This window comes from Planctomycetota bacterium (assembly GCA_035384565.1).
Lineage (GTDB): Bacteria > Planctomycetota > PUPC01 > DSUN01 > DSUN01 > DAOOIT01.
Genome location: DAOOIT010000021.1, coordinates 1 through 57671, shown reverse-complemented (window position 1 = coordinate 57671; position 57671 = coordinate 1). Strand labels below are relative to the sequence as shown.

Here is a 57671-nt window from a genome sequence, read left to right as displayed (position 1 = left end):
CTCTTCCGCCGCACGAGCACGCTCTTCCTCACAAGCTGGCAGGGCTGGGCCAACGGCAGCAACACCACGCTCTGGGTCTACGTTGACCCGGTGGGCGGGGCGTCCCTGCCCCGCGAGGCCCAAGGGGGCTTCGTCCGCCCCGTCGCCGCCCTCGGCACCGTGCCCGAGTGGCTGCGCAAGCGCTTCGACGTGCCTGCCGACCACGCGATCTTCGCCTGGACCGATGCCAACGCCGACGGCAAGGTGCAGCGCGACGAGGTGCAATTCGGCAAGCTCATGCTCGGCGAGAAGGTCGCCGACCGCGCAGGCGCCACGTGGCAGTTCCGCATGAACGAGGACTTCGAGGTCGCCCTCAGCGACGGCCACTACGGCGTCGCGGGCATCGCCTTCTTCCGCGTCGAGCGGCTCACGAGAGAGGGCTATCCCGTCTGGCGCCTGCCCACGGCCTTCCACACCTTCGAGGGCCGGCACGCCGCCGACGCCGTCTTCACCGACCGCGAGGGCAACGCCATCAGCCTCGACCACTACGTCACCAGCATGGCCCCCGACGGCCGGATCCGCTGGCGCTACAAGAACCTCTGGCCCGGCCTCCACGCGGGACACGACACGGGCGCCCTCGGCAGCGAGCCGGGCGTACTCATCGCGCCCACCCGCTTCTTCGGCTCCGCCTGGGTCAACCAGGAGGTCGGCGAGGTCATCTGCCTCAACAGCAACCTCGGCGCGACCTACCTCTTCACCGCCGACGGCCTCTACATTGACCGCGTGTTCCGCGACGTGCGGCGGGGCCTCTCGTGGCGGATGGACACGCCGCCCTCCGATGCCCTGATGAACCAGGTTTCGCTCGGCGACGAGCACTTCGGCGGCACCTTCCAGAAGGTTCGCTCGCTCGTGGTCCCGCCTTCAGGCGGTCTCTTCTCCCCGCGCCGCGAGGCCCACAAGTTCCTCTACGTCGTCGGCCAGCCCCATTGCTCGGTCGTCGAGCTTCGCGGCCTCGACGGGATCCGCCGCATCGCGGGCGGCGAGTTCACGGTCACGAAGGAGCATTTCCTCGCGGCCGAGCGCCTGCGCCAGCAACGCGCCCTCGCCGTTGCCCAGCCCAGACGCCAGACCGTTCGCCGCCTCCAGGGCGTCGCGGTGGATGGAAAGCCCGACGATTGGCCGAAGGAGCGCTTTGGCGACGGCTTCGCCCTCGGCTACGACGACGCCCACCTCTACGTCCTCTTCGAGGGCAAGGACGACCGCGCGGTCTTCCAGAACGCCGCGAAGGCCGACGACTTCCTCGAGGCCTTCAAGACCGGCGATGTGGTGGACGTGATGCTGGAGACGCGGGCCGGCCTCGACCCGAAGCGCTCCGACGCGGCCGAGGGCGATATCCGCCTGAGCTTCACGATGGTCGGCGGCAGGCCCGCCGCCATCCTCTACGACTACGTCGTCCCTGGCACACCGAAGGAGGCCCGGCTCCCCTTTTCCTCGCCCTGGCGCACCCTCTACATGGACCGCGTCGCCATCCTCGCGGAGGCGAAGGTCGCCGTCGAGCGGAAGGGCGACCGCTTCGTCCTCGAGGCCGCCGTGCCGCTCGCCGCCCTCCACCTCGACCCCGCGAAGACCCCGATCATCCGTGGTGATGTGGGCAGAGTCCTCTCCGACCAGACCGGCACCCGCGCCGTGGACCGCGTCTACTGGGCCAACCAGAACACCAAGATCATGTCCGACGTCCCCTCCGAGGCCCGCCTCCAGCCGAACTTGTGGGGGACGCTCGAATTCGAGAAGGAGAAGTGACATCGTGCGCTCAGCCAGCCTGGCTCTCTGCCTCGCCTCGTGCGTTCTCGCCCTGAGCTGTCCCGCCCTCGCCGAGCGGACGCTGAATCACGGGCTGCACGCGGTGCCGGCGCCCGCGAAGGTGGCGATTGACGGTGACCTGGGGGAATGGGACACGTCGGGGGCCATCGTGTGCTGCAAGGACGTCGAGCACCTCCTCGACACCGAGAGCGTGCGCGTGGCCGCCATGTGGGACGCCGAGGCGCTCTACCTGGCCTTCGTGTTTCGCGACACCACGCCGATGGTGAACAAGATCGACCCCGCCACGATGGTCGGCAACGGCTGGCGGTCCGATGCCGTGCAACTCCGTTGCAACATGGCCGGCTTCATCAGCCACATTGATGCCTGGTACTACGCGCCCGGCCGCAAGCCGGCGATGACGGTCCACTACGGCCCGGTGGGCGGCAAGGCGGAGGCGGCGAAGGTGGACCGCCCCGTCTACCCCGAGCAGCTCGGGGCCCAGCAGGCATTCCGCCTCGCGCCCGACGGCAGGGGCTACACGCAGGAGATCAAGCTCCCGTGGAAGGTCATCACCAGCGACGGCAAGGCGCCCGCCCGCACAGCCGACCTGCGCCTCGGCCTCGAGATGTTCTGGGGCGACGCCGACGCCCAGACCTGGCCCCGCAGCCGCGTGACCGACAACCTGGCCGACGGCGAGACGCAGACCGACTTCTTCTGGACGAACACGAAGGCCTGGGGCCGGCTGATTCTCGAAGAGAAAGGCAACCTCTCGCTCCCGCCCCCGCCCTGGATGGCCGCCCGCAAGGCTGAGCCGCCCGGCCTCGTGCCCGTCACCTTCGAGATGCCCCACGACGGCTTTGCCTCCATCGCCATCGAGGACGCAGCGGGCAACCGCGTGTGCAGCCTGCTCGGCGGCGTGCCGTTCGCCCAGGGCCACCACACGGTCTTCTGGTCGGGCCTCAGCGACCGCAACGAGCCGCTGCCCCTCGGCCAGTACCGCTGGGTGGGCCTCACGCGCGGCCCCATTGACGTCCGCTGGCGGATGAGCTTCTACCAGCCGAACCGCGTCTGTCCCTGGGCCAATAGCGACGGCACCGGCGCCTGGGGGCCGGACCACGGGAACCTCCAATGCGTGGCCACGGGCGAAGGGCGCGTCTTCCTGGGCGGCCTCGGGGCCGAGGCCGGCTTCCCCCTCTTCGCCGTGGACGAGCAGGGGCGCAAGGTCTGGACCGCCAAGAGCGGCGAGCCCGACCGCCTGGCGTTCTGCGAGGGCATCCTCTACGCCTACACGAGCCGCGGCGACAGCAACTGGCTGGGCATCACGCCCCGCGGCCTCATGAAGTTCGACGCCGAGACCGGCCAGTGGCTCGACCTCAAGGGCCCCGACGGCAAGCCCACGAAGCGCCTGGCGCTCCTGGGCGACAAGGAGACGGCCGCCGGCTTCGCCGTGCTGCCGAGCGGGGTCTTCCTCTCCGTCCAGGGCAAGTCGCTCATCCGCATGTTCGACCGTCACACGCTTCAGCCCGTGCGCGACCTGCGCCTGGACGGCGCGGGCGAGCTGGGCGCCGCCGGGCCCGGCCGATTGCTGGTTGCAACGAACACCGGCCTCGTCGAGCTCAACGCCACGACCGGCGACATCCACACCATCGTCCAGGGCGACTTCAGCACCGCGCAGGCCGTGGCCTATCACCCCGATGGCACGGCCTACGCGGCCTTCGGCGCGCCGCTGCATCAGGTGCGGTGCTACTGGCGCGACCTCCTGGGCCGACGCCGCACAACCGAGATCGGCCAGAGGGGCGGCCGCACGCAGAACGGCTGGTACGAGCCGGCCGAAGGCTTCCTCAATCCCAGCGGCCTGGCCCTCGACTCCGCCGGGCGGCTCTGGGTGGTCGAGAACTCCCAGCGGCCCAAGCGCGTGAGCGTGTGGAAGGGGCGCCGCTGGCAGCGCGACTTCCTCGGCGACACCGGCTACGGCGGCGGCGGCGTCATCAACCCCCTCGACCCCACGATGGCCTTCTACCGCGACATGCAGTTCCGGGTCAACCTCGAGACGGGCGACTGGCAGCTCCGCCAGGTCGGCCTCGTGCTGCCCGAGGGGGCCGCGAAGCTCGGCATCGCCGTGGGCGAAGGCGACCATGCCACGGGCGGCAACGTGGAGGCCGAGTACATGATGGCCTTCCAGGGCCGGGCCTACATCCACAAGTGCCGCGGCGCGCGCCAGATCTTCCGCGAGCGGCCCGACCGCCGCTGGGCCCTCTGCGTCCACCTCGACCCCGAGAAGCGCCTCGCCTGGCTCGACCGCGACGACGACGGCCGGGTGGACGACGACGAGGTGGTGCGCGGCGGCAGCGCCGACTGGGGCGGCACCGACTACTGGGGCCTGCGCCCCTCGCAGAACCTCGACCTGTTCTTCAGCCGCGGCGTCGCACGGCCCGGCCTGCGCCTGCGCTGCGTGGCCGTCACGCCCGGCGGCACGCCGCTCTACGACCTCACCCGCTTCGAGCCGATGGCCGGCGAATGCCAGAACGGGATCGGCCTGCGCGACGGCAGCTACAACAGCGGCTGCGCCGGCGAGCGCGGCGACTACTTCGACGAGATGCGCCGCATCTGGCCCGCCGATGCGCCGCCCCGCCGCACCTTCTGGTTCCGCGGCGAGCACACGGGCCGCTGGACCTATCGCCTGCCCGAGCCGGGCGTCGTGCTCTACCCCTTCCAGGCCCACGGCGTGGCCGACCTCTCCGCCGGCGGCGAGGTGGTCTGCTGGGTCTCCGACTTCGGCCAGCGCTATCTCTTCACCGACGACATGCTCTACGTCGCCCAGCTCTTCGCCGACGCGCGCGCCAGCTTCGAGAGCTGGCCCGACCGGCCCGAGCGCGGCTTCCTCGCCAACCAGATGGCCCCCGGCCAGGAGTCGTTCCACGGCACTTTCAGTCGCCTGGCCGACGGGCGCTACCTGCTCACCAGCGGCTTCACCGACTGCCGCGTGTTCGAGGTGACGGGCCTCGACTCGGTGCGCCGGATCGCGGGCGAGACCGAGATTCGCCCGCAGCACCTGCCCCGAATGGCCGAGATCCGCCAGCTCCGCCTCACCGGCGGGAAGAGCGCTGCCGCCGTGACGGTCCCGCGGGCAGCCAAGCCCATCGCGCTCGACGGCAAGCTCGACGACTGGCCCCGCGAGGGAGCTGTGGAGATCAAGGTGGACGCTGAACGCGGCGCCCGCGTGCTGGCCGCCTGCGACGAGGCCAACCTGTACGTCGCCTGGGAGGTCCGCGACCCCAGCCCGCTCCTCAACAAGGCCCCCCGCTGGGAACTCGCCTTCAAGGGGGGCGACGCGGTGGACCTCTTCTGGCGGCCGCCCGGCGAGAAGCTCGGCGACCCCAATCCCCGCGCAGGCGACCTGCGCCTCCTCCTCACCGAGCTCGAGGGCAGGCCGCGGGCCGTGCTCTACCGCCCCGTGTCGGCCGCGAAGCGCCCGTTCACCTTCGACGCCTTCGAGGGCGCCGGCCGCCCCAATGCCGTGACGATGGACGAAGTGCGGCTGGCCGACGAAGTGAAGGTTGCGGTGGCGAAGGGGAACGCGGGCTACACGGTCGAGGCCGCCATCCCCTGGGCGCTCCTTGGCGTTGCGGGCGGGGCGTCCGTGCCCCGCGGCGAGGGGCGGATTGACTTCGGCGTGCTCTTCAGCGACCCGAAGGGCACGGCCACGGCTCTGCGCGCCTGCTGGCACAACCGCGACACGAACATCACGAGCGACATCCCCACCGAAGCGCGGCTCCAGCCGGCCCTCTGGGGCGCCTGCCGTTTCGCGCCGTAGCTCGCGTGGGGAGGCGCGTCTCTCCGGGCGCCGGCCGGGGACCGACCGCTGGCGGTCAGCACACCCCGAGCGCGCTTACGCACGCGGGCCCCTCGGCCATCCGCTCGCGTTTCGCGGCGTGCATGTTTCTCTCGCTCTCCCGCATGAAGTACTCGATGCCCTGGGTGACATCGCCCTCCAGCAGCCCCCCCGCCACGCCGATGCTGACCGTGACCTGACGCCCGGAGACCGAGAGGGCCGCCGTTGCATCCTGGAGGCGCTTCACGACGGCTTGCAGCCCTGCGTCGTCCACCCCCACGAGGAGCGCGACGAACTCATCGCCGCCGATGCGGCAGGCCACGTCGGCGTCGCGCAGGGTGTCGCGCAGGGCGTCCGCGACGTCCCGGAGCACGTCGTCGCCGGCCGCATGGCCCAGCGTGTCGTTGATCGCCCTCAAACCGTCCACGTCCAGCATCAGCACGGCCACCCGCTCCCTCTGCCGCTGCGCCAGGCTCGCGAGAGGCAGCGCCGCCGTCCAGAAGCCGCGGTAGTTGTACAGCCCCATCAGGGTATCGGTCTGCGCCGCGTGAAGGAGTTCGCGGTTGCGCAGCCAGAGCTGGCGCGCCGCCTTGGCCACCAGCTCCAGATCGGGATCGTTCCTGGTGTAATCCCGCAGCGCGATCAGAAAGCGGTCGAGATGGTCGGCGCGGCGCTCCTTGGGGGCCTCCTCCTCGAACGCATCGAGCAGATTCAGCAGCGTGGCGTAGGCCGGGTGCAGCAGGTGGAGCTCGAGGCGCAGGCTCAGACGGGCGCGCTGGAGCGAATCTGCCGACGCCCGCGCTCCGGCGGCAACCCGGCTGACTTCGCTCGCCACCTCCTCGAGTTCGGCGATCGCCTGGTCCGGGTCGTCGAAGAGCACCGGCGCGAGGCCCTCGTCGGCCGTGCGGGCCAGACGCGACCAGTACCGGGCATGCGGTTCTTCCTCGCCCGCCAGGCGTTCCCAGCAGGAGCGCAGGCGCTCGTCCGGCTCCTCGGAGGCCAATCGCTTGTAGGTCTGGATGGCTGTGCGGTCAATGTCAACGCAGAGAGCCAGCAGCCTCGACATCCGCTCTGGCATGAGCTCACCCTCCTCGATGCGCGTGACAGGCGGGAACCACCGCTGCAACCCGGCGTCACGACGACGCTTACGCGATTATACGGATCGGAGCATGCAGAAGCAAGGGGCAAAGAGGCAATCTCAAGACCGGCTCTTCAGGGTTTGGCGATCTTGGTTCGACTGGCCTGCGCAGAGCGTGGGGAGGTCTGCTCCTGGCGGCCCTGGCGGTTTCTGGGGAGGGCCGTGCCGAGTGCCTGGGGGCGCAGCGCGCCCATGCTGTATCAACCCTGTGAGGGGGAAAGTGATACAGCATGGGCAGATGGGCGAGAATAGGCGATTCTCGCGGCTCCGGCCATACTCGCTCATCTGCGGGATGAGCAAGTATGGAGCGGGAATGGCCGGAGAGCGTAAGGCATTGCGGCACATGGGGTTCTGGGGTGGCCCCCGCCGGCGTCGCAGGCCGTGGGGGTTCCGAGATACTGCCCCGGCCGCGAATCAGTTTGCCGTGGCCGGAACCACGCGGCGTCGGCCAGGGTCTCCAACGCAGCCGCAAGCGTCCCGCTTGCGGTCGTTTTCGACAAGCGAGACGCCTGTCGCTGCCCGGAGGAATGCAGAGTGATTCGCGGCCGGAGCAGCGGTTTCAAAGCCTCCGCGGCCCACGCCCGCTTGCATCCCGCGGCGGCTTCGATTAGAGTGCCTGTTCCAGGAGCGCGACACTTTCTCTCAGGAGCACGTTATGTTCAAGTGCGCATTCCTCGGCTGCGGGCCGCGGGCGCGAGGCCACGCGCGAGCCTATAAGGCCGTGCAGCGGGGCAAGATCGCGGCCATCTGCGACCTCGGTGAGAAGCGGCTCAACGACTTCGGCGACGAGTTCGGCGTCGCCACCCGTTACCGCGACGCCCACGAGATGCTCGACCGCGAGAAGCCGGACCTCTTGCACATCGTCACGCTGCCCGGCCTGCGCGTGCCCACGATGACGATCGCCGTCGAGCACCGGGTGCCCGTGGCCATCGTGGAGAAGCCCATCGCCCTCCAGGGCGAGGACTGGCGGGCTCTCCGGGCCCTCGGCGAGCGCGGCCCCACGAGGTTCGCCGTCAACACCCAACTCCACTTCCACGCGCGCAACCTCGAGCTCAAGCGCGACGTGGCCGAAGGCCGCATCGGCGAGGTGCGGTTCATAGACGTCTCCGCCCGCTCGACGCCGCTCGACCAGGGCGTGCACGTGCTGGAGCTGGCCCACAGCTACAACGGCTTCGCCCCGTTCGCCAGCGTGTTCGGCCAGGTGGGCGGCGCCGAGGACCTGGCGTCGCGTCAGCCGGCCCCCTCGATGGCCGCTGCCAGCTTCCGCTTCGCCAACGCCGTGAGCGCGATGATGGTGTGCGGCCTGTGCGCCCCGCTGGCCACCGCCCAGGAGAGCCGCTACCACCACAAGCGCATCTCGGTCTATGGCACCCGCGGCTTCGTGCAGTGGACGATGTGGTCGTGGGAGCGTCAGACCCACGACGCGGGCTACGAGCGCGGCGAGCACCACTATGGGGTCGAGGACGACCTGGCCCAGGCCCGCCTCACCGGGGCCTGCTTCGACTGGCTGGAGGACCCCGCGAAACCGCACCCGTGTTGCCTCGAGCGCTCGCTCGAGCAGTTCAACGCCATCCTCGGCCTCTACACCAGCGCGCTGCGGAACAGGCCCATCGAGCTGCCCTGCGAGCCGCCCGATGGACTGCTCGAGGCCCTGAAGACCCGCCTGACCCAATAGGAGCCCGGAATCATGCAACGACCGTGCACGGCCATCCTCGGCATCGTTCTGTTCGCGCTCGCGGCGGAGGCCACTGAAACCGAGAACCTCGGCATCCAGGTGCTGCCCGCACCGGGCAAAGTCGTCGTGGACGGCAAGGCCGACGACTGGGACCTCTCGGGCGGCGTGTTCGCCTGCGGCGACGTGGAGAACCTGCGCGACAAGCTCGCCTGCTGGTTCCACCTGATGTACGACGCCGAAAACCTCTACCTCCTCGCCCGCTGGCTCGACGAGACGCCGATGAACAATCCCGGCAGCTCGAAGGGCGACTATGGCTTCGCGGGCGACTGCCTCCAGGTGCGCCTCGTCACCGCGCCCACCCAGCCCGACAAGGAACGCACCACCCACGTCACCGCCTGGATCGACCGCGACGGGATTGACGTGATTGACCTCGCCTACGGCAAGAAGTTCGATCAGGGCGGGATGAAGGACGCCCAGACGGCCGGCGCCGCCCAGGAGTTCCGCAAGAACGCTGACGGCAAGGGCTACGTCCAGGAGATCGCCCTCCCCTGGAGGCTCCTGTGCAAGGAGGGGGTCGGCGCGCCCAAGGCGGGCGATGAGATCGGCGTCACCCTCGAGCCCAATTTCTGCACCGAGGCCCGGTTCCGCATCACGATCAAGGACATCTTCAAGGCAGGCGTCGTGCCCGACCGCGTGTTCACCTTCATGAGCAGCCAGTGCTGGGGCACGGGCACGCTGGAGGCCAGGGGCAACGTGACGCCCCGCAAGCTCCGCCTCGCCGACGCCCGCGAGTTCCCCACCACGATGCAGCAGGGCGTGCCGGTCATTGACTGGACGGGGCTGATCAAGGTCAAGGAACTCCTCGGCTTCGAGGAGATCACATTCACCATGCCCGAAGACGGCTACATTTCGCTCAACATCCGCGACGCCGAGGGGAGAGCCGTCCGCCAGCTCCTCAACTGCGAGTTCCGCACCAGGGGCACGCACACCGTCAAGTGGGACGGCTTGACCACCCCCAACTGGCGGCAGCCGGGCCAGCCCGTGCCCGCCGGCACCTACACGTGGGATGCCCTGTGGCACAAGGGCATCGGCCTGCGCCTGGTCGGCTGGGCCTGCAACGGCGGCTCGGCGCCCTGGGACGGCCCGAGCGGCAAGACCAACTGGGGCGGCGACCACGGCGTGCCCTTCGCCTGCGACGCCGACAAAGACAAGGTCTATCTCGGCTGGTCCGGCGCCGAGGCCGGCAAGGCCCTCGTCGCCTGCGACCTCGGCGGCAACGTCCAATGGCGCCTCAGCCGCGGCGGAATGAGCGGCGCCGAACTCGTCACGGTGGACGGCGGGACGGTCTACGCGATGAACTGGGACGGCTTGCTCTTCCGCGCCGACGCCCAGACCGGCGGCTTCACCGACTGGGCCGGCAGCGGCTCCACCGACCTCGATGCCGCCAAGCTCGCGGGCATTGCGCTCGACAAGGGCGAGCGCGCGAGTTGCCTCCACGCCCGCGGCGGCAGGGTCTACGTCGGCTTCACCAAGCGCGACACCGTGCTCGTCCTCGACGGCAAGAGCGGCGCCCTCCTCAAGAAGCTCGCCGTGCCCGCGCCCGTGGACATCGAGGCGGCGGGGCCCGACAAGTCGGACGGGTCGGACAAGTCCGACAGATCCCGCGTCCTCTTCGTTGTTTCGGGCTGGAAGTCCGTGCTCGCCACCAACCCCGAGACCGGCGAGGCCAAGCCCTTCATCGAGAACCTCCAGGGTGCAAACGCCATCGCCCTCGACGCCAAGGGGAATGCCTACGTCGCCGTCGGCGACCCCGACAACCAGGTGCTCGTCTACAATTCCGAGGGCAAACTGCTGAAGGCCATCGGCCGCAAAGGCGGGCGGGCGCTCTTGGGCCCCTGGCAGCCCGACGGGATGCGGTTCGTCAAGGCGCTCACCGTGGATGCCAAAGGCCAGCTCTGGGCGATGGAGGCCGACGACAAGCCCAAGCGCGTGAGTGTGTGGAACACCGAGACGGGCGCCCTCGTCCGCGAGTTCTTCGGCCCCACCGCCTACGGCGCCCTCGGCGGCGCCATCAACCCCCTCGACCCCCTCGTCATGGTCGGCCACTCGTGCGAGTGGCGCCTCGACCCCAAGACCGGCCGCGACAAGTGCCTGGCCACCATCACCCGCGAGGGCATGAGCAACGCGCGCTTCGCCCTCGGCGCCAACGGGCGTCTCTACCTCGCCACGGCACCCAACTGGAGCTACAACCTCGGCCCGCTCCAAGTCTACGAACGCCTTGGCGACACCGACTGGAGGCTCCGCACCGTCGTCTTCTACGCCGACAAGGACGGCAAGGAGATTCCCACCACCGGCCACGGCCAGAACGTCAAGCCAGCCAGGACGATGCTCTGGGCCGACGAGAACGGCGACGGCGCGCGCCAGCCCGGCGAAATCACGGGCGTGGACGGCGAACTGCGCTTCAGCGGCTGGTATATGAACATGACCCCCGACCTCACGCTCTACTCCGGCGACAAGCAGTTCAAGGTCGCCGGCTTCACCCCCTGCGGCGCCCCGAAGTACGACCTCGCCAAGCCCACGAAGATGCCCCTCGCCGGCCTCGGCTCCGCCGACGGCACGCTCGTGCTCAAGGGCGGCGAGTATGGGGTGGACATGACCTGGTTCCAGTGCGGCCATATCGCCACGGGCCAGGAAATCTGGCGCTATCCCGACAACTTCAACGGCGTCCACGGCTCCCACCGTGCCGTGCCGCCCGAGGTCGGCATGATTCGCGGCTCCTACGGCCCCTGCGGCGCCGCCAGGCTCCCCGAGCCCATCGGCAACCTCTGGGTCATCCCCACCAACTGCGGCGAATGGCACATCCTCACCGGCGAGGGCTTCTACCTCACCCGCCTCTTCCAGGGCGACCCGATGAAGATGCGTTTCCCCGACGAGGCCAAGCCCGGCGCCATCCTCGACAACGTGCCGCCCGGCATGGGCGGCGAGGACTTCGGCGGCTCCATCGCCGCCACGCCCGACGGCCAGCTCTACCTTCAGGCCGGCAAGACCGGCTTCTGGAACATCCGCGTCGTCGGCCTCGACACCGTGAAGCGCCTCGAGCCCGGCCGCCGCGGCGGCCTGCCCGGCCTCCTCGGCCGCAAAGACCCCCGCCGCCTCACCATCACCGACGCCGAAGTCGCTCAAGCACGCACCCTCCGCGAGAAATACCTCCAGGAGGCCGTCGGCACCCGACGACTCACCATCAAGAAACTTACCCCCACCTTCACCGGCGACTTCAACAAGGACACCCAGGGCGCCGAGGTCGCCGCCTACAAGAAGCAGGATGACGCCGCCGTCCGCACCGCCGCGGCGTGGGACGACGCGAACCTCTATCTCGCCTGGGACGTCAAGGACGCCACCCCCTGGGTCAACGGCGCCGAGGCCCCCGAGTTCCTCTATTGCGGCGGCGACACCGTGGACTTCCAGCTCGGCACCGACCCCGCCGCCGACCCGAAGCGGACCGAAGCCGTCCTCGGCGATCTGCGCCTCTCCATCGGCCCCTTCAAGGGCACGCCCACCGCCGTCCTCTTCCGCCCGAAGTCCGCCGACAAGGCCCCCAAGAAGTTCTACTCCGGCGTCGTCCGCGACGGCTACACGGTCGAGAGCGTCACGGTCATCGGCGATGCCAAGATCACCGTCAAGCCCCACGGCGACAGGAAGGGCTACACCGTCCAGGCCGCCATTCCCCTGGCCGCACTGGGCATCAAGCCAAGGGATGGGTTGGTCCTTCGCGGCGACTTCGGCGTCACCCACGGCGACCCGGCGGGCAAAGACACCGTGCTGCGCACCCACTGGAGCAACCAGGCCACCGGCATCGTCAACGACGAGGTCTTCGAACTCAAGCTCGAGCCCCGCAACTGGGGCGAACTGATCTTCAAGCCGTAGGCCCCAACCTCCCGCAGGTTTGGAACCTGCGGGAGGTTATTCGTCCCTTCTTCAGGGAGCGCCCACATGCGAACCGCCCTGCAATGCATTGTCGTGTTCTTCGCCGCCTCTTCGGCCTTCGCCCAAACCTGGTTCGTCCGCCAGAGCGGCAACGATCAGGCCGACGGCAAGACGCCGAAGACCGCCTTCGCCACGGTGCTGCGCGCCGTGCAGGCGGTGAACCACGGCGATTCCATCGTGATTGGGCCGGGGACCTACCGCTGCGCCGCGCTCCTCGCCGAGCGCTTCGCCGCCGACGGCTCGACGATGGCGATCACCGGCGACGAGAGCGGCAAGCTCACGGGCGAGAAGCCCGGCCCCGTCGTCCTCGAGCCGGCCAACCCGATGGAGCCGGCGCTCCACCTCTATCGGTTGCATTGCTTTGTCGCCTCGGGCCTCACGTTCCGCGGGGCCGGGCAGGGGGTCAAGGCAGAGAGGTGTCTCGGAATCACTGTCGAGCGATGCACCTTCGACGGCCTCTCGCGCGGCCTGGCGACGGAAAGCACGGAAGACCTGAGCGTGGACGCCTGCGTCTTCCGCCGCTGCGGCATCGGGTTATTCGTCAAGGGCACGCGGGCGACGCGGGTGACACACGCCACGATCACCGGCTCGTCCACGGCCGGGGCGCTCCTGCTCGCGTGCGGATGGGGCTCTATCACCAACTCGATCCTTGCGGCCAACAACTCGAACCTGATTGCGGACGAAGTCTCCGCCGCCGCCTGGACCAGCCGCCACAACGTTCTCACCGGCACAACCGGCCCCTGGGGCGCTGTGCCGGCCATCGCCAACCCCTATGAGTGGGACGCCGCTTCGGGCCAAGACCGCCAGAGCGCGCACGTGCCCCCCAGCTTCGTTGACCCCGACGGGGGCGACCTGCGCATTGACCCCGCAGCCGCTTGGGGTGGAGGGCTCCCGGGCATGGCCGTGGGCGCCAAGATCGATCCCGAGCCGACGCAGGACCGCGACGGCAGGCCTCTCCGAGTCCGCGGCAAGGCCGTGTGCGTTGGGGCCTACGACTATCCCGACCCCCGACCCGCGGCAGGCTGGCGCAAGATTGCCACGCTGAAGGCCAGAGGGCCGGCGCAGGTCCGCCAGAGCGCCGGAGTCTACCGCACCGATGGCACCCTCGTGCGGACACTGCTTGCGGACGCCCCTCGCGTGGCCGATCTCTACTGGGATGGACTGGATGACCTCGGGCAGCCGGCGCCCGCGGGCGAGTACGAGGTGCGGAGCGTGAGCCACGACGTGCGGATCGTGGACGACGGGGCAATGGGCGACAACGGGGCGGCGATGGGGGCCTACCACTGCGACAATGCCGACCGCGTGGTGGCGCTGCCCGATGGCGGCTTCGTCATCACCACTATCTATGACGAGGCGGGCTACCCGCTCCGACGCTACGCATCGTCCGGCCAACCGATCCAGGCCACCAACTTCGCCGAGAAAGACTTCACCGGGGGGCTCGCCCTCGTGGGCGGCGTGTCGGGCATTGTGGGCGGCGTGTCTCCACGCCGCGATACGCGGGACGGGGACGTCCCGCCCACAAAGACGCGGGAGGAGGACATCCCGCCCACAACTCCTGTGGAAGGCTTCATCGGCGCGGTGGGCAAGGGCGAGGGGACGAAGCTGATCCGCCTCACGCCCTCCTGCGAGCGGGCGAAGATGGCCAACGGGGCCGACAGCTATCCCGTCTTCGCCCCAGGCGAGAAGGCGCCGGGCGGCGTCGCGGGCGTGGCCGTCATCGGCCAGACCGCCTTCGTGGGCATCCCCGACCTCAGTCTCATTCGCTCTATTGATCTCGCTTCCGGCCAGAAGAAGCGCGATTGGCCCCTGCCCGGCGCCGGCGACGTGGCGGCGGATGAGAAGGGCGCCCTGTGGGCCTTGGCAGGCCCTGTGGGCGGCGTGTCCACACGCCGCGATTCGCGGGACGGGGACGTCCCGCCCACAAAGGAGGTTGTCTCGCTCAGACCCGATGGCTCGGTTGGCCAGCGTTACGCGACGGGCCTCGAGACACCGCAGTATCTCGCCGCCGGCGCGGGGCGGCTCGCCGTCATTGACCGCAAGGCGGCCAAGGTCGCCTGGCTCGACGCCGCGAGCGGCAAGATCATCCGCACCCTGGGCCGCGAGCGGCCGAAGGGGGAGTGGACACCCGTCGCGTCCGACCTCTTCAGCGACCCGCGCGACGCGGCCATCACGCCCGACGGGCGGTTGCTGCTGTGCGAGCACGCACGCCTCCGCTGCCTGTGGCCCGAGAGCGGCGCCGTGGCCTTTGAGGCCCTGAGCAACTTCATGGACACCGCGGTCGTCCACCCGACCCAGCCCGAATACGTCTACTGCTGGCCGGGCATCTTCCGCGTTGACCCGAAGACAGGGGCCTGGGAGTGGCTGGTCGAGAGCCCCCGCGGCAGCGTGGAGGTGCCCGGTGAGAAGAAACCGGTGAGCCTCTCGCCCGGCTCGCCCCACGGGGCGGTCGTCCTCGGCGGCAGGCCGTTCATCTTCTACTTCAGCCGCCACGGCAAGGGCGACCTGTTGCTCCTTGACGTGAGCGACCCGCTGAAGCCCCGCACCGCCCTCGACTACGACAACCGCCACAAGGCCCTCGGCGGCTGGGCCTACACCACCATCGCCTTCACCAAGGGCGGCGACATCATTGCCGGCGGGCACTACAGCCTCGAGTTCAAGCGCATCCCCTTCCAGGGCCTCGATGGCCAGGGCAACCCGACCTTCGACTTCGACCACCCCGTCACCCTCGGCCCCAAGGAGGACCCCTCGCCCCGCAAGATGAAGTGCAATGCCGCCATCACCGCCGACCGCACGACGGGCGACATCTACTACCTGGCCGTGACCGACCTCTACAACAAGATGGTGCCCGGGTGGGGCGCGGACGGCACGGGCGTGGGCCGCTCCACGCCCGACGGCACGCCCCTCTGGTTCGCCCTCAGCTCGGGCGGCAACTACATGTCGGTCAGCGCCGTCAACGACGGGAAGAACGCCTGGATCATGGCCGCCAAGAGCTTCGGCGGACAGGTGGACCTCTTCAACGCCGACGGCCTGCGCCTCGCCACGGGCAACTGGAGCTGGCCGTGCAACTACAGCATCGGCTTCGTGGACCTCCGCTACGGCGTCCACGCCTACCTGCGCCCCGACGGCAAGCCTGGGGCCTATGTGGAAGACGACGCAATCGGGCGTTTCGCCCGGCTGCGCGTCGAGGGTGCCGACACAATCGAGCGTAGCGTTATACGTTTCACGTGGAACAATCCTGCCACCCAAGCCGGTCCGCCGCCCTTGCCTGACCGAACACAAGGCAAGCCCGTCGAGCGCCTCCTCACCATCCCAAGGGTGCCTGAGCTGAAAGCCAGCGGCGACTGGGCTCCCTGGGAGAACGCGGGCGTCATGCCGCAAATCGTTATGCTTCCTACACCTGGGTTCCGTAGGTCCGTGCCAGACGACCTCTGGCAGACCTTTCGCGCAGGCACAGCCATCGGCGCAATCGCCCACGACGGGGCCAGCCTCTATGCCATGTTCCTCGTCGCCGACGACACCATGCATTTCGATGACCCGAAGGGCAACGCCATGTGGCAGTTCGACTGCGTGGAACTGTGGCTGGAAGAAGAGCAGTTTACTTTGGGGATGACAAGCGACGGCTCTCCCGCGCTCTTCAAGCACCGCCACCACAACCGCGAGGGCAAGGAGTGGGCGGCCAACTACGCCCTGCCGCGCGACTGCATCTGGGCGGCGAAGCTCGACGACCTGTCGAGCCATCCCCTCGGGCGGCACTTGGGGGCCGTCACGGGCGCCTCGTTCAGGGGCCGGCCCGGCTATGCCGTCATGGCCCGCATCCCCTTCGCCGAGGTGAAGCTCGTCGGCGGCATCGCCGGGCGCGGCGGCAAGGACATCCTTCCGACCACGGGCGCCCCGGGCGAGGTCGTCCGCGTCGGCGTTTCCCTCTCGTGCATCAACGCCTGGGGCAACGAGCAGGACTACAAGGTGAACTGGCCCGCGAGCCTCATGTTCTCCGACCCCACCCGCTCGTGCCCGTTCGCGTTTGGGAAGTAAGGAGGCACCGTTGGACGCCAGGTTCATCTGGTTCGACGCCGAGGGCAGGGGGCGGAACCGCTGGGGGCTGTTTCGCACGACATTCGAGCTGGCGGCGAAGCCGGCCGGCGGCAGCCTGAACGTGTTCGCCGACACGCGCTATCGCCTCATCGTGAACGGCCAGGTGCTCGGCCACGGGCCGGCGCGGTTCTTCCCCTCCAAGCCCGAGTACGACACCGTTGACCTCGCGCCCGCGCTGCGACAGGGGCGGAACGCCATCGCCCTCGTCGTCAACAGCACGGGCGGGGTGACGTTCCACTCGGAGCCGAGCTTCGGCGGTCTCATCGCCTGGGGCGAGGCCCGCGACGAAGCGGGCGATGCCATCGCCATTGCGACCGACGAGTCGTGGCGGGCGATGGAGTCGCCCGGCCACAGGCCCGACACGCACTACATGTCGTTCGCCCTCAACCCCGCCGAGCATCTCGACGCGCGCAAGATGCCGCTTGGCTGGGAGCGGCCCGACTTCGACGACCGCGGCTGGCCACGTGCGGTTCTCCACGCGCATCCCGAGCACTGGGGGCAGTTGCGGCCCCGCTCGATTCCCCTGCTCGACGAGAGCAGGCAACCTCCCGTTCGCTGCCTCGGCGCCTGGGCCGCGCGCGAGTTCCCGAGCGAGGACGTCTATTCGCTCATGGTGGTGGCGACGGGCGGCAAGGGCCTGCACACCGACGCCCGCGTGGCCGTGATGGCGTTCCTCCACTCGCCGCGCGACCAGGAGACGACGTTCGGCGCCTGGTGGGGCAAGTACTGGGTCAACGGCGAGCAAGTCCTGCCGGCCTCCCGCCGCGACGAGCATCTCCGCCGCGACTTCCCGCTCCGCCTCCGCGCGGGCTGGAACACGTTCCTCATGGTCGAAACCGTGAAACACGACTGGTGGGACTTCTATCTCGCCCTGCCGCGCGAGGCGGGTCTGGAGCTGAGCGCCGAGAGGCAGATTGGCTCCCCGAACACGTTCCTCGTGGGCGGGCTGTGGGAGGATGCCCTCGCCGCCGAGGCCGACCGCGTGGCCTGGCCGCTCGCGTCGCCCGACGACCTGCCCCAGGCCCTGAGGCCGTGGAAGCCCTGGCCGCGCGAGAGGAAGGCCGATACGCCGTGCCGCGAACGCGCGTGGAGAACCTTCGAGCGTCTGGAAGCGCACGGGCAAACGAGACTGCCCGCGGCGCCTCCGAAAGGCGCAGCGTTGGCGTTGCTCTTCGACTTCGGCGGCGAGGTGCTCGGGCGGCCGGTGCTCGAGTTCACGGCCAAGGCGGGCACCGTGGTGGATGTGGCCTACACCGAACGCCTCAACCCCGACGGCACCGCCGCAGTGCATTGGCGCTACTTCGTGGACATGATGGAGCGCTATGTCGCCCGCGACGGGCGGCAGACGTGGCAGACCTTCCACCCCCGCGGCTGCCGCTACCTCGAAGTGCTCGTGAAGGGCGATCTGTCGGCCTTCGAGCTTCACAGCGTGTCGCTCACGCGGGCAGCCTACCCCGTGGAGCCGATTGGCTCGTTCGAGTGCTCGGACCCCCTGCTCAACCGCATCTGGGCGCTCGGGCCGCCGACCCTACGGGCCTGCATGGAGGACGCCTATCTCGACTGCCCCTGGCGCGAGCGCGGCCTCTACACGGGCGACTTCTTCGCCGAGTTCTACTCGAACCTCGCGGCGTTCGGCGACACGGCGCTCTTCCGCCGCTGCATCGGCCTCTTCTTCCAGTCGCAGGGCGAGAACGGCCTCATCCGCCCCTGCCCGCACGGGTTACCGCCGGGCCGCCACCCCGACTACTCGGCCATCCTCGTCCAGTGCCTCTGGCACTACTGGGCACGCACGGGCGACGCCGCGTTCCTCCGCGAGATGCTGCCCGGCCTCAAACGCCTGCTTGCGGGCCTTGACGCCCTCCAGGCCGAGGACACGGAACTGTGCGACGGCTCCTCGCTCCACCCCTACGTGGATGGCCCCCAGGCCAAGGGCAGCCGCGTGACGTGCGGCCTCAACTGCTTCATCCAGCGCGCCTTCGCCGACGGCGCCCACGTGCTCGACCTCGTCGGCGAGGCGGCCCTCGCCACGCGCTGGCGCGAGCGGGCCGACCGCCTGGCCGCCGCCATCCGCGCCAGCTTCTGGAGCGAGAGGCACCAGGCATTCGTCGAGCACTTGCCGGCTGCCGTGCCCGACGCTCCGCCGTCGGTCACCGCCAACGCCCTGGCGCTCCTCTACGACATCGCCGAGGGCGGCCAGGTGCAGCCGGCGCTCGACTGGCTCGTCCGCGCCCTGAAGCGCAACCTCACCCCCAGCGGCCCGAACGGCGAGACGGTCGCCACCATCGGCTCCTACTTCGCCTTCTACGGCCTCGGCGCCCTCTACCGCCACGGCTGCGCCACGGAGGCCGAGGACTTCATCCGCCGCTCCTGGGGCTGGCTCCTCGACCGGGGCGCGTGGACCTGCTGGGAGCACTGGCCGCAGACCGATAGCCTTTGCCACGCCTGGTCGAGCGCGGCGACCTGGTATCTCTCCTCGGCCGTCCTCGGCGTCCAGTTCCCCGAGCCCGGCAACCCCGACGTCGTCCGCATCCTCCCGCAGCCAGGCACGCTCGAGTGGGCGCGTGGCGCCTATCCGCATCCAAGAGGCCCCCTCCGCATCGAGTGGCGGCGCGAGGGGCGCAAGGTCCACGTCGAGTACGACTGCCCCGACGGCGTGAGGGTCACGCTTGGGGAAGGAGGCCACTGATGCAGAATCCTCGAATCCGTCTCCTCGCCCGCGCCGACGACGCGGGCTCGTGCCACACGGCCAACCAGGCGATCATGGAGTGCGTGGAGGCGGGGCTGGCGCTCAACGTGGGCGTGATGGCCTGCTGCCCGTTCGCCGATGAGGCCGCGGCCATGCTCGCCGGCCGCAAGGACGTGTGCGTGGGCCTCCACGCCACAATCAACGCCGAGTGGGACGCGGTGAAGTGGGGCCCCGTCCTCCCGCCCGAGCGGGTGCCGACGCTGGTGGACGCGAACGGCCATTTCCACCGCACGCCCAACATCACGCACGAGCGGGGCGGCAATGCCGACGAGGTGCTGGCCGAGATCGAGGCCCAGCTCGCGCGCGCCCGCTCCGCCGGCCTGAAGATCGCGTACCTCGACGAGCACATGGGCTTCAGTTGGCTGCCGGGCGTGCGCGAGCGGCTGGACGCGCTGATGGCGCGCGAGGGCCTGCGGCACGGGGGGCGCGGCTACGAGCCTCTGCCCCGGTCGCCCTGGAGGTACGAGGATCGGGCCGACGACTTGATCGCGCGGCTCGAGGCGGCCGGGCCTGGCACCTACCTGATCGTGGCACACCCCGGCCACGACACCGAGGAGATGCGGCGCCTGGGGCACGAGGGCCTCGCCCCGGGTCAGGTGGCCCGCGAGCGCGAGGGCGACACGCAGATGCTCACGTCGCACAAGGTGCTCGAGTACTGCGGGCACCACGGCGTCATGCCCGCGCGGTTCACGGACACCCGCCCCGCGGGCCCGTAGGTGGCCGCTCGTTCCCTGTTACGCAGTCAGCACGGCCTTGAGCTCGGCCAGCCGCCGCTCGGCGGTGGCCGGGTCGCGCGCCTCGACGGTGATGCGCAACACCTCGCGCTCGGTGCCCGAGGGACGCACGCAGAACCACCAATCGTCGTAGTCCTTCCGCACGTCCGCCGTGGGCAGGCGGGTGACGTCGCAGGCCGAGGCGTCGGGGAAGGGCACGTCGAGCCGCGGGATGTGGGCGAGGGCGTCCTCGCGGCTCGCGAAGTGCAGCTTCACGCCCGTGCGGTGATAGCGGGTGGCGAGGGGGCGCGCGAGGTCGGACAGGCGCTGCCCCGTGCTGCTGAGGAGTTGAAAGGCCACGAGCGCGGCGAGCATGGCGCTGTCGCAGCAGTAGAAGTCGCGGAAGTAGTAGTGGCCCGATTCCTCGCCGCCGAAGAGGCCCTTGCACTTGTGCAGGCGCTCCTTGATGCGCGAGTGGCCCACAGGCGCGGCGATGGGCGTGCCGCCGGCCTCGGCCACGGCCTCGCGCACGGCCAGGCTGCACGTGAGGTCGAAGAGCACGGGCTGGTAGGGGCAGCGGGCCAGGAACTCGCGGGCGAAGAGCGCGGTGAGCACCGAGCCGCCTACCACGGCGCCCGTCTCGTCCACGATCACCGCGCGGTCGGCGTCGCCGTCGAAGGCCAGGCCGAGATCGGCGCCGTGCTCGCGCACGGCGGCCTGGAGGGCCGTCAGGGCGCCCTTCTCGGTGGGGTCGGGGCCGCGGGCGGGAAAGTCGGGGTCGAGCTCGCCGTGGAGGGGGATGACCTCGCAGGGCAGGCGGCGCGCCACGAGCGGAAAGATGCTGGCCGCCATGCCGTTGCCCGCGTCCACCGCCACCTTGAGCTTCCGGTAGGGCCCGGGGGCGATGGCGAAGAGCTTGGTCACATAGGCCTCCGCCACGTCGCGCCGCACGGCCTGGAGCGGGGCAAGTGCCGCGGGCGGGTCGTCGGCCAGGCGGGCCACCATGATGTCGTGGATGATCTTCAGCCCGGTGTCCTCATCCACCGAGCGGGCGCCGGAGAGGACGAACTTCAGGCCGTTGTACTCGGGCGGGTTGTGCGAGGCGGTGATCATGATGCCGCCGTCGAACTCGCCGCGGAACTCGCCCGTGGCGAAGTAGACCATATCGGACGAGATCAGGCCGAGGTCCACCGGCGTGATGTCGCCGTCCTGGAGCCCGTGGGCGACGGCGGCGGCCAGCTCGAGCGCGCCGTGGCGGATGTCGCGCCCGAGCGCCACGTGGCCGGTGTCCACCCGCATCGCCTCGCGCAGATAGGCGGCGATGGCCCGGCCGGCCCGGTAGGCGATGGAAGGCGACAGAGGCTCGGGGTACTTCCCCCGAATGTCATAGGTCTGGAAGACCGCGTCAACGGCGTTCAGCACGCTGCTCATGGAGTTTCCTGGCTGGGGCGAAGCTTGCACGGGGTAGGAGAAGGCTACCGCGCGGGGGGCGTCTTGTCAAGTCGCCAAGCCAACTTGCCTCTTGCTTGCGATCATGAGCCGTGCTAAGATCGAGCCAGACCTCAGAACCCACGAGAGGAGGCCCCGATGAACGAGCGAGCCGGCGCAACCACGTTCAAAGGCAACCCGCTCACCCTGATCGGCCCGGAGCTCAAGCCGGGCGACAAGGCGCCGGATTTCACGGCGCTGGACAACGCCCTCGCGCCAGTGACCCTCGCCGCGGCGAAGGGCAAGGTGGCCATCCTGGTCTCCGTGCCCTCGCTCGACACGCCCGTGTGCGACCTCGAGACTCGCCGTTTCAACAAGGAGGCGGCCAGCCTGGGCAGCGGCGTGGCCGTGCTGACGATCAGCATGGACCTGCCCTTCGCCCAGGCGCGCTGGTGCGGCGCGGCGGGCATCCGGAACGTGAAGACCCTGTCGGACCACCGCGACGCCTCGTTCGGCACGGCCTACGGCGTGCTGATCAAGGAGCTGCGGCTGCTCGCCAGGGCCGTGTTCGTGGTGGACCGCGAGGGCGTGATCCGCTACGTGCAACTCGTGAAGGAGATGACGCACGAGCCCGACTACGAGGCCGTGCTGGCCGCTGTGGAGCAACTCGCACCGTGAGAGTCACGGCGCGGGGCGACATCACAGACCCCTGGGAAGGAGGCATCGGGATGCTGAGCAAGAAGATGGAAGAGGCGCTGAACAAGCAGGTGAACGCGGAGCTCTTCTCCTCGTACCTGTACCTGGCCATGGCCGCCGACTTCGAGGCCAAGAATCTCCCCGGCTTCGCCCACTGGCTCAAGCTTCAGGCCAAGGAGGAGAACGGCCACGCCCTGAAGCTCTACGAGTACATCAACGATCGTCGCAGCCGCGTGACGCTCGCCGCCATCGCCGCGCCGCCGGCCGAGTGGGCCACCCCCCTGGCCGCCTTCGAGGCCGTGCTGGCGCACGAGCAGAAGGTGACCGGCCTCATCAACAAACTTGTCGAGCTGGCCGCGGCCGAGAAGGATAACGCCACGGGCATCCTCCTCCAGTGGTTCGTCACCGAGCAGGTCGAGGAGGAGAAGAACGCCGACGCCATCGTGGCGCAGCTCAAGATGATCGGCGAGTCGCCCCACGGCCTGATCATGCTCGACCGCGCGCTGGCGCAACGTGGGTGAACCGCGCGCCCAGCGACCGGCAGGAGATTGAAGACCATGAAGAACACACTCCACGTGCTGTGTGCCGCCGCATTCGCGGCGGCCGCCGGCCTCGCCCTCATGGGCTGTTGGGAAGAGAAGAAAGGCGATGCCGCCGCGCCGCCGGCCAACGCCCAGACGACGTGCCCGGTCATGGGCGGCAAGATTGACAAGAGGTTCTTCGCGGACTACGAGGGCAAGCGAGTCTACTTCTGCTGCGATGATTGCCCCGAGACGTTCAAGAAGGACCCGGCCGCCTACATCAAGAAGCTCGAAGACGCCGGCGTGGTGCTCGACAAAACGCCCCGCAAAGGCGGCTGATGCCCGTGAGCGCCCCGGGGTCTCCGGGGCATCGGGCGCGGGACCCCGCCGTCCCGCGAGGAACAGGTTGAGGGGACTTCTCTGGGCGCCGCCCGACGAGCCGTCGGGCAGCGCCCAATCCCAGACTCGACGCCGTGTTTGTGTCGGCAACCAATGGACCGTGCGCCCATGTGGAACGCTCAGCGTGGGCCGAGAAGGAGCCGGGAATGATCCAGGACGGTGACAAGGGAGCGATCCTCCAGCGCGACAAGCAGACCTATGCCGTGGCCCCCCATCTGCCCTGCGGCGTGGTGACGCCCGGGCAGTTGCGCAAGCTGGCCGACGTGGCCGAGAAGTACGGCGCCGCGGCCCTCAAGGTCACCAGCGCCGCGCGCATCGCCATCGTGGGGCTGAAGGAGAGCGACGTGGACGCCGTGTGGCAGGACCTCGGCATGTCGCCGGGCGCGGCCGTGGGCCTGTGCGTGCGCAGCGTGAAGGTCTGCCCGGGCACCACCTTCTGCAAGCGCGGCACCCAGGACAGCCTGGCCGTGGGCATGCAGCTCGACGCCCAGTACCACGGCATGAACCTGCCCGGCAAGCTCAAGATCGGCGTGGCCGGCTGCATGAACCAGTGCGCCGAGACGTGCATCAAGGACGTCGCCCTCGTCGGCAAGTCCAAGGGCTGGATGGTGCTGGTCGGCGGCAGCGGCGGCGCGCGGCCGCGCCTGGCCGACACCCTGGCCGAGAACCTCGGCACCGCAGAGGCCCTGGCCCTCGTGGACCGCGTGGTGGCCTTCTACCGCGACCACGCCAAGCCCCACGAGCGACTCGGGCGCGTGCTCGACCGCCTGGGGCTCGATGCCCTCAAGGCCGCCGTCCTCACGGCCTGAGCCGTGGCCGCCTGCCCTTGACCCCGGACCGCATCCCGCGTAACATGGCGGGCGGGGCAAAGGCCGCGACCGCCCGCCAGGAGGTGCGAAGGATGGCCCCAGGGAACGCACAGGGCCCCAGCCGCCGCCGGGACTCGCCTGAGCCGTTCACGCTGGTGATCTTCGGCGCCTCGGGCGATCTGGCGGCCCGGAAGCTCCTGCCCGCGGTCTACCGCCTCTTCCAGCAGCGGCTTCTGCCCGAGCAGTTCGCCGTGGTGGGCTTCGCCCGCACCCCGATGGCCGACGAGACGTTCCGCGAGGAGGTCCGACAGGCCCTCGACCAGTTCGCCCCCGACAAGCCAGCCACGGCTGATTGGCCGCAGTTCGCGTCCAGGCTCTTTTATCACCGCGGCGACTACTCGGATGCCGCGAGCTTCGCCGCGCTGCGGGCGCGGCTCGAGGCCCTGGCCGCATCGCGGAACGCTCCCTGCAACACGCTGTTCTACCTCGCGACGCCGCCGGCGATGTTCGCGCCCATCGCCGAGCAGATCCGCGCCGCGGGCCTCAGCGTGCCGGGCGAGCCGTGCCGTGGCTGGGCGCGCCTGGTCATCGAGAAGCCCTTCGGCCGCGACCTGGCCAGCGCCCGCGCCCTCAACGCACACATCCGCAGCGCCTTCGCCGAGGACCGCATCTTCCGCATTGACCACTACCTCGGCAAGGAAACGGTCCAGAACATCCTCGTGCTGCGTTTCGCCAACGCCCTCTTCGAGCCGCTGTGGAACCACAAGTACGTGGACCACGTGCAGATCACCGTCGCCGAGACCGTGGGCGTGGAGCAGCGGGGGCCGTACTACGACCAGGCGGGTGCGCTGCGCGACATGGTCCAGAACCACCTGATGCACCTCCTCGCGTTCGTGGGCATGGAGGCGCCCAACTCGCTCGACCCCGACACGGTGCGCGACGAGAAGGTCAAGGTGCTCAAGTGCCTGCGCCCCATGCCGCGGGCCTGCGTGACGAGCGAACTCGTGCGCGCGCAGTACGAGGCGGGCGAAGTGGCCGGCCGGCCCGTGCCCGGCTACCACGAGGAGCCGGGCGTGGCGCCCGACTCGATCACCGAAACGTATGTGGCGTTCAAGACCTTCATCGAAAGCTGGCGTTGGGCCGGCGTGCCGTTCTACCTGCGGACCGGCAAGCGGCTGGCGGAGCGGGTCACCGAGATCGGCGTCCACTTCAAGCCCGTGCCGCAGGTGCTCTTCAATGCCCCGCCGTTCGGCCCGATGGCTCCGAACGTGCTCGCGCTGCGCATCCAGCCCAACGAGGGCATCTCGCTTCAGTTCCAGGTCAAGCGCCCGGGGGCCGGCGTGCGCATCGAGCCGTTCCGGATGGATTTCGGCTACGCCGCGGCCTTCGGCGGCGAGCCGCCCGACGCCTATGAGCGGCTGCTGCTCGATGCGGCCCTGGGCGACTCCACGCTCTTCACGCGCAGCGACGAGGTCGAGGCGGCGTGGGCCTTCCTCACGCCCATTCTCTACACCTGTGCGGAGGACCCGCTCACCGCGCTGCCCCGGTACCCCGCAGGCACCTGGGGCCCGAGAGAGGCCGATGCCATGATCGCGGCCGATGGGCGGCGGTGGACCGTCCTCCGGCGCCCCGCAGCAAGGAGAGCAAGAGAGGGATAGGACGGATAGGACCGGGAGGACCCATAGAACGTGTCCAGGGAACGGATCCCATCTGTCCTATCCGTCCCATCTGGAGGCCACCGATGACCGCTAGATTGACGTCCGGCGCCTGGATGCTTGCGCTGGCCCTGGTCGCCCTGGGTGCCGAGGACTTCGAGGAACAGCCGTTCCAGGTGAGCAGCGCCCTCGCGCCCGCCGAGGCGTCTGCCGGCGGCGAGTTGGCCCTGACGGTAACGTTCAAGCTCCGCGGCGACGTGCATCTCTACAGGGACTCCATCAAGTTCCAGTGGGACGAGCTGAAGGGGGCCGCCGAAAGAGAGGTCATGAGGCCGAAGGGCAAGCTCATTCCCGACCTGATCTCGGGCGAGCCCGGCGCCACGCTGGAGGCCTACGAGGGCACGGTGGCCATTGTGGTGAAGTTCCAGGTGACGGGCGCCGCAGGGGAAACCGCGCTCCTCAGGGGCACCGTGAGCTACCAGGGCTGCACCGATACGGTGTGCTTCCGCCCGGCGAAGCATCCGCTGGTGCACGAGGTTGCCATCGGGGCGAGCGCGGCGACGGGTGCCGCGGCGGCCGCCCCGATGGTCGAGGACGTGCCGGAGGCAGGCTGGCTGTTCGTCCTCCGGCAGATCGCCAAGGCGTTCGTCTATGGCCTGGCCCTGGGCCTCACGCCGTGCGTCTACCCGATGATCCCGATCACCGTGGCGGTGATTGGCGCGCAGAAGCAGGCGTCGCGCCTCAAAGCCGTCCTGCTCTCCTCGGTCTACGTGCTGGGCATCGCACTCACGTACGCCGTGCTGGGCGCGCTGGTGGCGGCGCTGGGCGCTTCGGTGCGGCTGGCGCTTCAGTCGCCCTACGTGCTGGTCGGCATTGCCGCGGTGTTCGTGCTGTTCGCCCTCGGGATGTTCGACGTGGTGACCATCCAGGCCCCGGCGTTCCTGGGCGGCCTGGGCGACAAGGTGGCGGGGCGCAAGAAGGGGCTCCTCGGCGTGCTGCTGCTCGGGCTGGTGACCGGCGTGGCCGCGGGGCCGTGCGTGGCGGGGCCGCTGCTGGCCGTGCTCACCGAGATCGCCACGACGGGCCATCGCCTGCTCGGGGCGGCCATGATGTTCGCGCTCGCCTGGGGCATGGGCGTGCTGCTCATCGTGGCGGGAGTGTCCTCGGGCCTTCTGCCGAAGGCCGGCGCGTGGACGGAGTGGGTGAAGCACCTGATCGGCTTCGTGCTGCTGTGGGCGGCCGTGTACTTCCTGCGGCCCGTGGTGGGCGAGACGGCCTTCTGGCTCGGCAGCGCGGCCGCGCTCGTCGCGGGCACGGTATTCCTGGGCGGGCTGGACTCCCTGACGCCCGAGAGCGGCGCGGGCGCTCGGGTGAAGCGGCTGCTGGGCATCGCCGCGCTGGCGACGGCCGGCTGGTGTGTGCTCGTCGGGCTCGACGTGGAGCCGCGGCCCAGCGGGGGCACCGTCCCCGGCGCGACGCAGCCCGATGCGTTCGTGCACGGCGACCCAGGCTTGTTCAAAGAGGCGCTGGCCGCGGGCAAGCCCATCGTGCTCGACTTCACGGCCGAATGGTGCGGCTACTGCAAGGTGCTCGATCGCACGACGTTTGCCGACCCCGTGGTGCGAGCCGAGCTCCAGCGCTTCCGCGCGCTGAAGATTGACGTGGAGACCAGCCGCAATGCAGAGCTGGTGAAGCGCTTCGACGTGCCCGGGCCGCCCCTCGTGGTGGTGCTCGACTCCGGCGGCAGGCTGGTGAAGAAGCTGGGCTACGATGAGGCCAAGGACCCGGAGAAGTTCGCCGAGGTTCTCAGGCGGGTGAACTGACCCGACCTCCCGCGGGTTCCAAACCTGCGGGAGGTTGAGCGGGAGGCGAATGGGAGGCCGGCGCGAGGACGTGATGAGAAAGCACTGGTGCCGCATCTGCGGCTACGTGTACGATCCCGACGAGGGCGACCCCGGAAACGGCGTGCCGCCGCGTACGCCGTTCGAGGAGCTGCCCGAGGATTGGACCTGCCCCACCTGCGGGGCAGGGAAGCGGTACTTCTCTCCGATGGAGCCCGACGAATGCGCAAAGACGACTTGATGCAGGTCTACTACCGCATGCAGCTCGCGCGCCTGTTCGAGACGCGCGTGGCCGAACAGTACATGAAGGGCCGCATCGGCGGCTTCTGCCACCTCTACAGCGGCGAGGAGGCCGTGGCCCTCGGGGCCCTGTGGTCGCTGCGTCCCGACGACTACGTGGTCGGCTCGTACCGCGACCACGGCTACTACATCCTGCGCGGCGGCGACCCGGGCAAGGCCATGGCCGAGCTCTTCGGCCACGCCAACGGCTGCTGCAAGGGCAAGGGCGGCTCGATGCACCTGTACGACCCCGACATCAGTTTCCTCGGCGGCTACGCCATCGTGGGCGGCATGTGCCCCATCGCCGTGGGCCTGGGCCTCGCCATCCAGTACCGCGGCGAGGACCGCGTGGTGCTGTGCTTCTTCGGCGACGGCGCGACCAACCAGGGCGCCTATCACGAGGCCCTCAACATGGCCTCCCTCTACCAGCTCCCCGTCATCTGGGTCTGCGAGAACAACCGCTATGCCATCGGCACCTCCGTCCAGCGCTCCAGCGCCCAGGAATCCATGGCCCGCAAGGCGAGATACGCCTACGATCTGCCGACGAGCGTGGTGGACGGCATGGACTTCTTCAAGATGCAGAGCGTGATGGAGCGGGCGATCAAACGGGCACGGACGGGCAAGGGGCCGTCGTTTATCGAGGCCAAGTGCTACCGCTACCGCGGCCACTCGATGAGCGACCCCGCCACCTACCGCGACAAGAAGGAGGTCGAGTTCTGGAAGCAGCGCGACCCCATTCCCCGCATCAAGGCCGTCATCCAGCACGACTTCGACGTGCCCGACGAGGAGTTCAAGGCCCTGGATGCCAAGGTCCGCCAGGTGCTAGACGAGGCCGTGAAGTTCGCCGAGGCGGGGCAGGAGCTGCCGCCCGAGCGGCTCTACGAGGACCTCTATGTGGACTGACCCGTCCGAGCGATCCGACCCGTCCGACGTGTCCGACAGGTCTGACGAGGAGTGCCCTGTATGCCCAAGCTCAGCTACCGAGATGCCCTGAACCAGGCCCTCCGCGAGGAGATGCAGCGCGATGAGACTGTGGTGCTCTTCGGCGAGGACGTGGCCGAATACGAAGGCTCGTTCAAGGTCACGCGCGGGCTGCTGAAGGAGTTCGGCCCCAAGCGGGTCTTCGACACGCCCATCTCTGAGGCGGGCATCGTGGGCATGGCCATCGGCGCCGCGATGGGCCAGCTCCGACCCGTGCCCGAACTGATGACCGTCAACTTCGCATTCGTCGCCATGGACCAGATCCTCAACCACCTGGCCCTGATGCGCTACATGTTCGGCGGGCAAGTGACTCTGCCCGTCACCCTCCGCATGCCGGGCGGGGGAGGGCATCAGCTCGGCAGCCAGCATTCCCACAGCCTGGAGCCCTTCTTCGTCCACACCCCCGGCCTCCTCGTCGTCTACCCCGCTACGCCGGCCGATGCGAAGGCCCTGCTCAAAGCGGCCATCCGCGACGACAATCCCGTGATCTTCCTCGAACACGAGGGCCTGTACAACCTCGAGGGCGAAGTGCCCGATGGCCTGGAGCCGGCCGCCATCGGAGAGGCCAAGGTGCTCCGAGAGGGGAGCGACGTCACGCTGGTGGGCTACGGGGCCATGACCCACGTGGCCCTCGAGGCCGCCGAGGCGCTCGCGAAGGACGGCCTGAAGGCCGAGGTGCTTGACCTCCGCACCCTGAGGCCGTGGGACAAGGGGGCGGTGGTCGCCTCCGTCTCGAAGACTCACCGCGCCGTGGTCATCGAGGAGTGCCCGCCCGCCTGCGGCATCGCAGCCGAGGTGGCGACGAATATCTACGAGCTGGCCTTCGACGCTCTCGACGCCCCCGTCGAGCGCGTCTCGGGCGCCGACGTGCCGTTGCCCTACGCGAAGAACCTGGAGCAGGCCTGTATTCCGCACGCGGCGGATGTGGTGAAGGCGGCGCGCCGAGCACTGGGGCGCTGAATGCTGCGAGCGGCGAGCCACGAGCTTCAGAGCCAGGATTCAGGGCTTCCTCGTTCCAAACTCGCTGCTCGTGGCTCGCGGCTCGAAGCTCTCTCAACCCGGAGGACATCCATGTACCAAGTCACCATGCCCAAGTTATCTGACAGCATGACTTCGGGCCAGGTCGTCGCCTGGAAGGTCAAGGAAGGCGACACCGTGAGCGAGGGCGACGTGCTCGCCGAGGTGGAATCCGACAAGGCCACGCTGGAGCTGGAGTGCTTCACGAGCGGCACGGTGTCGAGGATTCTGCGGCCGGCGGGCGAGGAGGCGGCCGTGGGCGAGGCCATCGCCCTGATCGCCACCGAGGCCGAGGCCCCCGCCGCGAGCCACGAGCCGCGAGCGGCACAAGCCACCGCGGCCGAAGCGCCCGAACCCGAGGCGCCGCCTCCTGTCCCGCGTCCCGCGTCGCGCGTCGCGCAACCAACCCCAACCCATCTCCGCGAAGCGCCGCAGGCCCCCGCAATGGCTTCCCCTCCTCTCACGCATCGCGCTTCGCGCATCACGCCCGGCCGTATCGCCATCTCTCCCTACGCCCGCCTGCTCGCCCAGCAGAAGGGCGTGGACATTGCGACGCTCAAGGGCAGCGGCCCGGGCGGGCGGATCGTGGCGGCCGACGTCGAGGCTGCCGTTCGTAGTGCGGGCTTCAGCCCGTCTCCCTCCGGCCTGAAGGCCGCCCCACCAACCCCAGTCATCCCCCCCTCGCCCGACGAGGAACTGCCCCCCATCGTCGTGGCGCCCGAGGAGGCCGATGTCGAGGACGCGCCCTATCGCCTCAAGACCCAGGCCCGCACGGTCACGGCCTCCAAGCACGTCATCCCGCACTTCTACATGACCCGCGGGGCCGACGTGACGAAGCTGCTAGCGATGAAAGACGAGTTGAAAGAGAAGTTCGGCGGGGCCACCGTGACCCACCTGCTCATGCTCGCCGTCGTGAAGGCCGTCCAGGCCAACCCCCTCGTGAACCGCAGCTACGACCGCGGCAAGATCATCCGGTGGAAGAACATCAACCTGGGCATCGCGGTGGACACCGATCAGGGCCTCACCGTGGCCGTGCTGCGCGGCGCGCAGGCTTTCTCACTCAAGGAGATCGTCGAGCGCACGAAGCCGCTGGTCGAGAAGGCGCGCGGAGGCAAACTCTCGGCCGACGAGCGCAGACACCCCACCCTCACGATCACCAACCTGGGGATGTTCGACGTCGAGCACTTCGAGCCGATCATCAACCCGCCGTCGGCCATCACGCTGGGCGTGGCATCGGCGTTGCCGGCGACAGTAGTGCGCGGCGACGCCATCTGCATCGCCCGCGTGATGCGGCTCACACTCTCGTGCGACCACCGCATCATCGAGGGCGCCATGGCCGCCCGATTCCTCAAGAGCCTCAAGGACCTGCTCGAGGCCCCCGACGCGCTGCTCGAGGGCCAGGCCTGAGAAACCTCCCGCGGGTTGCCACCCCGCGGGAGGTTGAGGGGCGGCCTACAGTTTCGGCCCGGCGTGAGCATTGGCGCCCTTGCCGGCGCGGTGCTGGCGCGCCTGCTCGAGGCGGCCGCGGAGGGCGACGAGGGCCTCGGAGAGCTCCTCGCGCGAGAGCTTGCCATCGCCATCCTTGTCGAAGCGCTGCATGAGGCGGTTCACGAGCGCCTCGCGGGCCGCGGCGCGCTCTTCGGGCTCCAGTTTGCCGTCGCCGTCCTGGTCGAACTTCCCGAGGACCCTCTCGCGGGCCTTTTCACGAACCTTCTCGCGGACGGCGCCGCGAAGGCCCTTGCCCGGGGCCGGCGGCGGGTTGGCGTCGTCGCCCGCCAGAGCCGGCAAGCTCAAGCAGACCAATGCCGCGATCAGTGCGAGTTTCTTCATCTTGTGCCTCCTTTCGACGCTGCGTCTCCCACCCGCCTCAGGTTCTCTGGGCTTGTGCAAGTGTCGCGAAGCCCGACACAACGTGAGCAAAACCCCTCACGCTGAGTTGCTTCATCCTCGCCTCCTTCTCCTCGTGGGTTCTGCGCAAGTGCTGAATCCCGTGCATCTTGCGTCATCTCCGGATTCCGGTGCGGCCCCGAATGCCGGAAGAGGGAAGTGCAACTTGCGTGCCGGAAGGAGGGCTCGCCGGCCTCCCGCGGGCCGCGTTGGCCCGCGGGAGGGGCGCGAGTGGCTCAGGAGAGCTTGAGGCGGAGGGTCTTGATCTCGAAATGGGCGCAGGTCGAGGGCGGCTATCCCAGGAGAGCCGTGAACCCGGCCTGCTCGAAGTGGTGGTCAGCAGTCAGGGCGTCGCGGATCCCACGATCCTTCATGACGACAAAGGAGACGCAGTCCGTCAGCGTCCACCCTTTGTCGGGGCGCTCCTGATACAGTCCCATGCCCAACTCGAAAAGCTCCTGCGACGCAGGAATGATGATGCATTTGTGGTCCGCGCGGAGCGAGGCGAGGAGCCGCACAAAGCTCCCGCGTGTGGCAGGCGCCGCCAAGCCGTCCGCAAGCTCGGTGAGCACCCACGCCGTCGTCACCGTAGGCCCGGTCAGTTGGCTCGAGAACTTGACGGCTCGCTCGTGCGCCGCGTCGTCCGCGTGCAGCATGGCCAGGTAGTAGAACGTGTCGGCGAACGTCTCCCTCATCGCTTGGGTGTCCCGTGGATGTAGTGGTCGTGCTGAGCCGCGAAGTCAGGCGGCAGCCCCTTCACGATGCCGATCACATCCTTCAAGCGTTCAGCAAGGGTGAGTTCGCGTCCCGACTCGTCCGGCTCCACGCGCACCCTGGTCCCCTCCGCAAGCGGCGCCGGCTCATCGAGCACCACGACCCCGTTCTCGACGTGTCCCCTATAGGTCATGGCTCGCTCCTTGGCGACCTGGGGCGTTTGCCCCCGCAATCTCCTTATACCACAGGCGTTCTCGGCCTTCAAGCCGGCCTGAGCCGCACGGTCTTGATCTCGAACGGGCGCAGGTCGAGGGCGATGGCGCCGGCCTTGAGGGGTAGCGGCTCGCCGCCTTCCTCGAGGAGGTTCGTGCTCAGGGCCTGGGTGACGGGCAGACTCGTCCGCAGCACGCAGCGTGTGGCCGAGTGCTTGGCCTCGTAGAGGCGGACGATGAGGTCGCCCGAGCCGTCTTCGGCTGGCTTCACGGTCTCGATGACAACGTTCGGCGCGTCAAGCTGGAAGAGCGAGCCTTCGCCCGCCCCGCCCGGGACGACGAGGGGCGCGACGTTCACCTCGTAGGCCTCACGCACCAGGTCGCTGGCGAAGAACGAGCCGTTCCAGGCGGTGAGGGCGTAAGTGACCTCCTGGAGCCCCTGGTCGGCCGTCATGTCGGGGGCCAGCGGCGAGCGGAGCAGCGTGAGGTTGATGCTGCCGCCGAGGGCGTTGACGCCGTACTTGCAGTCGTTGAGCACGGCGGCGCCGCGGTCCTCCTCGGCCAGGGCGGTCCACTTCTGGTTCGCCACCTCGAAGCGGTCGGCGTCGTAGGGCCGCGAGCGGTGGGTGGGTCGCCGCAGATGGCCGAACTGTACCTCGTGGATGGCCTCGTTGGCGTGGAGGGTGGTGGGGAAGGCGACCTTGAGCAGCTTGTGCCGCTCGCGCCAGTCAATCTTCGTGCGGAACTCGACCCGCCGGCTGCCGCGGCGGAGCCAGACTTCCTGCGTGACGGCCGAGTCGCTGATCTTCCGCGTGATGCGGAGGACGGCGGCGAGCGGCCCCGTGGCGACGACCTCGATGGCCGCCTTCTCGGGCAACTCGACGGGGGCGAGTTCGTAGGTCGAGTCAATGTCCCACGCATCGAACCAGCGGGGCACGTCCTTGAAGAGGCGGAAGGCGTTCATCGGCGCGGCGGCCAGTTCGCGGCCGGTCGCCTTGTCCACCAGGCTGACGATCTCGCCGCGGTCGTTCAGGCGCAGGCGGATGAGGTCGTTCTCCATCCCGCGCTCGGTGGCCTTCACGACTGTGGGCGGCGTGTCCCCACGCCGCGGGACGCGGGGCAGAGACGCCCCGCCCACGGCGAGGGTGGTCCAGCCGCAGGACGGAAGGAGGGCTTCCGCGTAGAGGGTGCCGCCGATGCGCTGGGTGAGCAGGCCCTGGCCGTTGCTCTCCGCGCCCTTGAAGCCCTTGGGCAGGGGCACGAGGGCAAGGCGGTCCCAGGAGAGGGAGTTGAAGACGGCAATGGAGTGCGGAGTGCGGAGTGCGGAGTGCGGAGCGGCAGCCAGTGCCTTTGCGGCCGATGCAGCGACGGAGGTCGCCGTGGCGAGGACCTGGGCGTGGAGGGCCTCGGCTTCCTCGTAGACGCGGTGGATGGAGGAGCCGGGGATGATGTCGTGGAACTGGTTGAGGAGGACGCCTTTCCAGGCCTCGTCCATCTTGGCAGCCGGATAGCGGAGTTTGCCTGCCGCGGCCGCGGCGGCGCCCCACAGTTCGGCCTCGCGGAGCGCGAACTCGCACTTGCGGTTGCCGCGCTTGGTGCGGGCCTGGGTGGTGTAGGTGCCGCGGTGGCATTGGTAGTAGAGCTCGCCCACGTAGACCGGCCAGTCGCTCCGCCGGGCCTCCTCGGCGTGGAAGAAGTCGAGCGGCGAGGCGATGACGGTGCGGGGCGCGCCCTCGAGGTCGCGCTGGCGCCGCAGGAACTCCAGGTGCAGGCGGGTGGGGCCGCCGCCGCCGTCGCCCCAGCCGAAGGGCACGATGCGGGCGTTGAGGCCGTCCTTCTGCACCCGCTCCTTCCAGCGCTGGATCAGCGTGGCGGGGTTGGTCTGCGAGTTGTAGTCGTTGTGGAAGTGGCTGAGCACGCGCGTGCCGTCAATGCCCTCCCACCAGAAGGTGTTGTAGGGGAAGGGGTCGCCGCCGTTGTAGTTCCAGAAGATTTTCTGGGTGGAGAAGTACTTGATGCCGCAGCCGGCCATGATCTGGGGCATCGCGCCCGAGTAGCCGAAGACGTCGGGCAGCCACATCAGCTCGCAGTCCACGCCGAACTCGTCGCGGTAGAAGCGCTTGCCGTGGAGGAACTGGCGGATGAGGGCCTCGCCGCCGCTGACGTTGGTGTCGGCCTCCACCCACATGCCGCCCTCGGAGAGCCACTGGCCCCGCTTCGCGGCGGCCTTGATGCGGGCGTAGACGTCGGGGTAGAGCCGCTGGGTCATGCGGAACAGATGCGGCTGGCTCTGGAGGAACTTGTATTCGGGGTACATCTCCATCAGCGTGAGCTGGGTGGCGAACGTGCGGGCGCACTTGCGCTCGGTCTCGGCCAGAGGCCACAGCCACGCCACGTCAATGTGCGAGTGGCCGTAGCAGTAGAGCAGGGGCGCGGTCGAGCCGTTGGTGCATTCGAGCAGCGGCTTGAGGCGCTTGCGCGCCGCGCGGATCGTGGCCAGCATCTCCGCGCGCGGCAGCTCGAGGTCGGCGATCAGCGTGAACTGGCGTAGCCCCTCGTCAATCTCCGACACGCGCAGGCTGTCGGGGTCCAGCTTGTCGCGGAGTTCCAGGAGCGTCTGCACGTCGAGCCAGGCCTGGAACACCTCTTCGTCCCAGATGCCCAGCGAGCAGGGCTTGACGGTCTGCTGCGCGGCAGGCGGCTCGGGCACGGTCAGCTCGCCGTGGGGCACGGGGCCGCCGCCGCAGTTCATCGGCCCGTGGCCGGCGTAGGCCTCCATCAGGATGTCGAACCTTGCGCCGGGACGGGCGTTGGTGGAGAGGATGACCTGGGGGTGAGCCCAGTCGCGTCCGCCCATCTCGCGGCCGTTGACAATGAAGCGCCCCTCGCCGCCGGGGTCGCCCGTGAAGCCCGTGCCCGCCCCGCAGCGGAAGACGATCCATTCGCCCTTAGCCTCTTTGGGCAGGGTCACGGCGGCGCGGAACCAGGCGTACTCCCACTTGGCGCCCCAGGGCGTGCCCACGGGCATGGGCTTGAACGGCCGCTTCAGCGCCTCGCGGGGCCTGAGCTGCTCGTGCGTCACGAAGCCGCTCAGCGCCACGTCGCTCAGCTTGCGGTAGCACAGCTTCTCCAGCGTGTTGCGCCATTGTTCGATGCGGCTTCGCCACTCGGTGGTCAAGGCCATGTTCTGCAAGCTCCTTCTCGGTTGGGGACCGTGCCTTCGCTCAGGCGCGTGATGCGTAATGCGTGATACGTGATACGTGATACGTGAGAACCCCCGGAAAGCTGCCGGTCGGCTTCTCTCTTCTCACGCATCACGTATCACGCATCACGGTCAGCAATTTATCCCCGATTCGCCCGCGTTCGTCAAGTGCGGATCGTTGCGCCGTGTGCCGAGATGGGGTATGGTGGAAGCAGACCCTCTCCTTCGGGCACGGAAGGGAGAAGAGCATGGGTTACTTCACATGGGCCAACGCGAAGATCAAGAAGATGACCTGGCCCGACATTGCGTGCACGAAGATTGCCGCGATGGCCTTCGCCCTCATGGTCGCCAAGCTCTGGCCTGGCCTGTTGGGTCTCGACTGGTACTGGTATGCGGCCATCGCCGTCGTGGCCTCGGTGCGGCCGCTGGTCACGCTGTTCGGCAAAGGCTGAGTGACAGCGCTCCCAGTTTCGCTGCCGCAACGCGCGAGCGGAGGCACCCGGCTTGTAGTGCGGCCTTCAGGCCGTACCCTGTGGTCCAGACACGGGCTGAAGCCCGCACTACGAGCGCGAATTGAGTAAGGTGGCCCCAGAACTCCAGAACTTCGAAACCAGAACTTCGACAAGAATTGAGTAAGGTGGCCCCGGAACTCCCGCACCCGGAACTCCGGAACTAAACTAAAGGTGGCCCCGGAACTAAACTCGGGTTCCCCCGGCGTCGGGAAGCAGTCTAGCTCCCGGGCCCCACTTGCCATTCGCTCCAGGCCTCACCTAACGTACGGCCCCGCCACCTCCTCGGCTGTGCGGTAGAGGCGCGCCGAATGCTCTTGCCACCCCTCGACATAGCCGAGATAGGCTTCTTCGGTGGGCGTCGCGTCGGCGAACCAGGGACGGCCGGTGCCCTGGACAATGGCCGCCTTCTTGAGGAAGGCGTCGCGGTCGGCCAGCACGGCGCGGCATTCGTCGGCCAGGGCGGCGGGGAGCTTGCCGCGGTCGAGGGCCGTCTGAATGAAGATGCGGGCCTCGCACTCCTGGACGCCCTCGCGGAGCATCTCGAAGCGCGCGGTGCCGAGCGGGCCGTCGGGGCCGGGGGCGAGGAGGGCGTCGGTGATGTTGAGGTTGCGCCACGATGCCTTGGGGTAACGCTCGGTGACGCGCGTGGCCCGCACGCCGCGGACGTTCTTGAGGACGGGCCAACTGTCGAGGCCGATGCGCCCCACGCCGCGCTGGCCGCCGGTGATGTTGACCTCGGGGGCCAGGCGATAGGTGGTGAGGGGATAGTGGTCGCGCATGTTGCGGAGGAACTGGGCGAGCAGGAAGGGGTTCTCCCAGCCCTTCTCGCCCGAGCAGAAGCCGCGCACGCCCCACACGAAGGCCGCGTATTGGAAGTTCGCCTTCTTGTCCTTGCCGCCGTAGAAGCTGTGGGCGTGGATGACCCACTTCGCGTCGGGCACGTTGCGGTTCACGAGGTCGAGCGTGGCCGCGTGCGGCACGCTGTCGTTGGCGATGCCGAAAAAGAGGGCGTCCGCGAGGCCGCGTTTCGCGAGGAGTTCGGGCAGGCTCTTGAGCAACGGCGCCCACAGGGCCGCGCCCGCGGGGTCGCTGTGCGGGGGCAGCAGGTGCTTCTCGGTCTTGCCCGATGCGGGGTCGAGGAGCGTGACCTCCGGCCCCTTGCCGCGATAGGCGAGACGCTCCTCGCGCGATTCCTTTGATTCGAACTTGATGTCGCCGTCGAACTGGCCGCCCTCGAGAAAGGTGTCCCACACCACGAAGCACACGACGCGGGGCTTGCCCTGGAGGCGGGTCTGGAGGTCGAGATAGCGCTCGACGATGCTGAAATCGTGCGTGTAGCCGCCGTCGGGGCGCTTGATCCAGCGGACCGCGGATTCGGCGTTGCCGAGGTTCGATTCGCACAGGAGCGGGAAGTAGACGCTCCTGTTGCCGAGTTGGGCGGCGAGGCGGAGCGACTGCTCGATGAGCTGCCAGTGCTTCTCGGACCAGAGAGGCACCCCGTATTCGAGGGCCAGAGTGTCGGGCGACTGGATGGCCTCGATCCACGTGCGGTAGTCTTTCGTGTCGGGCAACGCCCAGGCGTGGACGGCGAGCGAGACGGGCACGTCGCGCGACGCCTCGCCCGCCCGCACGGCGAGCGTGCCGGAGTACTCGCCTGGGACGGCGTCGGGCGGCACGGCCACAGTGACCCACACGGGCACGTAGCTGCGGCCGGTCTTCACCCAGGTGTGGTACTTCTCCCAGTGGTAGCGGTCGGTGGCCACGATGGGCGCGACCTCGGCGAGGGAGGGCGCCTCATTGAGTACGTCGAACGTGCTGCCGGCCTTGGGCTGCACGTTCCAGCCGCTCTTGATCCAGCCGGTGGCCAGGCGCACCTGGATGCACGAGGCAGGGATGATGGACTTGCCGTCGGGGGACTTGAGTTCGGTGATCTTCGCCGCGACGTTCTTGAGCGGCCCGTTGGCGCACACGACCAGTTTGCCCGAGAAGCGGCCGTTGCGCGTGCCCACGATGCGGATCGGCTTGAGTTCGCGGGCTGGCTCATCCCTGATGATGTCCAGGTGCGGCCCCGCGGGGTTGCCGTTCCAGAGGAGGAGCGAGGCATCCTCGGCCTGCGCGGAGGCGGCGGCCAGGGCGGCAAGGAGGGCGAGGGGGCGGAGGGGGCGCACGGTGTGGGCTCTCCTGGTTCGGCACCCATCGTAGCGGGCGACGGGCAGGGGATCAAGGGCGAATGGGGAAATGGGCTGCCGCACTCGTCCAACCGGTCCGACGCGTGGGACGAGTCGGAGGGTGAGATGGGTGACACGGGGCATGGCAAAGGGGCGACGCGGGGCGCCGCCCCTTCGGGGTGATGGCCGCGTGGGTCGGGGGCCGCTCACTCGACGTTGAGCTGGCCGAGGTAATCCTCGAGGTCCTTGCGGAGCTTCGTGACGCCGTCGCGCTTGTCGTCGAGCTGCTTCTGAAGGGCTTCGATCTGGGTCTCGGAGTCGAGCAGCTTCTTCTCGAAGCGCTCGTAGCCCTGGGACTTGCGGTCGAGGGCGGCCATGTTATCGCGAATGTCCTTCTGCTCGCGGCGGAGGTTTGCGATGCGCTGCTGGAGCTCGTTCAACTCGCGTTCGGCGGTGGCGAGGGCGTTCTTGCGCTTGATAGCCTCGGCGAGGGCGGTGCGGACCTTCTCGGGGATCTGGCCGTTGGTGGCGTAGGCCTGAAGCTGGCCGATGTCGCACGGCATGATGCCGATGGCCTGCGTGTCGGTGCGTTCCTCCTTGACCTCGAACTTGCCGGTCTTCTCGGCGGGCACCTTGACCTCGAAGCGATAGAAGGCGGGGGTCTTCTCGAGCGGTTCGGCGGGCTCGACCAGCTTGCGGTCGGCGTGGAAGGGGTGCTCGATGAGGACGACGCGCTCTGCAACGGCCTTGTTCTTCACGAGATACGCTTGCACGAACTCAGTGCGGTGGCTGATGGTGAGCACGCCGCGGACGATCTTGGCGGCGGCGAGGTGCTGCGTGGTGTTGCCCGAGGGGTCCACGGTGACCTTGAGATCTACGGCGAAGCTGAGGAGGCGCTTGTCACCCGGGGGGAAGTTGCCAATCTGGGCGTCGCCGGCGTAAGTGCCTCCCTCGAAAACGGTTACGGGGCCGGCCAGCAGGCTGGAGGGGGTGGAATTGGTGAGCCACACGCCGTTGAGGGGGTTGGTTGGGAGGGAGCCAGGGTTGTAAATGCTGATTTTTCTGGCCTTTACGGCCTGATTGACGATGGGGAGCATGGCCGATTTGCGACGGGGGAGCGTGACGGGGGTCTTGATGTGGTAGGAGAACAGCTCGCCTACCGCCTGCGCAGTGGCGACGGCGGAGACGCCGCGGTCGAGGGCCTCGGCGGCGGCGCGTTCGAGCTGCTCCATCGCCTTGGCGGCGGGCGGCGCGCCGGGGGCGGCGGCCAGGGCGCGGTTCTGCCGCAACCTGTTGCTGGTGGCCGCCTTACGCATCTCACCCTTGGCATCGGCCATGGGCCCGCCAAGGCCGCCGCCCTCCGCGTCGGCCTCGAGGGCCAGGATGTTCCTGTCTGCTTTGATACCATCCTCATACGTGCGGGGGCGGAGGCTGGCGTAGCGCTCGGTCTGCACGACTGGGCGGTCGAGGTAGAGGGGAGTGTAGAGGTCCTCAACGAAAGAGATCGGGCGGCCCGAGACGAGCGTGAGGTCCACGTTCTCCCAGTCGTAGTCGCTGGTGTTCTCCACGATGGCCCAGCCCTGGAGCGTCGCTTCCTCCTTCTTCTCGTCGCTCAAGACCAGGCGATAGCTGGTCTTCCACACGGGGGCCTCGGTGATGTAACCGATGCGGACGGGTCGCTCGCCCTGGCCGACGAAGTTGATCTGCACACTCTTGCTCTCGGTGTCGCGGCTCTCGACGAGGAGGGCGAGGGCCTTGTTCAGCTCGGAGTTCAGCTTCTCGTTCGTAAGTGCAATGCTGCGAACGCTTTCGAGCGGAATGGTCTTCATCCCTTCGGGGGTCAGCAGGCTCAGAAGTTCCTCCTGGATGATCGTGTTGGAGGGTTGGATATGGCGGGTCTTGACCTCGACGCCGAGGATCTTGCCCGAGATCTTCTCGGGGGCTGCGATGGCCACTTCGGCCCCGCGCACCTGCTGAAGGAGCTGGCCGAGGGTGGGCGCGGCCGAAATGTCTATGCCGAAGCTCTTCAGGGCGCGCGTGAGCGGCTCGCTGGAGGCGTAGTTCACGCTGCTCACCGTCCCGTCGCCCAAGTCGAGCACTACCAATGACTTGAGCATGTCGCTCATGCCGTCGGTCTTGAACTTCAGCGACACGTCGGCGTTCCCTGTCACCTTGCCGTTGTGCTCGAAGTAGGCCACGCCCGAACTGAAGGCGGTCACCTTGGTCACGGGCACCGTCGCCTCGGCGGCGAAGAGCGTCGGCACGCACACCGCGAACGCCAGAAGCCAGGCAAGCCACTTCATCAGAGGACTCCTTCCCGCGTGAGAGGGCCACAATTGCACTGGATGTTAGACGCCGCGCTCTCGATTCGGTTCCACCCGGCTCCCCGTTTGGCCATTCTCGGCCATCCGGCTCGGAGAAACCCACACTCGCCGCCCTCCGGACTCGAGAATCGCCGATTCTCGACCGTCCGGCTCAGTCTCGCACAGACTCGCCAGACTCTACCACTTCTGCGCGCCCCGGGGGCGTATGTAACTTTGCAGCTCACTACTCCGGCCGCGAACCAGGTTGCAGTGGCCGGAACCACGCTCGGGCGCCCAGCAGCCTCCCGCGGGTTGCGAACCCGCGGGAGTTTCCCGCTCAATGCCCATAAATCGCATGCCCGTGGCCGAAGAACCAGATCGCATCCACGAGCGCCGACAGGCCGGCCCCCGCGAACCAGCCGGCCATCGTCCCGAGGAAGAACGGCTTGGCCCGGTCGAAGGCGGCCAGGCCGCCGAGACGCAGCACCGCCTCCTTGCACAGCCAGCCCGCGAACAGCGGCAGAAAGCTCCACCGCACCTGGAACACCACGCCCGCCACGAGGCCCAGCGGGTGCAGGGGCCACCAGCTCAGGCGGTGGTAGAGCGCCGTGAGCACGAGCATCTCGGCCCCGCCCACGGCGCCCCAGGCCAGCTTGGGCCACTCGAGGCCCGGCCGCGAGCGAATCGCGTCCACCGCGAACTCATAGGGCAGGCGCGGCGCGACCCGGAAGAGCCACGTGCCCGTCGTGTAGGCCCCGCGCTGGTAGCACAGCTAGAGCGTGAAGGGCACCGTGGCCAGCAGGGCGACGCCGGCCGCGAGGCCCATGGCGGCGGCGATCTGGCGGCCGCTCGCGCGGCCCCAGCGCCCCACCCGCGCCGCGTTGGCCGCGGCGGGCATGAAGGCGTTGATCGGGTCGGCCACCCAGGCCATCGAGAGGCCCAGCGCCGCCAGTTGCGTGGCGCCCAGGGCCGAGTTGCCCAGCAGCGCGGCCGTGGCCGACTGCGGTGTGAGGGCTGGGCGGATGAACACCAGCCCGCCCTCCACCACGAGCCGCGAGATGCCCACGAACCCCACGAACGCCGCGAACAGGAACAACAGCGCCGTGCCCGGCCCCAGGCCCAGGCGCACCAGCCAGGCGGCCATGAACGCCACGGCCGCCACCAAGCCCACCACCGCCGTGCGGGGGGAAAGGAGATCGTCTGGGTCCATTGCGGCTTGCGGATTCCGGGCAGCGGATTGCTGCCTGCGGCCAGGCCAGAGCGCCTGGCGCAACACGGCGGCCAGGTGACGGCGGCCCACCCACACGCACGTGGCCACCAGGGCCGCCATCGCGCCGTAGCTCTGCCAGGCCAGGGCCGGCTCGGCGGCGTCGAGGTACTTCACCCCCGCCGCGCTGCGCACCGAGTAGCCCAGACGCGCGAACGCCCCCTCCTCGAGCACGCCCAGCACCACGAACACCCAGAGGCTCAGCGACACCTCGCGCCGCAGGAAGAACGCAACGCACAGCATGGGCCAGTAGAAGACCAGGGGCAGCGGCGGAAAGCCGGGGGCCAGGGCCAGCGGCGGCAGCTCGCCGGGGATCGGCGGCAGGCCCGGCGCGAAGTAGCCCAGCGTGTTCCAGCCCAGCAGCGCGAACGGCACCGCGAAGCCCGCCCAGAAGAGGCCCGAGCGCGCGACGCGGGGCGCGAGCGGGCGCTCGCCGGCGCCGCGGACGAGCTCGAGGGTCATCGCCGCGAGCGGGTAGGCCAGACGCTCGTGCTCCACCCACTGGCGGCGGAAGATTGAAACCAGGCACAGACAGGCGAACAGCCCGGCGCCCACGAAGGCCCCCCACCACGCCAGCGGCACGGCCCACGCGCCCCACGGCACGCTCTCGCCCCGCGGCAGCCCCTCGTAGAACCAGCGCAGCGCCGGCGCATCGTCCACCACCGCCCAGCGCCGCAGGTGCGGCAGCAACACGTCGGCCCAGCGGTTCTCGGGGCTGGCGAAGTAGTGGGGGCCGCTGATCGCGCTCAACAGGTAGCCCGCCGTGCCCTGCGTGGGCAGCGTCGCCGCCACGGCGGCCATCGCGAACACGAGGGCCAGCTCGCCCTCGCCCAGCGCCCACGAGCGCCGCAGCGCCTTGAGCGCCACGTTGACGCCCAGCACCACGGCGAGGAACACGATCCCCAGGCCCACGGGGTAGTAGTTGGCCGCCATGGCCTGGCCGCGGAGCGCCAGCTCGACGTACGGCGCGCCAAGGCCCAGCGCCACGGCCGCAGCCAGCCCGACGCTCAGCGAGCGCACTGTGAGGGCTCGGTCCCGCACGGGCTTCCCCCGCCCCCTCCCCGTGCATGACTGGCCGGCCTCCGGCCCTCCGCCGGCGCTCCCCGCCGCCGGCCACCGCCGCCGGCGGCCCCAGAGAATAGCAGATCGGCCCCACGCGGTAAAGGCCCGGCGGTCGGCGCACGGGCGCCTCTCGGGGTGCGGGCCGGAATTGCAGGTGGCTGCGGGAGCTCCGAAGAAGCGAAATGGGAAAACCAGGCCAACGCCCTTACCCTTGCCCACCTGTTCTCGATAGCCTGCTTCAGCCCCCGAAGGGGGCGTTTGGGCGTAGCCCAGGGCGACCGAAGGGAGCCCTGGGAAAACGCCCCGCAGCGTAGAGCCCCCGAAGGGGGGCGATTCAAGGGGCGTGAAACGCCCCCTTCGGGGGCTTGGACGGGCGGGGACGCCCGGTCCCAGGGCTTCCTTCGGTCGCCCTGGGCTACGGCCCGGTCGCCCGCGTTCGCGGGCTACTGGCACCGAGGATGTGGGCAGAGATCAAGGCTTTGCCCTGGGCCATCCCAGGCGAGTCCTTCAGGCGTCGCAGAGAACAACCCTGCCGACAATTCCGGTCCACCCCCCGCCTCTCGCGGCGACTTGAAACGGGGGAAACCTATCGTGTACAATCCCCCCACGCCGGCAGGCCCCGAGACCCGCCCGCGAAGCGCCCCGCCCGCCCCACGAGCCATCGGAGGCTGAGCCTGTGACCTGCGAGGTTGACCGCCCGATCTTCATCGTAGCGCCCCACCGCAGCGGCACCACGCTGCTCTACGAAATCATGAGCAACCACCCGGAGCTGGGGTATCTGGACCTGGGGAACTGCCGCTGGCCCCGCTGCCCGCGGATCGCGTGGACGCTGACGCGTCTGGGCCTGCCGCGCAAGCCGCGCGAGGCCCAGGTGGTGTGGGACCGCTTCTGGACGACCGACGACGACTGCATGGGGCCCGAGCACGCCACCCCCGAGGCCATCGCCTGGCACCGCCGGCTCACGGCCACCGTGCTGCGGCTGCGCGGCGTGCCGCGCTTCGTGGCCAAGTACCCGCGCTTCTCGCTCCGCATGGGCTGGCTCAACGCCGTCTTCCCCGACGCGATCTTCGTGCACATCCTGCGCGACTGGCGGGCCGTGGTGAACTCGACCCTGGTGCGCCGCTCCAAGCGCATGCACCGCAGCCGCAAATGGTACGGGATGCACATCCCCGGGTGGCGGCAGATGGGCGACGTGCCCTGGCCCCTCGTGGCCGGCCGCCAGTACCGCGTGACGACCCAGGCCATCGAGCACCACGGGGCGCTCCTCGGCAGCCGTTTCCTCTCGGTCCGCTACGGCCAGCTCTGCGCCGAGCCCGTCGCCACGCTGCGCCGGATCATCGGCCACTGCGGCCTGACGTGGACCCCCGCCTTCGAGCAGGCGGTGCCGCGCGACCTGAAGAGCGCGAACTACAAGTGGCGCGAGGGCCTCGACCCGGCCGACGTCGAGCGCATCCGGGCCGAGGACCCTGCCTTCTACGCGGCGCATGAGGAGGCGGACTGAGGCCCGCCGCGGCGCGGTCGCCGCGTGTCAGCGGGGCCGTGGCCTGACCATCAGCGCCTCCATCTCAGCCGCCACTTTGCGCGCCTCGAAGCCCTCGGCCAGGGCGGCGATGTACTGGTGGAGGGGATTGTTCGGGGCCTCGCGCCACTCATGCGTGCCGTTGGGGAAGATGTGATTGTGGCCTTCGGTCACGAGCTTCCACGGCGCGCCCGTGCCGCGCACGGCCACGAGCACCGCGATGGGGTCGGCGCTGTGGCGGTTCTTCACCTCGCCCCCGAAGTACAGCTCGTAGACGCGGCGCACGGGGTTGTCCCTCGGCAGCTCGGCCAGGCGCTTGCCCGTGGCCAGCGAGTCGGCGAATTCGCCGCCGCCCGTGAACGTGATGAGCGTGGGCCAGGCGGCGATGGCGCGCACGGTGGATTCGGGGTCCGGCTTGAAGTTGCCCCAGCGCCCGGGGTCGAGGTCGGCCGGGTAGCGGCTGCCCATGCAGACCCAGTGCTTCACCTTGCGCGCGGCGAGGTCGCGGCCGGGGAGGGGCGAGAACGCGTCGGGCGGCGATTCGACGAGGTGGCGCAGGTTCGTCACGTCGCCCACGGTCACGATCACCACGCTCTGGTCGGGCTGGGCGGCGAGGAGCTGGCGGTAGAGCCGGGTGGCATCGGGCGTGGCGTCGCCGCGGGGCACGTCGTTGGGGAACTCCTCGGCGATGCGTTGGGCGTAGCGCGACTGGGGCTTGTGCGCGGGGGGGCCCTTGGGCACGCCGATGGGCAGGTTGGGCCGGCCATAGTAGGTGTTGATGGCGTCGGTGCAGGGGGCCGAGAACGGGTGGGTGGCCGAGCACATCGTCGCGAGGATTTCGGCCTCGCCGTTGTCGGCGAGCGCGTGGAGCAGGGCCAGCGCCGCCGCGTCGTCGCAATCGCTGTCCATGTCGGTGTCGAAGATGATCTTCACGGGCTCGGCCGCGAGGGCGGGGAGGGCGGCGCAGCACGCCAGGAGCGCAGCGGCCAGATAGCTCTTTGCCCTATCACGCATCACGCGTCACGCCTCACGGCTTCAGGATGACGCCGATGGCCTCGCCGGGCGAGGAGACGAGCTTCTCGCAGGCGGCGGGGGCCTGGGCGAGGGGCACGACGTCGGTGATGAGCGGCTTGACGCGCAGCGCGCCCTCGGCGATGGCGCGCAGGCTCTCCTCGAGGTTCCGCTGGGTGGTCCAGGGCACGAAGACGGGCGGGTAGTCGGCGCCGTGTTCCCAGGCGTCGTCGTGGTAGCCGGGGCCGGGGCGGGCGGAGGAACGGATGTCCACGTTCCCCAGGTCGGCGGCGAGGCCGAGGGTGACGCGGGCGCCGCCCACGGCGACGAGGCGGCCCCAGCGATGGCCGTCGGGCGCGGGCAGCATCATCTCGTAGAGCTGCCTCGCCGCCTCGGTCGCCTCGCCGCCGAAGGCGAGGATCCCGCAGTCGAGGCCGTGGCCGCGGCAGAACTCCCGCACGCGCGGCACGGGGTCGGCCTCGGCCACATTGAAGGCGGCGTCGGCCCCCGTCGCCCGCGCGAGGGCCAGCCGCTTGGGGAAGCGGTCGAGGCCGGCCACGTGTGTGCCGCTGAGCTTCGCGAATTGCACGCACAGGAGGCCCACGAGGCCGAGGCCGCTGACGGCGAAGTTCTCGCCGAACTGCGGCTCGGCGCGGCGGAGGCAGTGGAGCGCGGTGGCGGCCAGGTGGCAGAAGGCGGCCTCCTCGAACGACACGCCCTCGGGGATGGGCACCGTGAGGTTCACCGGCGCCACCGAGTGGCTGGCGTGCAGCGCGTAGCCGCCGCCCATGGTCGCCACGCGGTCGCCCACGCGGAACCGCGTGACCCCCTCGCCCAGCCGGATCACCACGCCCGCGTTCTGGTAGCCGAAGGGCCGCGGCGGGGAGTCGCTGGGGTTCTTCCGCCGGGCCGGCACGCCGCCCAGCTCGGTGCCCGGGCTGACGAGCGAGGCGGCGACCTCGATGAGCACCTGCCCCGGCTTCGGGTCGGGAATGGCCTCTTCGATGACCGAGAACTGGCCGCGCCCGTCCATCGCTGCCACTCTTCGCATGGGGACCTCCTTGGCGAATGGGTTGCTGCGATGATAGCCCGAGCGGGCGCCGAACGCAAATGGGGTCTGGCGGTTGCATGCGGGCCTTTCCGCGCGTATTCTCATCAACACACCTCTCTGGAGCACCGCGATGATCACACCTGATCGCAGACGGGAACTCCTGAGCCGCGGCAAGCCGGCCGTGGCCTGGAAGGGCGAGCCGCAGCTCGGAGGCTGGTACACGGAGGAGGAGATCGAGGCCGCGGTGAAGGCCATCCGCGACTCGATGGACCCCAACGTGGGCTTCGGCTTCATCACCCAGGAGATCACCGACTTCGAGGAGGCGTTCGCCCGCCACGTGGGGACGCAGTTCGCCGTGTCGCTCTCGACGGCGAGCGTGGGCCTCGACCTGGCCGTGCGATGCCTCGACCTCGAGCCGGGCGACGAGGTGATCGTGCCGGCCGTGAACTTCCGGGCCTCCGCCCTCGCCGTCCTGGGCCAGGGCGGCCGCGTGGTGTTCTGCGACGCCGACGAGCGCACCCTCTGCGCCGACCCGGCCGACGTCGAGCGGCGCATCACCCCGCGCACCCGCGCCATCCTGCCCACGCACATGAACGGCCTGTCGGCCGACATGGACGCGCTGCTGGCCGTGGCCGAGCGCCACCCGCACCCCAAGCACGGCCCGCCCAAGGTGATCGGCGACGCCGCGCGCGCCTGCGGCGGAGGCTACCGGGGCACCCGCATCGGCAAGAAGGGCTGGTGCACGGTCTTCAGCTTCCACACGATGAAGCTCATGACCACCCTGGGCGAGGGCGGCATGGTGACCACCGACGACGCGGCCCTGGCCGACCGCCTGCGCGCGCTGCGCCAATGGGGCGGCGAAGGCTGGGGCTCGAGCTTCAAGCTCACCAAGCCCCAGGCCGCCGTGGGCCTCGTGCAGCTTCGCCGCCTCGACGCGATGATCGCCCGCCGCCGCGAACTGGCCCTCGCGCGCTCGCGGCTGCTCGACGGCGTGCCCGAGCTCACGCTGCCGCTCGAGCCGCCCGGCTGCGAGCACACCTTCTACCTTTACACCCTCCTCGTGCCGCGCGAGTGGGCCGGGCCGAAGCGCGACCGGCTGATGGCCCTGCTCGAGCAGGACTACGGCGTCGGCGCCGTGGTGGCCAACCCGCCCACCTACCTGTCGCACCCGTTCATCCGCGAGCGGACGGCGGGCCAGGTGCTGCCGCGCGCCGAGGAGCTCGGCGGCCGCATCCTCTGCGTCGCGCTGCACCCCCGGATGACCGACGACCTGAACGAGTACATCGCGGCCGCCGTGATCGAGGCGGTGGAGAGAGTCGCACAAGAGCGGGGATGACTGGATGGGTGGATGGGTGTCGGGGCAAGTCGGCCGCTCATCCATCCATTCATCCAGCCGTCCAGGGCTTGGCCTGTTTGACAGCCGGCGGGGTTCCGATATGATAGGGAGCGCCGCGAGCCGCGGCGGAAAGGGCCCCCTCGGTGAACAAGACGAACGAGTCCCGCGCGCTGCCCGTGGCCGAAGGCTTCGTGTGGGTGTGCTTCGCCATCGCGGCCGCGGCCACGCTCTACGTGCTGATGCAGGAGCCGGAGGACGGCACGCCGCCCCTGTGGGAGATGCCGCTGGCGCGCTACCGCGTGGCGGCGCTGGGCGCCTCGGCCCTCGCGGGCCTGGCGGGCCTCGCGCGCCTGGTGGCCAAAGGCGGCGGCCCGGGGCTGTTCGGCATGGCCGTGGTGCTCAACGTGATCCTGGCGTGCTTCTGGGCGCTGCGGTTCCTGCTGGTGCCGTGAGGAGGCAAGCCGTCGTGAAGCAACTGCCCCTGGCGTTCGCCCTGGCCGCGCTGGTCGTCGGCGGCTGTGCGCGGCTCAAGGCCATCACGTCGCCCGCGCCGGCCATTCCCATGGCCCTGGTGCCCGAGATGGAGCCGATCCCCGGCTTCGACGGCGGCTCGCCGTGCAAGCCCGGCGAATTCGCGGAGGAGACGGCCAAGGCCCTCGCGGACTGGGCGGCGAAACGCCCCGGCATCGCCCCGCTCCTCACCGCCGACCGTGCGCGCGAACTCTCGCGCTGGGCGAAGAAGCCGATGGAGCAGTACAAGCACGTGCCTCCCCTCCACAAGGTCGTCTTCGCGCCCGCGGCATACCACCGCGAGGCGCGGCAGCTCGTGCTCGAGGGCACGGTGGACACGCTGCCCACCCACTCGCACCTCGTGACCCGCTGGCTCAAGGTCTACCTGCTCTACGACCAGGACAAGCAGGCCATCGTCCGCGCCGCCGTCACCATCCGCGGCGAGCTGCTGGAGTAGCTGCCGCGGCGCCCGCGAGGGAGAGACGGCCTCGTGAAGCTCTCCATCGTCATCGCCACCCACAATCGCGCAGCGCTCCTCGAGCGGGTCGTCGAAGCCACCCTCGCCCAGACCCTGCCCCCCGACCGCTTCGAGCTGATCCTCGTGGACGACGGCTCGACCGACGGCACCGAGACCCTCGGCGCCGAGCTGGGGCAGCGGCGCGGCGTGCGCTACATTCGCCAGCCCAACCGCGGCGTCGCCGCCGCCCGCAACCGCGGCATCGCCCAGGCCACGGGCGAGGTGGTGGCCTTCACGGACGACGATTGCCTCGTCCCCCCCGACTGGCTGGAACGCCTGGCCGACGGCTACGCCCGCCACCCCGAGGTCGTGGGCGTGGGCGGGCGGCTCGTGGCGCCGCCCGACGCGTTGCGCGCCCGCGCCGTCGCGCGGCTCGAGGCCCACGTGGCCCGTTGCGTCTACGGCGCCGGCGACGAGGAGGCGCTCGGCGGCTTCGAGTGCCCGGCCGGCGGCACGAACAACATGTCGTACCGCCGCGCCGCGCTCCTCGAGGTGGGCGGCTTCGACGAGGGCTTTCCCCCCCTCGTGTGGGGCGAGGACGCCGACCTGAAGCGGCGCCTCACCCAGCGCGGCGGGCGGCTGCTCTATGTGCCGGTGGCGGTGCTTCACCTGCGCGACTACGGGCTCGGGTCCTTCCTGCGCCAGAGCTGGCAGCGGGGGAGGGGCGAGGCGCACTTTCGCCTCAAGCACGAGGGCCGCCGCGGCGCCCCCGCCCACCTGAAGCGCCTGTGCCTCGCGCCGCTCAAGCTCGCCGCCGCGCCCCTCCGCCGCGACCCGGCGATGCGCGCCGCGGCCGCGCTCGGCGACCTGGCACTGGCGGCCGGATGCCTCACCTATCGCTGCCGGAAACGCGCATAGTCAGGCGGCCGGACAGGAACAGGATGGACACAATAGGCCGAATGGACGGCTAGTCGAAGGGCCCCTTTCCCCGTCCATTCCGGCCATCGTGTCCATTCGCCCGCCGCCTCGCCGCGGGGGGGGGTGTGCCCGCCTCAGGCCCCAATGGGGTACCGCCCCCGCCGCCAGCCCTCGTCGAGCATGGCCAGGTAGTTGCCCAGGGGCACGTAGTTGGCCACGGTGTTGCCCGAGCCGAGGGCGAAGCCGCCGCCCGGGGCGCACGCGCGAATCACCTCGCGCACCCGGCGCCGCACGGCCGCCTCGCTGCCGCGGCTGAGCAGGTCCATGTCGATCCCGCCCAGCACCGCGATGCGGTGGCCGTAGAGCGCCTTGGCCTTGGTGATCGGCTGAATCACATCCTCGAACGAGTGCTTGGCGTCCCAGCCCGTGGCCAGGATGTCGTCCATGAGCGTCCGCAGGTTGCCGCACGAATGGAGCAGGATCGGCTTGCCGCGGGCGTGCGCGGCGGCCACGATGCGGCGGTGCCAGGGGAAGATGAACTCGCGCATCGCCGCGGGCGAGAGCATGCTGGCGGTCTTGAAGCCCATGTCCTCGCCGAAGAAGATCGCCCCCACGCCGTCCATCGAGGCCAGGGTTTCGACGACGTTGAGGATGAGCGCGCCCACGGCATCGGCCGTGTCGCGCACCAGGGCGGGGTCGTCGGCGAGCAGGTACGACAGCCCCTCGAAGCCGAGGGTGAACATGGCGTTCTCGAGCACGCCCGAGACGCGCCCCACGATGCCCAGGCCCTCGGGCGCCACGCGGATGGCGGTCTCGATGTCGCGGTAGTCCACCTCGTGCGGGCGGGGCCAGCGGAAGCGCTCGAAGTCGGCCCGCGACGCGATGAGGGCGGAGTGCGCGTTCACCCAGTCGCGCTGGGCGTGGGGCAGATCGGCCGTGTCGGGCGCCGTGTCGCGGCGGCGGGTCCAGGGGATGTTGGCCTTGAGGCTCGCGTAGTCGTAGCCGAGTGCGTGCCAGAAGCGCACCTGGGCCTCGGCCGGGGCGGCCGGCTCGCCCAGCACGGCCGCCATCACCTCGGCGTCCACGCCCAGCTCGACGAAGGGCACCCGGTCCGGCTCGCCGTTCCGGGTGACGACCTTGAGGAAGCGGCCGAAGTCAGGCGCGGGACTGCGGGGGATGGAGAGCACGTGGGGCCCTTCGTGATGCGTAATGCGGGATACGTGAGAGGAGACCAGCAGCCAGGATCAGGCGGCAGGGCATCTCCTGTTCCGTACCCCAACACCGAACACCAATCCCCGAACCCCTATTTCTTCTGCTCCCACTTGCCGTCGTCGCCCTTCCAGAACTCGCCCTTGTTGAGCTTCGATTCGCGCACGCGGCCGAAGTTCCTAGCGACGATCTCGGGCGTGGTCTTGGTCTCGCGGGCCGCGATGCCGAAGTACTCGGTGCGGTCGTTGTTCTCGTCCTGGATGAACTGCGCGAGGGTGATCGTCTGGCCCTTGGCCTCGACCTTGTCCTGGAGCGAGGCGCTCTTCACGGCCTCGATGAGGCCCTGGGCGGTCTCGCCGACCCGCTTGTCGGCCAGGAGCTTGAGCAGCGCGGGGTAGCGGGCCTTGATGCTGTCGAGCACCTCGCCCTTGCTGCGGGCCAGCGCCGCCGCGGGAAACGCCACACACGCCGCCACGAACACGGCCAGCCCGGGGATGCCCAGTCGCGTCTTCATGCGGAAACCTCCTGCCTGAGTCACTTCGCCTCGTTCATGAAGGAGAAGTCGTTCTCGATCTGTTTCTGGACCTTGATGTTGATGTCCATCGTGATGTGGATGGGCTTGATCTCGATGGGGTCGAGCTTCACCGTGTGGCGCGTGCAGGCGGGCGCGAGCAGGGCCGCGGCCACCAGTCCGGCGAAGAGCCAGCGAATCATGGCGGGGTCTCCTTCCTGCCCGGGAAGCGGGCCTGTTCAGTCGGTGGGTCTGAACCTGAGTATATGGTTCAGCAGTTCCTTGTCAAGGCCGATGAAGTTCAACTCGATGCCGCCGATGGGGTAGCGGAGGCCCCAGCGGTCGGGGTGGCGCCCGCGCCCGCTCGTGGTGAGCCGAGCGAGCGTCTCCTCCCCCCTATCTATGAAGTCGAGTTTCAGCTCATCGTATTCAAATTCTCTCAGGGCCGTGAGCATGCTCTCGCGAAGCTGTTCGCGGCCCTCGGCGCGCACGTGCGCGGGCAAGAAGTCCGGCACGCTGGCCTCGGCCACGGCGGCGATGGTGGACTCCAGCGGCCCGAGGTCCTGGATGCGGAGCCAGCCGCGCTGGTTGGGCAGCGAGTGCAGATGGCCGCTGCCGAAGCGGATGTTGGGCCACCCCGCGATGCGCACGGGCAGCATGCCGCTCAGGGTGCCCACGCCCGTCACCTGCCGGTCGGGGATGAGGGCCGTGAGCGCCTCGAGCTTGAGGTCCGCCGCGTGCAGCGTGAACCGGTGTTCCGCGGCCTGAGGGTCGAACGAGAAATCCTCCACGTAGAGCCGCCCGCCGCACCAGCCCCAGTCGGCCCGCTGGATGACGGCGGCGAAGTGGCTGGGCGCCCCGGCAGGCCCCGCCGGCTCGAGGCGGAAGGCCACGGTGCCGTGCTCGACCTCCAGCGCGCCCATCTTCGCCCGCTGGACAAGCGCGATCTGAAGCTCCTTGCGCGGCGTGAGCAGCGGCGCCAGGCTGCTGAGACGCACCGTCGCGAACACGCCCTCCGCCTCCATGTCCCACTCCCTGCTCTTGAGGACCCCGTCCAGCACGGTGAGGGTGAGGGTGGGGCGCACCTGACCGTCCGCGAGGCGAGCAAAGCCCTCGACCCCGAACGTGCCGGTCGCCAGCAGCCCATGGAGCGCCGGCACGCGGCGGCCCAGCTCGTGCTCGTCCTCCAGCCTGAACAGCGGCAACGACAGGCGGGCGGTGCCGCGCGGCTCGCCCTGCGAGGCATCGAGCGAGCCCTCCACGCTCAGCTTCGCCCCCTTCAGCGGCTCGCACGCCGCCGTGAATTCCGCCCGCATGTCCGCCAGGCCCACGGTGCCGCTGACGGCTCGCACGCTCGCGCCGGCGGCCCCGAGGGCGCCCGCGTAGAAGCTGCCCAGGGCGGGCCTGGCGCCGCCCCACGAGAGCGGCATGCTCGCGGAAAGGCCCTCGATGGACAGCCCCGACGCCTTGTGGCGGACCGAAGCCCCGTCGAGGAAAGCCATGACCTCCACCGCAGGGGGCCGCGGATCACCCAGACCCACCGAGCCTGTGACTCTGCCTCTGCCCACCACGATGTCGGCGCCCGAGAAGCTGACCGTCACAGGGGCGCTGCCGGCCTTCGTGGCGAACGCGAACCCAAGCGAGAGCGGCCTCTCGTGGCCGCGGCCAGCGGAGAAATCGGCCCGCGCGTCCACGCGGGCCTCCGCACTCGGCACCCGCGCCTTGAGCACGGAGTCCCCGAGCTTGCGCTCGACGGCTGCCTCCACCCCCGTCGCCGACAGCTTGCCGAGCACCTCTCCGCCCTTGGCCGCCGACCAGGCGGCGCACGCATCCGCGCTCACGGCCCCGAGAGTTGCACTTACCTCCTGTCCCAGCATGGCCGCCAGCGGCCGACCCGATTGCAGCTCGAGGATGGCGCTCGCGGACACAGGTTGCCCGCCGGCCAGGTCGAGGGTGCCGAAGGACTTGCCGGGCGCCAGCTCAAGCCCATTCGGGCCCACCCGCAGCACGTCGCCGCCCACGGCCGCCTCCACGGCCTGGAAGCCTACGAAGCAGCCCCTCAGGAGCGCCACCCTGAGCTGCGCCGGGCCCGCCACTGCGCCCAGTCTCAGTTCCCCCCGGCAGCCCTCCACCCTGCCCGCGCCGTTCGGCAGCACGAGGTCAGCTTCGGCCTGCTTCACGACGAACTCGGGCACGTCGAGCGACCAGGCGGGCCTCTCGCCGTGCAGGGGCATCTTGGCCTCCAGACCCTTCGCGCCCAGCTCGATGCCCACGAGCGGCCCCGCAGCGGCCTTGCGGATGTCGAGCCAGGGGAGCTTCAGCGAGCCAACGATGAGGTCGGAACCGCCGGCGACCGCGACGATCGCCTCGCGGGGGTTGGCCCGCACGCCAAGCTGAGCGTAGACCGCCACGCCGTCGGCGGCCACGCCGCCGGGCAGTTCCGCCTTCGCCCGCCCGAGGCCCAGCCGCAGGTCGGGCGCCTGCGCGTCCCAGGCCGGTTCCGCATCCGTCAGCGAAGCGGAGACCTGAGCCTCCCGCTCGCCGACGTGCAGTTCGAACCCGGTGGCCTCGGCCCCCGCCGCGGGCAGCCTGGCGGCGCTCACCGTGAGGCCCGAGCCAGGGCGGAGCGAGACAGCGGCCCTCTCGGGGCCGGCCTCCAGCGCGAGCTGCCCGCTCGCGGCGATCCCCGTCGCCACCAGCCCCATCGGCCCCTCGGCACGCGCACCGAGGACCGCCACCGCCAGCTCGGGCACGCGCACGCCCCACGCCGGCGTCGCATCCCCGAGCGCGGCCCACAGCTCGCCCTTCTGCTGGCCCACCGACACCTCGACGCCGGCCCCTTCGCCCCTTGGCACGGCGAGCGTAAGACCGCCGAACGAACCCGAGGCGGCGGCGCACGAGACCCGCGAGCCGGGCAGCACCTGAGCCTGGACGGCCTTGGCACTCGCCTCCGCCGCCAAGCGGAGCTTCACGGCCACGCCCTGGAGCGTGGCCCGCGGAAGGGCAAACTGGAGATCCGCGTCACCCCACGAGACGACGACGTCGGGCGCCTGCACCTGCCAGGTCCAGGCGGTCCCCGCCTCCCTTGCGCCGGGCGCGAGGGTGACAACGGTCTTCTGCCCCATCACATCCACGGGCTGAGGCGGGACGGCCCGAAGCCAGCTTGCCAACGGGCCCGCGTCGGTGCAGAGCTGCTGCGGCTCGATCGAACCGCGCCACCAGGGCAGATGGATGGTGATCGGCGTCGCCTTGCCCGCGAGGGCCTCCAGCACCCCCGTGGCGCCGCACATGTCCAGCTCGAGCGACCACCCGCGGCCTCTCACCGACGCGCTGGGCACGGTGAGCGCGCCGCCCTGCAACGAGGCGACCAGATGCAGGCCGCCGATGAGGGGCAAGCCGTCCACAGAAACGCCGTCATTGTCCACTCGGCACCAGAACCCCTCCACGCGCCCATCGGCCACGGTGGCTCTGGCCGAAAGGCCCACGTCGGCTGAGAAACGCCGCCCGCCCACCTCGCCCGCGAGCCGGAGGCCGGCGGTCTTCAGGCCGGCCCGCAGGGTCAACTGCCCCTTCCGCTGAGAGCACGAGACCTCGATGCTCGCCGAACCAGTGGCCTTCACGGGGGGCGCGCCCCACTGCGGAGGCAGAGCGGCCGCGAGTGCGGCGACCTCGCGCACCTGGGCACCCAACGCGAGATCGAGATCGTTCGTGACCCCGTCCACCACGCCCTGGAGAGTGGCGGCGCAGCCCTCGGCGTCCACCCGCAGGTCCAGGCGCAGCTTGCCGGCGCCGGCGTCCGTGGCCGTGCCCTCGACGGGGATTCGCAGGCGCCGGCCCTCCAGGTCGAGAAGGATGGCGGACGAGCGGAGCCGGACCTCGTCGAAGGGGTTCTCGCTCCCGCCGCCCCCATCCCCGCCCAGGTCGGCGAGCGGGCCGAGGTCGAGCGTCCCGCCCCGGAGACGGATTTCGGTCTCCAGCCCGGTCAGCTCGATCACCCGCAGGCGGCCACCCAGGAGCCCGCCGAGGGTGAAGCCGATGCCCACGGCGCCCACCCGCAGGCGCTCGTCCTCGCCCGCGGCCACGTTGGCCAGTTGCACGTGGCGCAGCGACAGCCCGCGGATCTGGAGGGCCGCGCCCCGCAGCCCCATTCCCGCCAGTTGCTCGGCGGCCAGCCGCTGCACCAGGCGGGGCACCACGGCCACCCAGACGGCCAGGCAGGCCGCCGTGCCGAACGCCGCGGTGACGAGGGTGCGCCGCAGCCACTTCCACGCGCGCTTCATGGTCCGCCCCGATGGGTGGATGGCTCTGGAGGCGTGGGAACGCCTGCCCGGACCATCTTACAGGGGCAGGGCGCTGGAAGCAACCAGTGCGGGGGAATCAGGCCGCGCGCCGCCGGCGCCGCCTGAGGGCCAGCAGGCCGGCCCCGGCCAGCGCGAGCGTGGACGGCTCGGGAATGGCGAAGTACTGCACCCCGGTCACATCGAAGAAGGCGGCGCTGGTGCCGCGATTGCTGAGGTAGAGCGCGTCGAAGCCGCTGCCCGTGGTCTGGAGGAACACGCCCAGGTGGCCGATGACGTCGGCGAAATCGTTGCCCACCTGCACCAGGGCAGCCACATCGTTCAGCGTCGTGCCGTCGAGCACGTTCGGGTTCAGCCACAGGGTGATCGCGTCGTTGACGCCGAAGTAGTTGAGGAGGATCTGGCCCACCACCAGGGTCGTCTGCCCCAGGGTGGCCATGTTGGGGAGGAGCGTGGTCGTGCCCGTGCCGAAGTCGTAGGCCAGGCTGGTGCCCCGCAGCTCGAAGAAAGCCGTGCCTTGCCCGTCGAAGGGGTTGCCCCCCGGCGGGTTGAAGGTCAGGCCCACCCGCCCGTTTGAGGCGGTGTTGCGCAGGAGACACGAGAACCAGATCTCGCCGTCAATGGGGGAGGGCAGCGCGCGATACTCGTGCCGCGGATTCGCGCCGCCGATGAGGCTGCGCGCGGTGCCCGCCTGCGCCTTGGCGTAGAGGGCCGAGGTCAGGTCGCCGGCCTGCACCTGCGGGTCCACGCTGCCGTACCACGCGCCACTGAAGCCGGTGCCGCCCATCTGGTTGCGCAGCCCGCCTGTGTTCAGATCGTTGAAGTCGGCCGCCGAGAAGGTGGCCACCGGCACGTACGGGGGCGCCGTCCACGAGCCCAATGCCTCGGCATAGGTGGTCGCCACCACGATGTCCCGGAAGTACACCGTGTCGTTGTTATTCGCCGCGCGCTTGCCCAGGCTGCTGATCACCGTGTCGCCCGCGGTGTTGACGGCGTAGACCGGCGGCGGGTTGGTGGGCGACGTGGGGTTCACCCACAGGTAGAACCTGTTGTAAGGCTGGCCGGCGCCGGAGACCGTCTTCTCCAGGAGGCCCACCACCCGCGAGTTGTTCGGAATCGTGAGCTCCTGCGGCCAGTAGGCCCCGCCATCACTGCTCTGGTGGCGGACGAAGAAATCCTTCGTCCCCGACCCATCCTCGTTCCCCTTCACGCCGATGTTCTGGCTGGGGTCCGAATCGAACCAGAGCACGTAGAACTCGTTATTACCCACCGAGCCCGTCGCCCAATCCATCGTAAAGCCGATGTAGACGCGGTCACCCGAGTAGGCGGTGAACGAGCCGATGGTGCTGTTGCCCGTGATCTGCTGGTCCACGGGCTGGTAGAGCACGGTGGCGCGAGCGCCCGCACTCCAGGCCACGAGCGCGGCGGCGAGGCAGGCGACGGTAACGGGGCGTTCGGTCATGCTCCTCTCCTGACAAACCCACCCACAGATCCACCGAGCAAGTTTCGTGCCGGCCTGCGGCGCAGCGGGCGAAGAACGGCGCATGCCCGCAAGTACAACACTGCAAGATACTTCGGCGTCTGCTCGCCTGCGCGTGGAGCAGGATCGGCGGAGGGGTTGTCCACCCTGGCTGACAGGGCGGAGCCCGAGCGCATGCTCCCGCGGTCTGCGGGACGGACCGAGGCCCGAAAACGCGCCATGCCTCCAGCATGCCCCTTATCCCGGCGCCCGCGCCCCCACTCGTCGCCCGAGTCTTGGAAACCAGACACGCTCCGCCATACGCGCTCACCTCTGCCGCCCCCGAGAGATGAGCAAGTATGGCGCTTTGGCGATCCAGACGGCTCCACGGCCTTTCCAGCCATACTTGCTCAATTTCCTCCCCCCTAGGAGCCTGTCCAGGAATCCCCGTGGGCTGCGTTGCCGGCGCCAGCGGGGCGG

Annotated in this window: 40 protein-coding genes (1 of these 40 running past the window's edge); 23 read left to right on the top strand and 17 right to left on the bottom strand. The window is 69.9% G+C overall.

Features of this window, described 5'->3' with window-relative positions; all coding sequences use genetic code 11:
* Both PLE19_09900 and PLE19_09895 read left to right on the top strand, forming a co-directional pair.
* A protein-coding gene (locus tag PLE19_09900; protein HPD15254.1) for a hypothetical protein crosses the window boundary here: on the top strand, nt 1-1779 show its end. The gene continues 2565 nt to the left of window position 1, outside the view; the window shows 1779 of its 4344 coding nt (coding positions 2566-4344); its start codon lies beyond the left edge, outside the window; it ends in the stop codon at nt 1777-1779.
* A 4-nt stretch (nt 1780-1783) separates the two neighbouring features.
* On the top strand, nt 1784-5593 hold the full coding sequence (locus PLE19_09895) for a hypothetical protein (protein ID HPD15253.1): 3810 nt from the start codon (nt 1784-1786) through the stop codon (nt 5591-5593).
* A 55-nt stretch (nt 5594-5648) separates the two neighbouring features.
* On the opposite strand, the gene PLE19_09890 is transcribed toward PLE19_09895, so the two are convergent.
* Nucleotides 5649-6689, bottom strand: coding sequence for a diguanylate cyclase (locus PLE19_09890; GenBank protein HPD15252.1), 1041 nt, complete (start codon nt 6687-6689; stop codon nt 5649-5651).
* A gap of 715 nt (nt 6690-7404) precedes the next feature.
* On the opposite strand from PLE19_09890, the gene PLE19_09885 reads away from it, so the two are divergent.
* The 5 genes from PLE19_09885 (at nt 7405) to PLE19_09865 (ending at nt 19962) form a co-directional block, all read left to right on the top strand.
* A complete protein-coding gene (locus PLE19_09885) occupies nt 7405-8424 on the top strand; it encodes a Gfo/Idh/MocA family oxidoreductase (GenBank protein HPD15251.1) in 1020 nt (339 codons plus the stop codon).
* Between the two features lie 12 nt (nt 8425-8436).
* The gene (locus PLE19_09880; protein ID HPD15250.1) at nt 8437-12348 is read left to right on the top strand and encodes a hypothetical protein; all 3912 of its coding nucleotides are present in this window, start codon (nt 8437-8439) and stop codon (nt 12346-12348) included.
* A gap of 66 nt (nt 12349-12414) precedes the next feature.
* On the top strand, nt 12415-16440 hold the full coding sequence (locus PLE19_09875; protein HPD15249.1) for a hypothetical protein: 4026 nt from the start codon (nt 12415-12417) through the stop codon (nt 16438-16440).
* A 10-nt stretch (nt 16441-16450) separates the two neighbouring features.
* Nucleotides 16451-19186: a family 78 glycoside hydrolase catalytic domain gene (locus PLE19_09870; GenBank protein ID HPD15248.1), complete on the top strand. Its 2736-nt coding sequence runs from the start codon at nt 16451-16453 to the stop codon at nt 19184-19186.
* Nucleotides 19186-19962 (top strand): ChbG/HpnK family deacetylase, encoded by a 777-nt coding sequence (locus PLE19_09865; protein ID HPD15247.1) that lies wholly within the window; start codon nt 19186-19188, stop codon nt 19960-19962. The genes PLE19_09870 and PLE19_09865 overlap by 1 nt, the downstream gene beginning before the upstream one ends.
* An 18-nt stretch (nt 19963-19980) precedes the next feature.
* Here PLE19_09865 and PLE19_09860 read toward each other — a convergent pair whose 3' ends face one another.
* Nucleotides 19981-21390, bottom strand: a complete 1410-nt coding sequence (locus tag PLE19_09860) for a phosphomannomutase/phosphoglucomutase (GenBank protein ID HPD15246.1) — start codon at nt 21388-21390, stop codon at nt 19981-19983.
* 156 nt (nt 21391-21546) lie between these two features.
* Between PLE19_09860 and tpx the strand changes: the two genes are divergently transcribed.
* The 10 genes from tpx (at nt 21547) to PLE19_09810 (ending at nt 30992) form a co-directional block, all read left to right on the top strand.
* The gene (gene tpx / locus PLE19_09855; GenBank protein HPD15245.1) at nt 21547-22065 is read left to right on the top strand and encodes a thiol peroxidase; all 519 of its coding nucleotides are present in this window, start codon (nt 21547-21549) and stop codon (nt 22063-22065) included.
* Between the two features lie 50 nt (nt 22066-22115).
* A complete protein-coding gene (locus PLE19_09850; protein ID HPD15244.1) occupies nt 22116-22604 on the top strand; it encodes a ferritin in 489 nt (162 codons plus the stop codon).
* A 36-nt stretch (nt 22605-22640) separates the two neighbouring features.
* Entirely contained in the window at nt 22641-22943 is a 303-nt protein-coding gene (locus tag PLE19_09845; GenBank protein HPD15243.1) for a hypothetical protein, read from the top strand.
* A 206-nt stretch (nt 22944-23149) separates the two neighbouring features.
* Nucleotides 23150-23812 carry an NAD(P)/FAD-dependent oxidoreductase gene (locus tag PLE19_09840; GenBank protein HPD15242.1) on the top strand — a complete coding sequence of 221 codons (663 nt, stop codon included), beginning with the start codon at nt 23150-23152 and terminating at the stop codon, nt 23810-23812.
* 92 nt (nt 23813-23904) lie between these two features.
* On the top strand, nt 23905-25470 hold the full coding sequence (gene zwf, locus PLE19_09835) for a glucose-6-phosphate dehydrogenase (GenBank protein ID HPD15241.1): 1566 nt from the start codon (nt 23905-23907) through the stop codon (nt 25468-25470).
* An 83-nt stretch (nt 25471-25553) separates the two neighbouring features.
* On the top strand, nt 25554-27290 hold the full coding sequence (locus PLE19_09830) for a cytochrome c biogenesis protein CcdA (protein HPD15240.1): 1737 nt from the start codon (nt 25554-25556) through the stop codon (nt 27288-27290).
* A 73-nt stretch (nt 27291-27363) separates the two neighbouring features.
* The gene (locus PLE19_09825) at nt 27364-27549 is read left to right on the top strand and encodes a rubredoxin (protein HPD15239.1); all 186 of its coding nucleotides are present in this window, start codon (nt 27364-27366) and stop codon (nt 27547-27549) included.
* Entirely contained in the window at nt 27531-28490 is a 960-nt protein-coding gene (gene pdhA / locus PLE19_09820) for a pyruvate dehydrogenase (acetyl-transferring) E1 component subunit alpha (GenBank protein HPD15238.1), read from the top strand. The genes PLE19_09825 and pdhA overlap by 19 nt, the downstream gene beginning before the upstream one ends.
* 60 nt (nt 28491-28550) lie before the next feature.
* Nucleotides 28551-29528 (top strand): alpha-ketoacid dehydrogenase subunit beta, encoded by a 978-nt coding sequence (locus PLE19_09815; protein HPD15237.1) that lies wholly within the window; start codon nt 28551-28553, stop codon nt 29526-29528.
* Nucleotides 29529-29639: 111 nt separating this feature from the next.
* Nucleotides 29640-30992, top strand: a complete 1353-nt coding sequence (locus PLE19_09810) for a dihydrolipoamide acetyltransferase family protein (GenBank protein ID HPD15236.1) — start codon at nt 29640-29642, stop codon at nt 30990-30992.
* 45 nt (nt 30993-31037) lie between these two features.
* Here PLE19_09810 and PLE19_09805 read toward each other — a convergent pair whose 3' ends face one another.
* The 4 genes from PLE19_09805 to PLE19_09790 form a co-directional block, all read right to left on the bottom strand.
* Entirely contained in the window at nt 31038-31415 is a 378-nt protein-coding gene (locus PLE19_09805) for an EF-hand domain-containing protein (protein HPD15235.1), read from the bottom strand.
* A 350-nt stretch (nt 31416-31765) separates the two neighbouring features.
* Nucleotides 31766-32167: a PIN domain-containing protein gene (locus PLE19_09800; protein ID HPD15234.1), complete on the bottom strand. Its 402-nt coding sequence runs from the start codon at nt 32165-32167 to the stop codon at nt 31766-31768.
* Nucleotides 32164-32379: a hypothetical protein gene (locus PLE19_09795; GenBank protein ID HPD15233.1), complete on the bottom strand. Its 216-nt coding sequence runs from the start codon at nt 32377-32379 to the stop codon at nt 32164-32166. The genes PLE19_09800 and PLE19_09795 overlap by 4 nt, the downstream gene beginning before the upstream one ends.
* A 68-nt stretch (nt 32380-32447) precedes the next feature.
* On the bottom strand, nt 32448-35582 hold the full coding sequence (locus PLE19_09790) for a glycoside hydrolase family 38 C-terminal domain-containing protein (protein ID HPD15232.1): 3135 nt from the start codon (nt 35580-35582) through the stop codon (nt 32448-32450).
* Nucleotides 35583-35848: 266 nt separating this feature from the next.
* Here PLE19_09790 and PLE19_09785 point away from each other — a divergent pair, with 266 nt between their 5' ends.
* Nucleotides 35849-36052, top strand: a complete 204-nt coding sequence (locus PLE19_09785; GenBank protein ID HPD15231.1) for a hypothetical protein — start codon at nt 35849-35851, stop codon at nt 36050-36052.
* A 314-nt stretch (nt 36053-36366) separates the two neighbouring features.
* Here the strand turns inward: PLE19_09785 and PLE19_09780 are convergent, their stop codons facing one another.
* From PLE19_09780 to PLE19_09765, 4 genes are all read right to left on the bottom strand, one after another.
* Nucleotides 36367-38280, bottom strand: coding sequence for a hypothetical protein (locus tag PLE19_09780; GenBank protein ID HPD15230.1), 1914 nt, complete (start codon nt 38278-38280; stop codon nt 36367-36369).
* Nucleotides 38281-38486: 206 nt separating this feature from the next.
* Nucleotides 38487-40583, bottom strand: a complete 2097-nt coding sequence (locus tag PLE19_09775; protein HPD15229.1) for a DUF4139 domain-containing protein — start codon at nt 40581-40583, stop codon at nt 38487-38489.
* 337 nt (nt 40584-40920) lie between these two features.
* The gene (locus PLE19_09770; protein ID HPD15228.1) at nt 40921-41277 is read right to left on the bottom strand and encodes a hypothetical protein; all 357 of its coding nucleotides are present in this window, start codon (nt 41275-41277) and stop codon (nt 40921-40923) included.
* A 78-nt stretch (nt 41278-41355) separates the two neighbouring features.
* Nucleotides 41356-42891 carry a hypothetical protein gene (locus tag PLE19_09765; protein ID HPD15227.1) on the bottom strand — a complete coding sequence of 512 codons (1536 nt, stop codon included), beginning with the start codon at nt 42889-42891 and terminating at the stop codon, nt 41356-41358.
* A gap of 697 nt (nt 42892-43588) precedes the next feature.
* Here PLE19_09765 and PLE19_09760 point away from each other — a divergent pair.
* Complete coding sequence (locus PLE19_09760; GenBank protein HPD15226.1) at nt 43589-44413, top strand: sulfotransferase; 825 nt, start codon at nt 43589-43591, stop codon at nt 44411-44413.
* A 27-nt stretch (nt 44414-44440) separates the two neighbouring features.
* Here the strand turns inward: PLE19_09760 and PLE19_09755 are convergent, their stop codons facing one another.
* Together PLE19_09755 and PLE19_09750 are read right to left on the bottom strand one after the other, a co-directional pair.
* Nucleotides 44441-45445 carry a nucleoside hydrolase gene (locus PLE19_09755; protein HPD15225.1) on the bottom strand — a complete coding sequence of 335 codons (1005 nt, stop codon included), beginning with the start codon at nt 45443-45445 and terminating at the stop codon, nt 44441-44443.
* 13 nt (nt 45446-45458) lie between these two features.
* The gene (locus PLE19_09750) at nt 45459-46493 is read right to left on the bottom strand and encodes a zinc-binding dehydrogenase (protein ID HPD15224.1); all 1035 of its coding nucleotides are present in this window, start codon (nt 46491-46493) and stop codon (nt 45459-45461) included.
* A 130-nt stretch (nt 46494-46623) separates the two neighbouring features.
* Here PLE19_09750 and PLE19_09745 point away from each other — a divergent pair, with 130 nt between their 5' ends.
* From PLE19_09745 to PLE19_09730, 4 genes are all read left to right on the top strand, one after another.
* The gene (locus PLE19_09745; protein ID HPD15223.1) at nt 46624-47829 is read left to right on the top strand and encodes a DegT/DnrJ/EryC1/StrS family aminotransferase; all 1206 of its coding nucleotides are present in this window, start codon (nt 46624-46626) and stop codon (nt 47827-47829) included.
* A 143-nt stretch (nt 47830-47972) separates the two neighbouring features.
* The gene (locus PLE19_09740; GenBank protein ID HPD15222.1) at nt 47973-48281 is read left to right on the top strand and encodes a hypothetical protein; all 309 of its coding nucleotides are present in this window, start codon (nt 47973-47975) and stop codon (nt 48279-48281) included.
* Between the two features lie 14 nt (nt 48282-48295).
* Entirely contained in the window at nt 48296-48796 is a 501-nt protein-coding gene (locus PLE19_09735; protein HPD15221.1) for a hypothetical protein, read from the top strand.
* A gap of 33 nt (nt 48797-48829) precedes the next feature.
* Nucleotides 48830-49714 (top strand): glycosyltransferase, encoded by an 885-nt coding sequence (locus PLE19_09730; protein HPD15220.1) that lies wholly within the window; start codon nt 48830-48832, stop codon nt 49712-49714.
* Between the two features lie 134 nt (nt 49715-49848).
* On the opposite strand, the gene PLE19_09725 is transcribed toward PLE19_09730, so the two are convergent.
* The 5 genes from PLE19_09725 to PLE19_09705 all read right to left on the bottom strand — a co-directional run bounded on the left by PLE19_09725 (nt 49849) and on the right by PLE19_09705 (nt 57194).
* On the bottom strand, nt 49849-50901 hold the full coding sequence (locus tag PLE19_09725; GenBank protein HPD15219.1) for a uroporphyrinogen decarboxylase family protein: 1053 nt from the start codon (nt 50899-50901) through the stop codon (nt 49849-49851).
* Nucleotides 50902-51017: 116 nt separating this feature from the next.
* A complete protein-coding gene (locus tag PLE19_09720) occupies nt 51018-51437 on the bottom strand; it encodes a DUF1318 domain-containing protein (protein ID HPD15218.1) in 420 nt (139 codons plus the stop codon).
* Nucleotides 51438-51457: 20 nt separating this feature from the next.
* A complete protein-coding gene (locus PLE19_09715; GenBank protein HPD15217.1) occupies nt 51458-51637 on the bottom strand; it encodes a hypothetical protein in 180 nt (59 codons plus the stop codon).
* 36 nt (nt 51638-51673) lie between these two features.
* A complete protein-coding gene (locus tag PLE19_09710; protein ID HPD15216.1) occupies nt 51674-55714 on the bottom strand; it encodes a YdbH domain-containing protein in 4041 nt (1346 codons plus the stop codon).
* A gap of 97 nt (nt 55715-55811) precedes the next feature.
* The gene (locus tag PLE19_09705) at nt 55812-57194 is read right to left on the bottom strand and encodes a PEP-CTERM sorting domain-containing protein (GenBank protein HPD15215.1); all 1383 of its coding nucleotides are present in this window, start codon (nt 57192-57194) and stop codon (nt 55812-55814) included.
* Nucleotides 57195-57671 lie beyond the last annotated feature (477 nt).

What these genes read in the sequence shown, in the direction of transcription:
- PLE19_09890 (HPD15252.1), bottom strand. Translation starts at nt 6,689, where the DNA reads ATGCCAGAGCGGATGTCGAGGCTGCTGGCTCTCTGCGTTGACATTGAC.
- PLE19_09885 (HPD15251.1), top strand. Translation starts at nt 7,405, where the DNA reads ATGTTCAAGTGCGCATTCCTCGGCTGCGGGCCGCGGGCGCGAGGCCAC.
- PLE19_09880 (HPD15250.1), top strand. Translation starts at nt 8,437, where the DNA reads ATGCAACGACCGTGCACGGCCATCCTCGGCATCGTTCTGTTCGCGCTC.
- PLE19_09875 (HPD15249.1), top strand. Translation starts at nt 12,415, where the DNA reads ATGCGAACCGCCCTGCAATGCATTGTCGTGTTCTTCGCCGCCTCTTCG.
- PLE19_09865 (HPD15247.1), top strand. Translation starts at nt 19,186, where the DNA reads ATGCAGAATCCTCGAATCCGTCTCCTCGCCCGCGCCGACGACGCGGGC.
- PLE19_09860 (HPD15246.1), bottom strand. Translation starts at nt 21,390, where the DNA reads ATGAGCAGCGTGCTGAACGCCGTTGACGCGGTCTTCCAGACCTATGAC.
- tpx (HPD15245.1), top strand. Translation starts at nt 21,547, where the DNA reads ATGAACGAGCGAGCCGGCGCAACCACGTTCAAAGGCAACCCGCTCACC.
- PLE19_09850 (HPD15244.1), top strand. Translation starts at nt 22,116, where the DNA reads ATGCTGAGCAAGAAGATGGAAGAGGCGCTGAACAAGCAGGTGAACGCG.
- PLE19_09845 (HPD15243.1), top strand. Translation starts at nt 22,641, where the DNA reads ATGAAGAACACACTCCACGTGCTGTGTGCCGCCGCATTCGCGGCGGCC.
- PLE19_09840 (HPD15242.1), top strand. Translation starts at nt 23,150, where the DNA reads ATGATCCAGGACGGTGACAAGGGAGCGATCCTCCAGCGCGACAAGCAG.
- zwf (HPD15241.1), top strand. Translation starts at nt 23,905, where the DNA reads ATGGCCCCAGGGAACGCACAGGGCCCCAGCCGCCGCCGGGACTCGCCT.
- PLE19_09830 (HPD15240.1), top strand. Translation starts at nt 25,554, where the DNA reads ATGACCGCTAGATTGACGTCCGGCGCCTGGATGCTTGCGCTGGCCCTG.
- PLE19_09825 (HPD15239.1), top strand. Translation starts at nt 27,364, where the DNA reads ATGAGAAAGCACTGGTGCCGCATCTGCGGCTACGTGTACGATCCCGAC.
- pdhA (HPD15238.1), top strand. Translation starts at nt 27,531, where the DNA reads ATGCGCAAAGACGACTTGATGCAGGTCTACTACCGCATGCAGCTCGCG.
- PLE19_09815 (HPD15237.1), top strand. Translation starts at nt 28,551, where the DNA reads ATGCCCAAGCTCAGCTACCGAGATGCCCTGAACCAGGCCCTCCGCGAG.
- PLE19_09810 (HPD15236.1), top strand. Translation starts at nt 29,640, where the DNA reads ATGTACCAAGTCACCATGCCCAAGTTATCTGACAGCATGACTTCGGGC.
- PLE19_09805 (HPD15235.1), bottom strand. Translation starts at nt 31,415, where the DNA reads ATGAAGAAACTCGCACTGATCGCGGCATTGGTCTGCTTGAGCTTGCCG.
- PLE19_09800 (HPD15234.1), bottom strand. Translation starts at nt 32,167, where the DNA reads ATGAGGGAGACGTTCGCCGACACGTTCTACTACCTGGCCATGCTGCAC.
- PLE19_09795 (HPD15233.1), bottom strand. Translation starts at nt 32,379, where the DNA reads ATGACCTATAGGGGACACGTCGAGAACGGGGTCGTGGTGCTCGATGAG.
- PLE19_09790 (HPD15232.1), bottom strand. Translation starts at nt 35,582, where the DNA reads ATGGCCTTGACCACCGAGTGGCGAAGCCGCATCGAACAATGGCGCAAC.
- PLE19_09785 (HPD15231.1), top strand. Translation starts at nt 35,849, where the DNA reads ATGGGTTACTTCACATGGGCCAACGCGAAGATCAAGAAGATGACCTGG.
- PLE19_09775 (HPD15229.1), bottom strand. Translation starts at nt 40,583, where the DNA reads ATGAAGTGGCTTGCCTGGCTTCTGGCGTTCGCGGTGTGCGTGCCGACG.
- PLE19_09755 (HPD15225.1), bottom strand. Translation starts at nt 45,445, where the DNA reads ATGCGTGATAGGGCAAAGAGCTATCTGGCCGCTGCGCTCCTGGCGTGC.
- PLE19_09750 (HPD15224.1), bottom strand. Translation starts at nt 46,493, where the DNA reads ATGCGAAGAGTGGCAGCGATGGACGGGCGCGGCCAGTTCTCGGTCATC.
- PLE19_09745 (HPD15223.1), top strand. Translation starts at nt 46,624, where the DNA reads ATGATCACACCTGATCGCAGACGGGAACTCCTGAGCCGCGGCAAGCCG.
- PLE19_09720 (HPD15218.1), bottom strand. Translation starts at nt 51,437, where the DNA reads ATGAAGACGCGACTGGGCATCCCCGGGCTGGCCGTGTTCGTGGCGGCG.
- PLE19_09715 (HPD15217.1), bottom strand. Translation starts at nt 51,637, where the DNA reads ATGATTCGCTGGCTCTTCGCCGGACTGGTGGCCGCGGCCCTGCTCGCG.
- PLE19_09710 (HPD15216.1), bottom strand. Translation starts at nt 55,714, where the DNA reads ATGAAGCGCGCGTGGAAGTGGCTGCGGCGCACCCTCGTCACCGCGGCG.
- PLE19_09705 (HPD15215.1), bottom strand. Translation starts at nt 57,194, where the DNA reads ATGACCGAACGCCCCGTTACCGTCGCCTGCCTCGCCGCCGCGCTCGTG.